Raw genomic sequence first — 57,671 nt, 5'->3', positions numbered from 1 at the left:
CAGTAATCACACCATCAACAGGCAGTGCTCTGGCGATCATGTCAGACCAGCCAGCGCAACCACCTGTTACTGGAATCACCTTGATACCATCGCTTTCAAGTTGTGCTAAAGCGTGCAATGTTTCAACAGGTAACTGACCTTCCCATGTTAACGTGTCATCAAAGTCCGTTAAGATAAAACGTAAACTTTGACAGATGCTTTTGTCTATTGAGGAAAGAGCTAAAGCGGATTGCTCCAGACCAGAAGAGCCTAACGAAGAAGAATCAGGTATAGACATATTCGTCCTAAGAACAGAATTTAATTTGAACACCATGAGAGGTAAGCAATTGGGTTTGCGATTCGGTAAGCGCATCAGTAAAAAGCCAATCAATCGCAGAGAAAGGCTGCACCCGTGCCATGGCTTTGCGGCCCCATTTATGTTGATCTGCCACCAATAAACAATGACGACTTTGTTCCACTAAAACGCGACTCACGGCCGCTTCCTCTGGATCAAAATCCAATACACCTTGCGCTTCGTCCATGCCTCCACAACCCAATACACCGTAATCGAAATAGTATTGTCGTAATCCAGACAAGGTTTCCTCACCCACTAAGTCATGGTGCTGATGGCGCAATTTCCCAGCCAACACGCGCACGCGCACCTCAGGGTAATTACCCAAAATGCTCGCCACTGTTAAATTGTTAGTGAAGACTTGCAGGTCATGATGAGACACTAACGCTTTCGCCACATACTCCACTGTGGTGCCAATCCCTAGAAACACAGAAGCGCCGTCGGGGATCACCTTAGCAACGTCAGCGGCAATCGCTTCTTTCGCATCACTGTTCAAAAACTGGCGATGGTCGAACGGCAAATTTTCGGTACTAGAAACCGGAGCGATACCACCATGAGTACGACGAACAAGATGACGCTCAGCCAACTGATTAATGTCTTTTCGAATGGTCTGTGGTGACACATTAAAACGCGCCACCATCTCTTCCACCAGCAACGCGTCTTCTTGTTGCACCCAGTTTAAAATCTGGTTTTGTCGCTCGTTCAAACCCACAAAATGACCCTAGTAAAATAGTTAAAAAATGGCTAAGCCAATAAAAAAGCAAATTTCGTCGGGTCATCGGTAATCACCGCATCCATCCCCCACTCCCAATGCTGTTCCACTTTCTTTGGGTCATTGGCGGTATAACACAGCAACTTATAGCCAGCGGCTTTTACCGCTCGCGCTTGAGCCTCGGTCAATCGTGAGTAATCACAATTCAGGCTGTAGGCTTTGATGGCCTTCAGCTGCTCTAGCCAATCTTCTGGGATATTCTCATACAAGGGCGCAAGATGACGCTGGGCATCAATCTCATAACAAAGCTCTAACGCCGCTAAGTTGAAACTGGAAATCATCAGTTTGTCATTGTCTTGCCAATGATCACGCAGCATAGCCATGACCGCTGGCACAATATTTTCCACATCAGAACCATCGTGTTTAATCTCAAGGTTCAGACCAAGATTCAACGACTGAATGCATTCCAACGCGTCCAACAAGGTTGGCACTTTCTCACCAGCAAACTTGTCCGAGAACCAAGCACCGGCGTCTAAGTTAGCCACATCCACCGGCCTTGCTTCACGAGTTAAGCCAGAACCATTGGTACAACGATCCAATGTGTCATCGTGGAAAATAACCAAACCACCTTCAGCGATCAGGTATACATCAATCTCAACCCAAGTCGCGCCTACTTCGGCAGCCGCTCGGATAGACGCCAAGGTGTTTTCGGGAGCCAATAACGCGGCACCACGGTGCCCCATTACTTTGGTATCTAATACCTTATCTTTCACAATATAACCGGTAGAAACAGTGTCATTTGTCATATCGATCTCACAGTCGTTGTTGAGTTTTTGCATCAAATAAATGCCAATGCGACATCGGTGCTGTTAGCCACATAAGGCTATTTACGTCTGGCAAATGCGGCCCAGACAAACGCACCACCATCGACTCGCCGTTAGCAGATTCAGTCTCTATTTTGCCATGAATGAGCGTCTCTGCTCCCAAGGATTCTACCGCTTGGATACGCAAAGCGAAATCGCCATTTTGCTCATCACTTACTTCCAAATGCTCAGGACGAATCCCCCACACAATGTCGCCTCGGTGTTGATGAGACAAAGGTAAAGTTAGCGCCTCAGAAATTTTAACGCCTTGCTCTGTAAGGGTCGCATCAATCAAGTTCATCGAAGGTGAACCAATAAAGGCCGCCACAAAAGGCGTTGCCGGTTTATTGTATAAATCCATCGGCGTACCAATCTGTTCCGCCTTCCCCTTGTTCAACACCACCAAACGATCCGCCAAAGTCATGGCTTCCACCTGATCATGGGTCACATACAAGGTTGTCGTGCCTAATTTGCGTTGCAACTGACGAATCTCGACACGCATTTGCACGCGCAACTTAGCATCCAGGTTAGACAAAGGCTCATCAAACAAAAACACCTTCGGATCTCGAACCATAGCGCGTCCCATGGCAACACGCTGACGCTGACCACCGGATAATTGACGCGGTTTACGCTGTAACAATTCGGTTAATCCCAGCATTTTTGCCACATCACTGACTTTTTCTTCGATCAGATTCTTCGCTATTCCGCGGTTTTTCAAGCCATAAGCCATGTTGTCGTATACCGACATATGCGGGTACAAGGCGTAATTTTGGAACACCATAGCGATATCACGCTCAGCAGGCTCTTTTTCATTCATGCGCTCACCACGAATGCGTAGCTCGCCCGTGGAGATACTTTCCAGCCCCGCTACCATGCGTAACAAGGTGGATTTGCCACAGCCAGAAGGCCCAACCAAAACAATAAACTCGCCTTCTTCAATCGATAAATCAACACTGGGAATGGCTTGGTAGCCATTCGGGTACGTCTTACCCACTTTCTCTAAAATTACGTCCGTCATTACTACTTCTCCGAATCCACTAAGCCTTTAACAAACAGTTTCTGCATGCCTATCACTACCGCAACGGGTGGCAACATCGCTAATAAGGTGGTTGCCATAATTTGGTTCCATGCGATATCGCCATCGGTCACCGACAGCATGCGTTTAATACTCATCACCAAGGTGTAATAAGCATCGTCTGTCGTAATCAACAAAGGCCATAGATATTGATTCCAGCCATAAATAAACAAGATCACAAACAAGGCCGCGATATTGGTTCTCGACAAAGGCAGCAAGATGTCAAAGAAAAAACGCCATGGCCCAGCTCCATCGATTCGCGCCGCTTCCACCAGCTCGCCAGGAATACTCAAAAAGCATTGACGGAACAAAAACGTCGCGGTTGCACTGGCAATCAAAGGCAGCGTTAACCCTGTATAGCTATTGAGAAGGTCCAAATTCGCCACCACCTCGTAGGTTGGCACAATCCGCACTTCAACTGGCAACATCAAGGTCATGAAGATGATCCAAAAACACAGGTTACGACACGGAAAGCGAAAGAACACAATGGCGTACGCTGATAACAATGAAATGACGATTTTACCGAAGGTAATACCAAGCGCCATGATCAGAGAGTTCAGCATCATAAACCAGACTGGCGTATCGACACCGTTACCGGCCTCTTCAAACAACACCGTTCCCCATGTTTCTGCACCAGCATCGCCAAACCACAAGGGAATGTGCCCAACTCCAAATGCCGAAGCAGGATGCGTCGACGCCACCAGTGCCATCCAAACGGGTAATGCAACCAAGCCAATACCCAGCAATAATGTCGCGTGGCTAGCAAAAGTTAACCAAGGTCGATTTTCGATCATGAGTACTGCACCTTACGCTCAATAAAACGAAATTGAATAACTGTCATCAAACCGACAATCGCCATCAGCACAACAGATTGCGCTGCCGACCCACCAAGATCCAAACCAACAAAACCGTCATCGAACACTTTATAAACTAGGGTTGTGGTGCTTTGCCCTGGACCACCTTTGGTCGTCGCATCAATCACACCGAAGGTTTCAAAGAAGGCATAAACTAGGTTAACAACCAATAAGAAAAAGGTCGTCGGAGACAACAGCGGAAATACAATCGTCCAAAACCGCTTAAAAGGGCTGGCACCGTCAATCGCAGCCGCTTCAATAAGCGAACGCGGCACCGCTTGCAAACCCGCTAGGAAGAATAAAAAGTTATAGCTAATTTGCTTCCAGGTCGAGGCAATCACCACTAAGATCATCGCTTGGTTGCCATCAAGATAATGATTCCAGTCGACACCCGCCGACTTCAACCACAGGGCAATCGGCCCCATGCTCGGATCAAATAAAATCCACCACAACACACCCGCCAATACTGGCGCGACAGCGTATGGCCAAATCAATAATGTTTGATACGCTAACTTGCCACGAATCACACGGTCCGCCATCACCGCTAAAAACAGCGCCAGCGACATGCCCACAATGGCAACGGAAAAACTGAATACCAAGGTCGTTAACATAGACTGGTAATACAAAGGGTCGGTAAACAAATCGATAAAGTTTTCCAAACCGATAAATTCACGACTCAAGCCAAAGGCGTCTTCTTGATAAAACGCTTGTTCTAAGGCTTGTTCAGCAGGCCAAAGAAAGAAAATCGCTGTGACCAACAATTGTGGTAACAACAACAGCCAAGGTAGGCCTTTTTGAGGAAAGGTAACTGTCATCGGACAATCCAAACAAAAGAGAACAACAAATAAAAAAACGAGCCAACTCAGAAAGAAAAAACGCCCCTATGCAAAAAACATAAGGGCGCGATTTTTATTTACTTGTTCGCTTTTTCAAATCGACGCAGTTGCGCATTACCACGTTCAACAGCCGTATTAAGAGCTGTTTGTGCGTCTACTTTACCGCTCCAGACAGATTCTAAAGCCTCATCGATAATGCCACGAACCTGTACAAAGTTGCCAAAACGCAAACCTTTCGTATTGGCCGTAGGAGTGCCTGTCGTCATTTGCTTAACGCCGGTTTCTGTTCCTGGGTTCGCCTTGTAGAAGCCTTGCTCTTTGGTCAAATCATAGGCCGCTTTAGTAATTGGCAAATAACCAGAAAACTGATGCCAGTCCGCCTGCACAGACGCTTTAGACAAATAGCTTAGGAAAGAAGCCACGCCTTTATATTCTTCTTTAGAATGACCTTGCAGCACCCACAAAGATGCGCCGCCGATAATGGTATTGGAAGGCTGCTTAACCTTTCCTTCCCAATATGGAAGTTCACTCACACCAAAGTCGAATGTCGCGTTACGTTTAATGCCCGCGTAACCAGCTGAAGACTCAGTAAACATTGCGCATTCTTGGCTGTAGAATTTTGCAGCGCCATCGTTGGTGCGGCCAGAGTAACTAAAAATGCCACTCTTTTGCCATTCGCCCATTTTTTCTATATGAGCAACTTGCAAAGGACCATTGAATTTAAATTCTGTACCCAGACCTGCAAAGCCGTTTTCCAACGTTGCAAAAGGGACATTATGACGAGCACTTAGGTTTTCCAATTGCACCCAAGACTGCCAAGCAGTTGTAAAGCCACAGCTAACGCCAGACGCCAGCAATTTCTTCGACACGCTTTCTACTTCTTGCCATGTTTTAGGCGCTTGGCTAATGCCTGCTTTTTTGAACAGATCTTTGTTGTAATACAAAACAGGTGTGGAACTGTTGAAAGGCATAGAAAGCATTTCGCCGTCAGTGTTCGAGTAATAACCCGTCACGGCACTCAAGTAAGCACTTTCATCAAATGCCTGACCAGAATCTTTCATCAATTTGTAGACAGGATAAATCGCGCCTTCGGCCGCCATCATGCTCGCCGTACCCACTTCGAATACTTGCACAATGGCAGGCTGCTGTTTCGCACGAAACGCAGCAATCGCCGACGTCATCGTTTCGGTATAGTTGCCTTTATAGACAGGTTTTACTTCATAATCGCTTTGTGAATCATTAAAGGCTTTGGCAATCTCATTGACCTTTTCACCATTTGCACCACCCATTGCATGCCACCATTCCACCTGCGTGGCAGCAAAGGCTGAACTTGCCATAGATAAACCAACAACAACTGACGCTAACTTCAAATTATGCATTTCCGTGTTCCTCACAATGAGTTTTTATTAGAAAAGAAAGAACCACTATAGAAAGAAAATATTTCACTTTGATGATAAATAGGTTTCATTTGAAATACAATAAACATTCAAATGAAACTAAAACCCAAAGAAAGGACAAAATTAAACCAACGAAATCACCCGGTACAGCTGTATAAAAACAGCCATACCTGTGGATATTGAGAAAAATGAAGGGAAGAAATTAATGTAAAACGTGTTGTTTGAGCGCATAGACAAGCGCGTCGAATTCTTCTTTTAGCATGCTATAACGGGATGAAATTGCCTCAACGCTGCCCTGCTTATAGAGCATTTCCATTTCTGCAATCAGCTTACAAAAGCGATTACCAGACACTTCTAATGCCGCGCCTCTTAAACGGTGCGCCACTAATGAAAATTCCCCCCACTCTTGGTTAACAATATGCGCATGCAATATGTCCAATAAGCCTTGTGCTTCCTTAATAAACTCAGCAGCCACCAGCGCCATCAATTCTTCATTGCAGGCTAGGCGGTTACTGTAATCGGTGCTATCAAACACTTGCGGCTCAATCATCACGAAAAATCCCTATATCTATGAGCATATTCAACATATCGCCTTATGAAAGCCACTTTGTAAGAATCGCTGTTAACTTGTCCTGTGAAATCGGTTTTGCAATATGGTCATTCATACCAGCAGCAAAACATTCGTCTTCATCGCCTTTCATCGCATTGGCACTAAGCGCGACAATCGCAACATCAGACGGCGTTGCGCCCCCTGTCGATTGACGAATCACCCGTGTTGCTTCATAACCATCCATTTCTGGCATCTGACAGTCCATAAAGATCATATCAAACTTAGTGGCTTGGGCTTCTTCCACGGCTTTTTGACCATCACTAGCCACCACAACCTCGACGCCATATAAGTTTAATAATCCTTTAGCCACTATCTGATTAGTTAAATTATCTTCTGCTAACAAAACCTTGGCATTAAAGATAGGACGCCCTTCTGGTGTGTTTTCCGTTTCTTTCGCTGTCATTATCTCCTCTCCTTCCAATACAGGTTTTATATTCTCTAATACTTTCAACAAAGACCGGATAAAAACAGGCTTAGTTAACCTATCGATATATTTCCCTTTCTCAGGCTCTGCATCGGAACACCCATGCAATAAAATTCGCGACACCGATTTATCCGCACAAACGGCCTCCCATGCCAACACATCAGACTGGCTTCCAGCCGCTAAAGCATCGGCATCCAAGAACACAAACTGACCCATCACCTCTTTTTCAGACAAGGCTTGTGTAAGATCACGGCATACGTTGTGAGCAATACCAAGCGAGTCAAGTAACCCACTAACATACTCTCGACCAGTGTCATTAATATACACTAACGTCGCCTTAAATTTAGGCATTAGCGGCGCGTCTTTAGCAGGCAAAGCACGTGTTTCAAATGGTATACGGAACCAAAAAGTGGCCCCTTTACCCTCGTCCGATTTGACGCCGATTTCCCCTGCCATGGCCTCGACAATGTCTTTGCTAATCGCCAAACCTAAACCAGTACCGCCAAACTTACGCGTCGTCGAACTGTCCGCTTGATTAAAACGCTGGAACAAGCGACGCTGACTTTCCTCAGACACACCAACGCCTGTGTCCTCAATGCTAACCAGTAAGACCATATCCATATCAGACAGCGGCTCTACCTCGATACGTAAAGATACCTCACCCTGGCTCGTGAATTTAACTGCGTTACCCAACAAATTCACCAACACCTGCTTGAGTCGTAATCGATCTCCAAACAAGGCGACTTCAGGAACCAAAGTCGCAGGTGAATTTAATACTATGCCTTTGTCCTCTGCTCGGAGCACAAAGATATTAGTCACTTCTTCAATTAACTCTGGCAATTCAAATTCGTGCTTATCTAACACCAACCGACCCATTTCGATCTTAGACAAATCTAAAATATCATTAAGAATGTCCAACAAAGACTCGGCGCTTTGCTGAGATAAGCGCACTAATTTAGATTGCTCTGATTGCAACTTGGTATCCATCAACAAAGACAAGCTGCCAATTACGCCATTCAACGGTGTGCGAATTTCATGACTCATGTTCGCCAAAAATTCACTCTTCGCACGATTCGCCTCCTGCGCCTCTTCTTTCGCCTTACTTTGCTCTGATTCCGAAATTTTTAGGCTTTCATTCGCTAACTGCAAGTCACGAGTTCGCAATCTAACGCGATTCTCAATTTCCGACGTATGGCTACTGACGATCAATAAAAACCAACCAAATAAACCCGTGAACAAAAAGCCACATGCCAAAACAAATTTAACAATCCAAGGCGCTTTAAAGAAATAGCTGTCGCTCACCTGATACAGTTGCCAAGACTTGGCGCCTATCTGAATATCAGACCGGACAGCATGTTCAAATTTTCCCGCGTTATAACGCGTGACTAATTCTTTGCCTGATAAAGCGGCTCCCGTACTTTTTGCCACAATGATAGGATCAGGAGTGCCGTTATCAGCGTCCACCAAATACAGACTTGTATTAGGCAGTCCCCCTTGTTTAACCAAGGTCTCAGTTAACGAGCTTAGCTCAATCACCGCCGTTGCCACACCAATCACCGTATCTGTTTGACGATCAAAAAACGGCAAAAATAAAAGTATACCCGTGGCATTTTGCACCAGCTTAAGCGGAGATGTTGGATAAGCCTGACGAAGAAAAATAGCCTTATCTAAGGCAAAGCGCCGATCTGACTGAGAATAGACATCGTAACCCAATGCCGCCTCGTTCTTCTTAAACGGGCTCACAAAGGTCACAACAATATGTTTCGGTCTTGGTGTCGCCGATTTTAAGCTTCCTGTACTGTCTTTCTCTTTTACGCGAAACACATGCTCTGGATAATTTTTTTGGATACTTGCTTCAAAACTCGGAATATCTTCCCCGGCAACCACAAAATTCAGCGACACAGCTAAAATAGAATTGTCCCGCTGCATCACACTTTTCGCAAAAATATCAAACTCATTAGCTTGTATTTTTTCGCTGCCTTTCACCAACCCAACAAAACTGTGCAGCATATCCACACTATTTTTAACGCGGTTTGCCAGTATCGTCTCTAACAGTTCTGCATTGGTACGAAACTCTTTAGACTGCTTATTCCATTCTGAATAACTGGTAACCCATGACAAGACAATAGTAATGAATAAAACAAATATAAAACCGCCTATTAAACGCAACGGACGATGGGAATGGTTATCAAAATACTGAGGGAAACAAACGGCAAGCAAAGGCACCATCACCAGCACGCCCATCATGTCTCCTCCCCACCAAACAAACCAATTGGTTAGAAAAGCTTCTTTGCCAATTACACCAAAAGCAAGTAACGAAGAGGCACCCACACTCGCGCCAATAAGAGAAGAAAGAACACCTGCTAGAAAGATAAAACGCACAACCAAAGCCGTACGATGAAACTGGAAAGGCGCGCCTACAAAGCGACGTACAAGATAACCCGCAACGATAGATTGTAACGTCGACCCAAAAGCGATAAATGCTGGCAGAGCAAAAGCCCAAACATGATGGTTATACCAAGTCGCACCAATATTAAGCGACAAAGACCCGATGAAAATCCCTAGCGGCGCAAATTTAGGGTAAAAAATAGCCGCAGCTACCGCTAACCCAGAAGCAGGCCAAATGATTGTTGAATAGCCAGGGGAAATTGCCACAGCAAGTCCAACCACACCAAGGGCAAAATACCCCAGCGCCGTTACAGCAACGACGAGCATCGCTTTCATCATATTTACTTGCTCCATCAAAACCAACTAATCATAGCGAAATCGAAGCGCCTTGAAGATTTAATATTAGTTACTTTATGTAAGAAAAGGCAATTTAGCTAAAACGATTGTGGTTAATACCTCAAACGAGATCATAAGGGACACAAGGGAACAGATAGGAAGCGTAGTAAAGAGTGTAGAACACTGTTTATTGACAACTCAAAGGAAGGTCACTGCCGCAAAAAACGAAAACAATGAAGAGAACTCTCTGCCAGTGAGTGAGTTAGATGCTTGATTGATATTGTTCGCCGTAAGATTGAAGAATAAGATGCCCTCTATTGCTTCCAACTAACAGAACAAGCAGGTGCTTTAACGATTGTTTTCACCTAAAATGATTCAATAAATTATGCACATGACTCTACTCTCTCGTTTCTCTTTTTTCATTTAAGGTATGTTATGACTCTCGCTATTTTAGCAATATTAGGTGGCTTTGTTCTATTGGTCTGGAGCGCTGACCGTTTTGTTGAGGGCGCAGCTGCGACCGCTAGACATGCAGGAATGCCTTCGCTACTTATCGGTATGATAATTGTTGGTTTTGGAACATCTGCCCCTGAAATGGTCGTTTCTGCAATGGCTGCATTAGATGGTAATCCTAATTTGGCATTGGGAAATGCTATAGGTTCGAACATTGTTAATACTGGATTAATACTTGGTGTAACAGCACTGATTACGCCAATCATAGTTCAATCCAAAATAGTTCGAAAAGAAATACCTTTGTTGCTACTTATTGGATTGCTGTTGGGCTACTTTCTCTGGGATGGAAATCTAACGCGTTTTGAGGCTGTACTTCTACTAATTGGATTTTTTGCTTTGACAGGCTGGAGTATTTTTTCTGCAATCATGGGAGATGGCGACTCACTAGAAGGAGAAATAGAACAGGAGCTAGTCGTTCATGCCATGCCCATCAAGAAAGCTATTTTTTGGTTAATCTTTGGCCTTATATTATTGATTATAAGTTCGCGCGTTCTCGTATGGGGCGCAGTAAATATTGCTCATGCTCTTGGCGTTAGTGACTTGATCATAGGCCTAACTATCGTTGCATTAGGGACATCATTGCCTGAACTTGCGGCTTCGATTATCGCAGTACGCAAAGGAGAACATGATATTGCTATTGGTAATATCGTTGGGTCGAATATGTTTAACATACTGGCGGTAATAGGGATCGCGGGCGTTATAGCACCCACGACCAACATGTCTGCAGATATTTTATCTCGCGACTGGTTAGTCATGATGGCAATGACGGTGGCATTATTAATTATGGCATATGGTTTTCGTAGAACAGGTCGTATTAATCGATTTGAAGGCGCAGGTTTGCTAGTCGCTTTTTGTGCATACAACGTTTGGTTGGTGTCATCAGTCATTGGTTAGCATTAATTTAAAGAGCAGCATATGAAAGAAACACTCATTCAATTCTGGCAAAGCCACTCTGAGACAGTTATTGAACTCAGCTATAACTTAATATTGGCATTCGTTATATTTATTGCGAGTTCACTCATCGCTCGAGCTATTCGTAAAACAATCCAAAATACCAATTCGAAACTACAGAAACTTGACGCAACACTAATCCCCATATTTTCAACTGTAGCCAGCTACGTTGTTTACATCATTGGTGGTGTGTTTATTTTAGATATATTTGGTGTAAACACAGCAAGTTTAATTGCGCTTGTAGGTGCAGCGGGTCTTGCAATTGGATTAGCATTAAAGGATACGCTTAGTAATATTGCAGCAGGTATTATGCTACTAATACTGCGTCCATTTCGTACCGGAGATTTTATAGAATGTGGTCCAACACAGGCTACGGTTCGTGAAATTAACCTATTCACAACGGTTCTTGAAACAGTTGATGGTTTATATATCGCCTCACCCAACAGTGTGCTCTGGGGTGGGAGTATTAAAAACTTTACTAGAAATGGTAAGCGAAGAATGGATATAGTTGTTGGTATTTCTTACTCAGACTCTATTAACGAAGGGTTTGCAGTACTAGAGAAAATTGCAGAGAATGAATCTAGGCTATTGAGAGATCCAGCTCCCCAAATCATGGTCGTATCAATGATGGATAGTGCAGTTAATATCCAACTTAGAGCCTGGGCAAAAAATGAAGACTACTGGCCAACTTACTGGGATTTAAACAAACGAGTAAAAGAGTCTATTGAAGAATCTGGTTTGACAATTCCATTTCCACAAAGAACGTTACATGTCGTTGCCGGACAAAGCTCCCCTATTGCCAATAAAAAACAATGAAATATTGACTCTTACCACCCTGTGAAAAACAGTTTGCTAACAAACGACTCTGAGGCTTGCTATTCAGGAAAGCAGGCCATTGAGAGAACGAGCATGCAGAGGAAAAGCCAGTCTGACAATCGCGGTGAGAAGCTTTATAAGGCATGGGGAAAACACTCTGTCAGTGAACTGGATGACTTGATTGATATTGTTCGTCGTAAGATCGATGATGAAGAAAAGCGGCAGGCATGAATAAAGCTAAAGCAGTATCAAGATTTGAAAGGGAAATAATTTTTCATCTGCCCCTAAATAGTCGTCCCTGAATAATGGCGTTTCAGGCAAGAAGCGCCATTCTATTTTTGGGTCTTTCCAGTAGAAAAGTTATTTTCAGCCATAATCGCCTTAAAAATGCTCCAAAATATGGGGCACAATAAAGCCACTTCAGTAGCTTACGTAAGTTCTGGCCACAGGCACTTAAGATCACGTTGATCGCATCGCCTAGTACACCTTTTAAGAAGCATCGTCTGAGTTTTCCATCCGATTTGAGATGCCCTATGATGGGTTCTACGCTGTTTCGTCTTCCCATCCAACGCTGTTCTTTCTTGGGGACGCCGCGTTTTTGGCCTGCAACTAAGACGTTAATATCTTCCACGCCAGACCCTTTATACCCTCTATCAACAAAACAGGTTTCCGGTTTTTTTCCTGTTAGGGTTTCTACTTGTTGGAGTTGATCTTTCAAGGTATGCCCATCATACGGATTGCCAAGATAGCTTCTTGCACCCACGATGAAGGATTCTTTCGCGGTCACGGCGATGCTGGCTTTCACACCAAATTCGTAGCGTTTATGCGCTTTGCCTTTGGATATGCAGTCCACATTGGGTTCATGCAGGCTGTAGAGTTTGTTTTTGCTCTGGCAAGTTTGTTTTAGTAATCGATAGGCTTGGTTGAGTGTGTCTTCCTGTTTTTGGGTGAGCGTTAATCCTTGTTGCTTTACTTGCCGATCAATATCTCGCAGGACTCGCCCTAAGAAGCCTTTGACTTGCTTAATCGCTTTTCTCATCCGCTTATATTGTTTGGCGTGGCCATAGCGTCCAATTTTTGGCATTAACTCATGACAGGCTTTGTCGTAGGTTTGTCTTAACGTGATGCTTTGTTCTTTGGCTACCTGAGTAAGCTGCTGTCGAGCCTTGTTATAGAGCTTGGCATCTGTTGGGAAGGTGATGTTTTTTCTTGTACCGTGGTGTCTACTACGACTCGTTTTAAGCTCGCTGGTTTGATAACTTTTAGTTTTAGCCCTGCTTGTATCGTCTGAGTAAGCAGCCATTCGTAGCCTTCTTCTCCTAACCGTTTTCGCCATTTCACAAGACTGGTTGGACGGCACGGAAAGTCGTGCTGGAAAAAGGTTTCGCCGCAAAAGTATTGGTAATAAGGAGATTCAAGCCATTGCTCTAGCACCATCTCATCAGACAAATTATGCAAGTGCTGTAAATACAGTAACCCCGTCATAAGGCGCGTTGGCAATGCGGCTGCGCCAACCGTTGAGAAATGTGCCCCCAATTCGTTATCCAATTGCTTCCAATCAATGATCTTAGCCAATCGAACTAAAGGGTGATTGGGGTTAATGATGTCTACGAGCTGAGGTTGGAATAAATCCTTTTGCGGGACGGTCTTTGTCTGACGAGGTTTCATAAAACTCACCCATTCTGCAACTTTTTAGGTCTAAAGGCGTATTTATCGTAAGATTTAGGTATTAACTATCTTATAAAAACACATTAGATTCAATAGGTTGAGAGATTTTCAGGGGCGACTAAATATCAAAATCAAGAACGAAAAGTATTGAAAAGATGATAATTTTCATCTTACGCTTAATATTGTAAATCTTGGCCAAGGGTAAAAATCACCTTTATAAAAGATTGTAACTCTTTAATTTTCTCGGAGTATCAACAAGAACTATACTATGTAGATTGTGGCTTTTTCCTTTGTGCGTAACGTACGCATTGCCTGTGTATTTAGCTTCTAGTTTCGGGTTCTCTAGCAAGGTTTTTACGTATTCATCTAGACGGGATATTTTCGCATCTTTAATTCTTTCAATACTAAAATAGTTCGATAATTTAATTGTGTATTCTTTCTGAACTTCATAAAGATTCTCAACCCGAATAAGAACAAGATTAACCCCATGATTAGATGATAGTTCGCTAAATACTTGCTCTGAAACAGGTAGAGTTATTGCCTCTTTTAGCTTTGTATCCAATTTAAACTTATCTACCTCACAGTTCAAAGACAATGGATTGAATCCAAATGAAATAATTTCAAGAAAATCATCGTCAGACAAACCTAAGTCTTTATAGATTAGATAGGTTACTAACATTCTTAACTTCCAGTATATTTTACTTACTTCGTCCGTACTGAATTGTTCTACTTCACCATGAGCAGCTCTATCTCTGACTTTCTTAATCAAATATAGGTCATCACTGGACAGGAACACCTCTGTAACATGCCTACCTATATAATTTAGATACCTTTTAACTTTTTGATTAAAGGTTGCAACAGAACGATTTGGTAGTATTTCCCGAAGCACTCTAATGTTACTCAAATCGTTCAAAATACCTTTTGAAAAAGTTCTGTGCAGATCTGTTTCACCAGATATCAAAGCTGAAAGTTTACTCGTTAGCTCGTTATACTCATCTTCATCAAGCGTGCTATTAAGATTCAGCTGATCCACTTTGTAGCTGCAATACTTGTCGAGGATGGCAGCATAAAGCATTGTTTCATACTCTAAAATCCCATTGAAATTGTATAAAGGTATTGTTCGTGACCAGATATTCTCAAATTCAAACGTATTCTTTACGAAGTATGATTCACAAATTTCTACGAAATGCTCTCTCAATCGGAATGCTAGCATGAAGCCATTTGGGTGTGATAAGTCATGCTCAGAAGTATCTTTTACTGTTGGGATGTATAACGATCCTCCATTTTCACCATCAGACACCTCGATTTTAGACACTTTAACTGGAAAACCTGTAACCCAAGTAAAAAGGTTTGTCGCCTTATACAAATACTTCTCTATATCACTGAAATTTATAGAATTTTCAAACTCTAACACTAGAGTCATGGAGCTTGTGAACTTAAAACCATCGTTAGTTGATGTGTCAGAGAGTTGATAGTATTGATATAATCCTATCTTCATATATTGAGTATCTTTTAATACTGTGGCTTCCATCGGTTCTATAGTTACATTTCCACTCAAATCACCATTTTGCTCTAAATTTCTTGAGATTTCCGTATTGAAATAAGCTGCAAGTTCAGGAAACGTAAAATAGACTTTTTTTAGCTTAGTCGCATCTGCTTTACCTGAATACACATAACGAAACAACTTATTAGTGTACGTGCCAGAATTAAGAGCTTGGGACAAAAGATACTTTGGAGATAGTGGCTCGGTGAACCCCTCAACCTGAATGACATCTTCATTGTTATCATAAAAATACCAATGTTTGCTAACATGAGATAGCTTAGGAAGACTACCGAACTTAATTTTAAGTTTGCAGTACTCACCCTCGGCAATTCGAACATTTAAATCTAAATTTTCAGCTAATAGTAAATCCAAAATCCCACCAATACCCAACCAACAAATTTTATAAAAATATTCATCTGATCTTTAAATATCTTTTACCCGAATTTTATTTTTAACCATTTATTACTGATTCGCTCAATTTATCTATAAGCTTTCTATATGAGCCATTGAATTTCTTAATATTTTTATAAAAGTCATCAATACTATGTTTTTGCGGGGATGACTCAAGCATAAAATCGGAAAGTTCTGTTCTGACTGCCATTAGACCATCATAGTGGATTTTAAGGTCTGGATAGTAGAGATTAATTATCATCTCCATATGTTTTAAATCATCTTTCGTCCTTTCGTCTCCATAACCTTTTTTGATAACTTGATCAAAGCTAACTTTTCCTTTAAAAAACTCAAAATGATTCATATAAGAAAAAATTGCCATTTCATGCCATCTAGAAACACTTAAATATAACAACTCCGCTTTATTCGTTCTAACTTCAACCCGACTCTTTTGAAGAGAAAGTTTGTGCAATGATATTTGACTCTTGTTATTGAGATAGTTGGCAATCAAAATCCCAGATACAGTAAAAAAACCAGCTATTATCGCCCCTATTAATGGTGCATAATCAACCAAACTCTTCGCAATATCGCCTGCTGTTTGACTCACGATTTCTCCTTAAAAACACACTTAGATATTCTCTAACAACCCAATCAAAGCAGAAGCAGATCCCCCAACCAACCCACTAATCGTCGGATTCTCCAGTAGTTTCATTAGCATTCCTTTGGCTTCTTTGTCACCGGATTCAGCTACTTGTTCGACAAGCTCTTGGATGTTGATGGTGACGGTCTGGGTATTATTACCAAATTGAGCATGTTGATTCGTTACTGGCCCATTAAAGGTAAAAGTATTATTTGAGGATGGTTCCTCCTTTACCGCCTTCATGATTGTTTTATCTCCTTGATAAACCAACTCAGCATAAGAGGAAGCTGATAGATAACCTAGCGAGTCTAAATCACACTTCCCATCTAAGCTCGATATAAGCTTTCTTGCGCTCATATATCTAAAATGAAAATCAAATTTATCATCAACCTTACAATTTGGTTCCTGCAGCTTCACACCCATACCTTTAAGAATTACAAGATATTCTTGTAAAGTAAGAATGTTTTCATTTTCTAGTGGCTCTAGAAGGGTCGATAGGTACTTTGGATCTACGTTCACTGAAAAATCCTTTTTTAATTACTAAAAGCTAAACGGTCTCTTGATTGAGCCTCTGCAGTGCCAAAATTATTTTTGCAGGTAGCGCAATTCCACCAACCTTCTCTATAGTTTTGCAACCGAATATTTTTTTTCTCGCTATCACGGCATTGCTGACAAAACGGCCCATCTTTACTTTCACCATCTATCATCCAATAAAACGGGGCCTCATATGTTAATTGGCTTTTATCTTCTAAAGACTTCTCAAGCGCTTGAAGCCTTTCCTTTAAAGCCAAGTTATCGTCGCGTATATCTGCCATCATTTCTCTGAGGTCTAAAAGTTTTTCTATTGCTTCAACTTTCATACCTTTTTTGATTAAGTCTGTTATGTCATTAAACTCTGACGCCATTCCATTATCTCCCACTAGCTAATCTGACAATTACTTTACTATGTTTTATTTACCTTGAGTTGTCATTACTTGAAAAAATTTTTATTAGCTTCTTTTTTGTGCCATCCGATCGTTTAAGGGTGTCGGTAAAATCCAACATGAGGTTTTAGCAGACCTGAACTTTACTAAGGCGCACATCACCGCCGCGTCGCTTTTTGTGTCAAAACGCTTGCGTGATGGTGGTTGTACTTGGGAAGTTAAGAGGATGCGGCAGGTTAAAAAGTACGTGTATTTTGAAGCCAAAAATCGCACAGTTTAGAGGGTGCTTTTTTAATACAATTTCGAGAGGCATGACATCTACGCTCTAATTGCTTGGTGTAAGAGACTTCTATTCATTGGATAGTTTTTCATCTACCCCTAAATTTCTAATGATATAGCCACTAACTAGCGAACACACCACGCAGCTAAGCCTACTTTATCTTTAATCAGCAGGATTTTATTTAATTTTTTCTTTTTTAAAGTGGATTATGTTCAAGCTTTTTAGCTAGCCATTCAAACTCTTGATACATCGTGGGATGTTTATTGATTTTACGTAGTTCATAGATAAAAGGCTGAAACTCAGCCCAGTCTCGCAAGACTGTACCACATCGCATTCTTTTAAAGAGCTTAAAATCAAACGCTTCTTCTCGTATGCCTGTCGCTACGAATTCATAGTTATTAAGAACAAAAAGAATTGCTGTCCGTTCTTCTGAGCCAACATGGGTTTTATCCGAATACTTGGTAATGCTAATACTTTCATCACGCAGCAGTGGATTAACAACCAGGTTTGCAGCTTTCAAATCAGAGTCATTTTTTTGATGTAACACTAGATCAACCGTAGCGCGTCTACGGTTGATTACTGTATTTCTACGAATTGAATATAGTGCCGCAATGGCGGCTGCCAATATGACAATATCAAAATGGCTTAGGTAGGTTTGTAGTAACGTAAGTTCCATTTAACGTTCCATTTAGAGAAGAGTTATCTGTCTTCCCATTCATCTCGAATATACATAATTATCTCCTTTTTTGGCTCACGTTGTTCGCTTCGATGTTTATGCTTTTGCTGTTAACAGCGAAGCGATTCTTGATCAACCGTTCGAGATTTTTTTCAATCTCATACCTAAATGTTATTGCATAAAACGTGAACTATCAATTGTTATTAGATGAAAGAATGCACAGATGACTACTTTTCAGCCACTTTTACACAGTTTTACCATACATCACAAAAATGCACTAAATAGCTAACTTATCGCGCCAAAAAGCTGGTCTTTCTTCGATAATCAGGCTTTTTATTAGGGTTTGAGAAACACTAGGAAGTGGTGCCCAGAGACGGAATCGAACCGCCGACACGAGGATTTTCAATCCTCTGCTCTACCGACTGAGCTATCTGGGCAAACAGAAAAAATGACTGTGAAGATGTGCAAGCCATTTCGACCAAAAAAAAGCCTGCTAAATTAGCAGGCTTTCTTTTTAATCATGGTGCCCAGAGACGGAATCGAACCGCCGACACGAGGATTTTCAATCCTCTGCTCTACCGACTGAGCTATCTGGGCAAGTGGGGCGTATTATAGAGAAACCTTTTTTGGGGTCAATAGTTTTTTTGAAAAAAAATTAAAATCTTAGTTTCTTCTATTGCTCTGGTATTATCTCTCTATATCAAGGAGATAAAACCATGCTGCATATTGTACTTTACCAACCAGAAATACCGCCTAACACAGGCAATGTCATTCGATTGTGTGCGAACACGGGCTATCACCTTCACCTTATCGAACCGTTAGGCTTTGAGTTAGAAGATAAAAAGCTACGTCGAGCCGGGCTGGATTACCATGAGTTCACTCGACTAAAACGCTACCCCGATTTTCAGGCGTTTGTTGATCAAAATGAGATTGGCACTATCTACGCATTGACGACCAAAGGCAACCGAACACACAGTGAAGCAAACTTTGCTGAAAATGATGTATTGGTGTTTGGCCCAGAAACTCGTGGACTGCCTGCCGAGTTTATTGATGCATTGCCACCAGCTCAGCGTTTGCGTTTGCCTATGCAGCCGAACTCTCGTAGTCTGAATCTATCCAATACTGTTGCCGTGATGGTATACGAATCTTGGCGCCAGCTGGGTTATACCATGCCAGCAGACAACGACTAACCAACAGAGGTACGATGAATTCTCTTTCACTGCTTTTAAAGAAAAAAAACAGTCGTCGCCAATTTCGTAAAAAAGTACACCTTCACGATACCAGCGATTTAAAAAAACGCCTCATCTTCTTGGCGGGTGTTATTGGCTTCCACAGTTTGGCGATGGTGTTCTTTGAGGACCTAAACTGGTGGCAAGCTTTTTGGTTAACCATGACGTCAGCCAGTACCACAGGTTATGGTGATATTTCTGCCGCCACTTTTTGGGGGCAGTTTTCGACCGTTGTTTTAATTTATGGCATGGGAATAACGCTGCTTGCTCAAATTGCTAGTGACTATGTTGAAATCAGGCTATCGCGCAAAGAGATGCGTATTAAAGGCCGTATGAGATGGGATGATATGCAAAACCATATTCTTATTATCAATACTCCGCAATATGACCCGGAGCGCTATTTAGAGCTCTTAGTAGACCAGATCTGCCAAACCCCCGAGTTAGTCGATGTACCAATCCAAATCCTAACAGAGGCCTTCCCAGACGGCTTACCGTTGACATTAAGATCTCAGGGTGTCGTTCATCACACTGGTGATGCTTTGGTAGATGGTATGTTGGAATCCGCTGGAGCAAACACAGCAAAATACATTATCGTGCTCTGCCGAGATAACCAAGAAATCCACTCTGACAGCTTAACCTTTGACATTTTACACCGTATCAAAGCGCTTAATTCATCCGCGTTCATTATGGCAGAAGCGGTAAATGATTCGAACCGTCCTAGATTCAAGGACGCTGGCGCACAAGCCGTTATTAGGCCCGTTCGCGCTTACCCAGAAATGCTCGTGCGTTCCTTGATTGCGCCGGGGACAGAGCAAGTCTTAGAGGATCTATTTCGCCATCAGGGCGATCACACGATTCGACTAAATGTGACCTTAAAGAATGTGGAATGGGCAGAAGTTGTCACCAAACTGATCCAGCAGGACATAGGAACAGCACTAGGCTATGTTCATAAGAATGGCAGTATTGTGACTCACCCACAGGCGAAATCGGTCATCGATGCCGAGGGGCTTATTGTGCTGATCAATTATGATCAAACCGTGCCATCCAGCGAAACAATAAGACGATTATTTACCGCGTAATTAGAATTGGGCTTAAGCTTAGTTATTCTGCAATTTAAGCCCAATGACTTCGATTTCCCCACCGTTCATTTGCCTTATCGTTAATCGAATATTACCAAAACGCACTCGGTCACCTACCACCAAATGCTTGCCTAATTGACGCTGCAACAATTCTGCTGCAGTGTCTGATTCGTCAATACCATCAAGCGGCACACCATACACTTTTGCCAAATCAATCAAAGACGCATCACCACGGATGGCAAATTCACCAAAGAAGTTTTGCAATAAGAAAGATGAGGAGGCTTTCTGCGAAAATATTTGCGCTACATCATTCACATCACCAGGGTGAAGTAGCATCCAAATACGGTCACCGGACTTTAGCTCTGTTTGTGCGTCAACGACCATAGGTTGCTGATTACGTATCAGCGATACTAGCTGAGGCGTAGAAACGGTTTCACTCGGCACATTGTGGAGAATAGTACTTGGAATACGTACACCGTCGGCTTGCACTAAGAACTCATACAATTCTAACGAGCGGTTCGCATCCGCATCATTGATCAAAGAAAAGCTTGTGATGGGTGCAGGCGCTGGTGGCACTTCGATTTTCAACCAACGCGCTACTTGTGGCACGGTTGAGCCTTGCAACAATAAAGAGATCAGCACGACCGTGAAGGTAATCTCGAATAGCAATTCCGAATTAGACAACCCTGCAATGACAGGATATAGCGCCAAGACAATCGGCACCGCGCCACGCAATCCGACCCAGCTGATATAAACACGTTCAGGCCATCGAAAATCAAATGGCAACAAACATAAAATTACCGCAATAGGACGAGCAACAAAAATCAAGAAAGCCGCTATCGCAACAGCCTGCCAACCATGGGTCAACAGACTAGATGGCGTTACTAACAAACCAAGCAATAAGAACATGCCAGCTTGGGCTAGCCATGCCAAGCCATCCATAACTTGTGAAATGGCTTCTTGCTGTTTGATGCGGCCATTACCAACAGTAAGCCCAACAAGATAAACCGCCAGAAAACCACTACCGCCTATCATATTTATGCCAGAAAACATCGCCAGGCCAAATGCAATAATAAGCAACGCGTGCAAGCCTTCAACTAAAGGGATTCGACGCAATACCATTAATAGCAGCTTGCCGCCCAGTACACCTAACGCGCCACCTATCGCAAACTGTTGCCCCATTTGCCCTAGGAACGCCAACACACTTAGCGGCTCAGAACTTTGCAACAAACCCGTCAGCATTACCACCAGCAAGATGGCCATCGGATCATTGGCACCCGACTCAATTTCTAACGTGCCGCCCACGCGCTCGTTAAGTTTAACGCCGCTATTGCGCAGTAAGCTGAATACCGCAGCCGCATCAGTGGAACCAACAATGGCGCCCAGTAATAAACCATAAATGAGTTTAACGTCTAAAAGCCAAGCTGCGAATGTACCAACTGAGGCGGTGGTTAATACAACGCCAAGGGTAGCAAGTGATAAAGATGGCCATAAAGCCACTCGGAAGGTGCTAGTTTTGGTTTGCATGCCACCATCAAGAAGAATGATAGCCAATGCAAGATTACCTACGAAGAAGGCAAGATTTGGATTGTCGAAATCCAACCGGCCTACCCCGTCTTCTCCTGCCAACATCCCGATACCGAGAAAGACAAGTAATAAAGGTAAGCCGACACGAACAGTAAATGAGCTAGCGAGAATACTAACTAATAACAATATCCCCGCTAAAAAGATAAAACTATTAGCGTCGATAGCCACATCCTATAAGCTAAAGCTGACCTGTAAGCGTTAAATATTTTTCCATTAACTGCTCTTCTGTTTCCTTATGATTTGGATCCAGAGGAATACAATCGACAGGACAAACTTGCTGACATTGAGGTTCATCAAAATGACCAACACATTCGGTGCATTTTGAAGGCTCAATTACATATATTTCTTCACCTTGAGAAATGGCCTCGTTCGGACATTCAGGTTCGCACACATCACAATTGATGCATTCATCTGTAATAATAAGAGACATACTTCTCTCCTAAAACCGCCACACTCTTCGGCGGTATCAATAACGACAATGAACAAAACCAAGATTAAATGGTTTTATAGTGTTCCTGTAAAACACGTTTGACTTCTGGGTTAACGAATTGCCCAAAGTCACCATTCAACGACGCAATTTCTCGAACTAATGTTGAAGAAATATAAGAGTGTTTCTCTGAAGGCGTCAGAAAAATACTTTCTACATCAGGTGCAATCGCACGATTCATATTGGCTAATTGGAATTCGTATTCGAAATCAGATACTGCTCGAAGACCACGAACAACCACCTGACCATTCACCGAACGAGTAAACTCGGTTAATAAGTTATCAAAACCCACAACTTCAACATTGGGCAAATGACCCAATACCTTTTTTGCCAATGAAATACGCAGTTCATGAGACAGGGCTGGACGTTTTTTCGGGCTCGCGGCCACCGCTACAATAACTTTGTTAAATAGCTTTGACGCGCGTTCAACCAAATCCGTATGGCCGTTTGTAATAGGGTCAAATGTCCCAGGATAAACCGCAATCGTACTCATAGCTTTCATCCAAAAAAATTAATAAAGGAGAACATGTCGGGCTGCTGGCGCTATAAATGCGCTCTAATTCCCGTTTAGGGGTCGCATCATATAGGAATACGACCTTGTTCTCAATTCGTCGAAACACAGTCCCCTATGTATCGACGTCATTGCGACTCATTTTATAGAATTAAATGCTGTAAGGTGCCAGCATTTGCTTCAAGAATGAAATCGCCAAGAAAATAAAGATCGGTGACAGATCAAGGCCACCTAAGGTTGGAATGAAACGCTGGCAAGTGCGATACAAAGGCGCGGTAATTTGCCCTACCAACATAGCGCCAGGATGATTTGCGCCCGGCGCCACCCAGCTCAGGATGACAGAAATAAGCATGGCCCAAAAATACAGATCCAGCAGATGATAAATGGTTCCTGCAACCGTATAAATAGCATAGCTGGTTGAAGAAATAACAGCACCACTAATCACGACAACTAATGCCACCGTAATAAACTGCACGAGAAACGCCAACACAAGAGTCGCTGTATCTAAGCGACCGATCGATGGAATCACTTTGCGCAAAGGCAACACGATAGGGCTGGTTGCTTTCACAATGCCTTGGCTAATTGGGTTATAAAAGTCGGCTCTTGTCAGTTGCAAAACCAAACGCAACAGCACAATAAACAAGTAAAGGTTACAAATAACCTTTACGAGCATTACAAATGGATCTGAGTACATGTTATTAATGTCCTTAAATTAATCTTTCGTGGCAGAAAAAGTTTTTGCCATTTCTTTCGAGCGCTCAACACACGCATGCATAGCATTCGCAACGATTTTATCAATATCAGCCGCCTCAAAAGACAACAAAGCCTGCTCTGTCGTTCCCTTTGGCGAAGTAATATTTTTTCGCAACTGATCAATAGGGTCTTCTAATTCAACAATCATTCGAGCCGCACCTAACATGGCATGGCTGGCTAGCTGACGACTTGTTTCTTCATCTAAACCTTGTTCTTTCGCATTTTTCACCATGGCTTCCACAAAACGGAAGAAATACGCTGGCGCACTTCCTGATAATGCCGTTACTGTGTGCATGTGCGCTTCGTCTTCTATCCACACGGAGCTACCAATGCTAGCAAAAAGTTCGCTTACCCACTCTTTCTGAGAGTCGTCTGTATATTGGTTAGCAATCAAGCCTGTCACACCCGCACCGAGCTGAGAAGGCGTATTTGGCATACTGCGAACCACCGCCACCGATTTCCCCAACCAAGTCGCCAGTGAATCAAGCTCTACACCTGCTGCCACGGAAATAAATAGCTGATCTTCACGGACAAAAGAAGCAAATTCCTTTACCACTGCTTGCATTTGCGCTGGTTTCACACACAACACAACCACATCCGCTTCGCTCACGGCTTGCTCATTCTCCGAATACATTGAAATGCCGTATTGCTGCTGGTAATACTCGCGTTTCTCTGGTGTTCTAGACGTTCCCATAATTCTATCAGCTGGGTAACCGCTCGCCAGCAAACCACTAAAAATGGCTCTGGCCATATTTCCAACACCGATAAAAGCAATACTTGGTTTCATTTCAAATCCTATTATTTCATTCTTTAAGCAGAGGCTTTATCGCCGTCTATTTTAAAACTCTATTTTTCATGCCTTAGCAGAATAATCACGCGCACCGAAAATCGCTGTTCCCACCCGAACCATTGTACTACTAGAGGCAACCGCTGCAGGTAAATCACCAGACATACCGATTGATAAGGTATCTATCATGCTATCGGATTTAGATAATTCAATGAACGCCTGCTGTAAAGGTTTATACACAAGACATTGCGCGGCAAAGTTTTCTTGTGGCGCCGGAATCGCCATTAGGCCTCTGAGCTGTAAATTTGGCAAACTGGAAACGAGAGCGACCATGTCGTTTAACTGTGACAATGACACGCCTGCTTTGCTTTCTTCACCGCTGATATTAATTTGGATGCAGACATTTAATGGCGGCATGCTCTCTGGACGTTGCTCACTTAGACGACGAGCGATTTTTTCACGATCAATAGAATGAACCCAGTCCATAGATTCAGCAATTAATCGTGATTTGTTAGATTGGATAGGGCCGATAAAATGCCATTCAATGTCGTCTAAATGCGCCAAAGCACTGCGTTTTTCTACGGCTTCTTGCACGTAGTTCTCACCAAATGCTCGCTGCCCTACATCGTAAGCAGCTTGAATTGCTTCAATGGGTTTGGTTTTACTTACCGCCAATAAACGAACGCTGCCCGCCAGCCGATCAAATTGCTGTTCAAGCTCTTCGATCTGTTGAGTCACGACCGCTAAATTCGCTCTAATCTCTTCAGTGTCGATGCGCTCTGCTTCAGTTGTCATATCGCCACGCCTCTTTGTTATCGATGTTAAAACCTAACGATCATTCCAATACATCAATCGATGATAAAGGAAGCGCCTCAAAAGGCGAAGCATAGCATTATTTTAAAAGACTGAAAAAAACTTAGAGGGTATAAAAATCCGTACTGGATTGAAAATATTTGCCATGGAATTCCATTCGGTAGCCGGGAGTATTTTTTAAAGAATCCGCAGCTGACGTTGCCGCGCTATAAAGCGCATCAAGAGATGAGTGCTCAGGATAAAAAGCAATACCAATAGACAAGCCGCCTTGTAACAGACTTTTGCCCGAGAACTGTTTGGCATTCAGAGACTGCAGTAATTTTTGCGCCACGATTTCAGCATCGGCTAAATTCTGAATACGAATCCCCATCACCAGTTGACGTCCACCAAAATAGGCAATTAAGTCATTATCACGCACCGTTTCCTGCATCACCTCAGCCAAGATTTTTAACTCGGCGTCTTTGATTGCTGATGAAGAAAGAATTTTTATCGAAAATACTGCAGCGCGCAAAAAATGACGACGCGCGTCTTTCAAAATAATGTTAAAACTGTTCTCGAAACTGTGTCGTCGTAGCAAACCAGTTGTGGGATCTCTATGACTATCTTCTAGTAATGATAGATCAGCTTGCTCCCTTTCAAATACGGCACTGAGCCAAGACGCATAACTGTCTAAAGCCAATGTCACCAGGTCATCTGCTAATCGATGGCGGTCTTGCTGAAATACCGCCAATAAATAAATCGTCCCCTTGCCATCCGACACACTAACCATAGAGACATCAGAAAAATCTTGTTTATCAATAAACGAATGCCAAACTTTCCAACCAGCGGCAGTTTGAATATTTTCCTCATGGCGTATTGGACAAGAAGGGCTTGCCGCAAAAGTCACTAACGCTTGGGGAATCTTACTAAGAAGGCTATTGGGAGTGAGCAAAGCGGCATTAACAGCGTCTGTATATTGCAGGCGCCATTGTAGGCAATCTTTGTCACTGGTAAGAAACAAACAATACGCGTTCGGCAGCTGCGCTTGCATCTTCACCCTGAAGCTATCCAGTAAACTACTGAGAACAGCGCCTTTGGCAATTGTTTGCAGCATGTGAGGCATGTCGCTGTACAATTTCTTTATGAAGTCTCGTTCTTTTTCAAGGCATGCAATACGAGACAGCATGGTCTGCTGCTGTTCTGACTGTATATTTAAGGTGTCGATAGACATAAAAACCACATCCGTTTGTAATTCAAACTAGATTAACGGGCGAATATCAAAAGTAAAGAAATAGTAAGGCCCGACCAAGGAAAAACTTGGCCAAACCATACTAAAAAGAACGTTTATGCAACTTGATAAACGCGTTGGCCAGAAATATATGTGGTCAACACTCTTCCCACAAATTCTTCACCAAAGTAAGGGGAGTTATGACCTTTTGTTCTACGCCCTTCATAATCCCAAGTCCAGCGCACAGTGCTATCAAACAAAACAAAGTCAGCAAAGCTACCCACAGACAAAGACCCTGCCTCTAAACCAAAGCAGGCAGCTGGGCCCGAGGTTAAGCATTTCAGAACGGTGGTGAAATCCAAATCCCCTTCGTCCATCAGTAACATGGCCAATGGTAACAAGACCTCGACGTTTGCCATGCCCGGTTCTGTTGCCGCGAAAGGAGCAGTTTTCGCCATCTTTTCATGGGGCTGATGATCAGAGCAAATCGCCGTAATCACACCAGCTTTGATCCCCTCAATAAGCGTCAAGCGATCTTCATCACTGCGCAAAGGTGGCAACACATGATAATGCCCATCAAAGCCACTTAACACTTGATCATTTAGCAGCAAGTTATGTACCGCAACATCGGCCGTCACATCCAAACCTGATGCTTTTGCATCGGCAATCATTTCAACAGACTTGGCGCAAGACAGTCGAGCAAAATGCGCGCGTACGCCCGTTTTCTCAACCAACAATAAATCTCGCATTAGAGCGATGGTTTCCGCTTCTTCAGGAATCCCTGCCAAACCGTGCATTGTCGACATCAAGCCTTCATGGGCACAGCCCCCTTCTGAAAGGCTGGACTCATCAGGATGGAAGACGACCAACAAATCATGCGTCGCTGCGTATTCAAGCGCTCTGGACAATACTTTCGTACTGGCCATAGGGTGACGATGATTCGACAGCGCAATACACCCCGCTTCCGTTAAGGCAACCATGTTGCTAAGTTGTGCGCCTTCTAACCCTTGGGTCAATGCCCCAAGAGGAAACACATTCGCCATTCCGGCTTCATCGGCTTTATCTTGAATCAATGCCGCCACTGCAGGCGTATCGACAATCGGTCGCGTGTCTGGTGGGCAGACCAAGGTAGTAATACCGCCGGCGACAGCTGCACGACCTTCTGTCGCAATGCTGCCTTTTTGCGTTTGACCAGGCTCACGCAATGACACGGCAAGATCCACCAGGCCAGGTAAAATCCACTGACCAGAGGCATCGACCACTTCGGCATTCTCGAAGCCTTCTGGCGCCTCACCGATCGCAACGATTTTTTGATTATCGATGAACAATTCCGTTACTGCGTCGATGTCTTGACTTGGGTCGATCAAACGACCGTTTTGAATACGTAATTTCATACTATTCTTCATCCTTCACAGCTGGCGATTCGTCTCTTTGCAATTGCCCACTCATGGCCATAGACAATACCGCCATACGCACTGCAATACCGTTTGTCACTTGGTCTAAAATGACCGATTGTTTACCATCAGCAACGTCCGAGGAAATTTCCACGCCACGGTTAATCGGGCCTGGGTGCATCACTATCGCATCCGGTTTTGCCCAAGCGAGACTGTCTTCGGTCAAACCATATAAACGATAAAATTCGCTTTCGCTCGGTAGCAAGGCACCTTTCATGCGTTCTTTTTGAAGGCGCAACATCACCACCACGTCTACACCGTTAAGGCCCGCTTCTAGGTCGTGGCAAATTGTCGCGCCCATCTCAGCAAAGAAACTCGGCACTAAAGTTTTAGGCCCCACTAAACGCACTTCGCTCACGCCCAAGGTTGTTAGTGCTTGAAGCTGAGAACGGGCGACACGTGAATGAAGAATATCACCAACAATCGCGACTTTTAGCCCTTCAAAGCTACCTTTGTGACGACGAATCGTCAGCATATCTAGCATGGCTTGCGTTGGGTGTGCATGACGACCATCGCCAGCATTAATAATCGCGACATTCGGCGTGCAATGCTCAGCAATAAAATGCGCCGCACCGCTGTCGGAATGACGAACAATAAACATGTCGCTTTGCATCGCTTCTAAATTTTTTAGGGTATCTAGTAAAGATTCCCCTTTCGAAGTGGCTGATGTTTCAATATTTAAGTTGATAACATCGGCAGACAAACGCTTGGCGGCGAGTTCAAAAGTAGTACGTGTACGAGTGGAGTTTTCGAAAAATAAATTGACTACGGTTTTGCCACGTAGCAGAGGAACTTTCTTAACGGATTGCTCACCCATAGAAAGAAAGGAGTCGGCTCGATCCAGAATCTCCGTCAAAATGGTTTTATCTAATCCATCCAACGTTAGAAAATGCTTAAGCTGGCCGTGTTCATTTAACTGTAATGCCCGAGGCTCGGATCGCATCATGGTTTGCTTTCCTCAAACTGCAAAGACGACATGGTCGTCATTCTCTATTTTAAATAGGAAGTCTAGATAGGAAAATGCCCGGTACAGACAATCTGCAGCCGGGCATTAGTAGCACGAAACGGTTATTCCATCTTGTGTTTTGATGAAATGTCATTCTTGCAACCGCCGCACCGTTAATCTTATCCATACGTTAATTGTCGTACGTGTTCGACAAAAAATAAAGCTTTGTCGCGCATATTAATTAGCATCAATGATTGAGACACTCAAGTTTTCGGGGCCCACCAACTTGACCCTTTGTTCAGGATTAAGAGTCAATCGCTCACCGACAATATCCGCCACAATCGGCAGCTCATGCTGACCAAGGTCATACAGAATGGCTAGAGTCACACTGGCTGGTCGGCCAAAGTCGAATATCTCATTCATCGCTGCACGAATAGTACGGCCTGACATAAGCACGTCATCCACTAAAATAACATGACGGTCTTCTGTTGCAGGCAACAAGGTTTGATTCACTTTAGGGTTCAAACCTGCTTTGGTAAAATCATCGCGGTAAAAGGTGATATCCAGTGTCGCCAAAGGCTCACTGGTTGGCACGGCTGACATTAAACGCTCTGCCACCCACACGCCGCCAGAATGAATACCAACGACAATCGCGTCTTCAATGTTTTTCTGCTCACAATAGGCTGCTAATTGCGTTTGCATTGACGCTAGAGATTGCTCTAAATCTAACTTCATTATTTCTCAAACCTTGCTAATAAATTCTTTAAAAACCGCTACTCAAACTCGTTTGCTTAATGAGATTCTGCAAACCATGTTTCGACAATCATTTGTGCGGCCAACCCATCTACCGAGTTTTCTTTAAAATTACGGTTCCCCCCACGAGCGATAACCTGCCCTTTGGCTTCATAAGAAGACAAGCGTTCGTCCATCATATGGTATGGAAGATTAAAACGTCCATGCAAGCGTTTAGCAAACTTGCGCGCACGTTGACACATCTCATTTTCTGTACCGTCCATATCTAGAGGTAAGCCCACAACAAACGCATCCGGCTTCCACTCTTCAACGATACGAGTAATCTCTTCCCAATTAGGGATACCATCTTTTGCTTTTAATGGATCCAGCGGCTGGGCGGTGCCGGTGATACTTTGACCAATTGCCACCCCCATTCGCGTCGTGCCAAAATCAAAGCCCAACACTGAACGAGCAGTATTGGGCTTATGGTTATCGTCTAAAGACGTACCTGTCGAGATTGACGCTGTCATTAACCATGTCCTATATCCGGTGAAAGTCTTGTCATATCAATTCCCAACACGCGCGTCGCGGCGGTAAATTGCATATCACTTGGTGTGTGGAATAATACGTCTAAATCCGCCTCACATACCAGCCAATCATTATTGGCAATTTCACCTTCAAGCTGACCTGCGTCCCAACCAGCGCAACCTAACGTAATACGAAAGGCTTCAGGCCCTGTGCCTTGCGCAATTTCTTCCAACGCTTCTAACGACGCAGACAAAGAAACCTCATCGGTAACAGGCAAAGTATTACTCCAAACTTTATCTGCTGTGTGCAGAATAAAACCACGCTCTGCTTCTACTGGACCACCAGTGTATATTGGCTCAGAGGTTAAGCGTGGGTTTTGAATTTGAATGCCGAGATGGTCTGCCAATTCGGTAAAATCAACATTTGAGGGACGATTGATGATAATCCCCATGGCACCGGCTTTGGTATGTTCACACAGATAAATAACAGTGTGTTCAAAATGTGGGTCGTCTAGATGTGGCATTGAAATTAAAAAGTGATTTTTAAACGAATCGAAAAATGTATTCATAGTCATGTGCCCTCTTTAAATTGATGACAGCGCAAGAAACGCGCCTGTTACTAAAACCTAAGAAGTACTTGAACCTGAGACCAAACTTGCCAACAAAAACGAAAATATAGACAGTAGAGAAGTGCGAAAGAAGACGGCAAATGTAAACAGCCGACCCACCCAGTATAGGACAAACTGAGAATTAACCCACCCCTCTTTGACAATTTATTACCGAATCCCTTCAAAACTTGCTTTTCAAGCAGTAAACTAACCTTTCTGATCCTTTAATCAGAATGAAAAAACCATGCGTTTAGGAGGCCTGCAGTGCCCTTAACATCATCACAACACGTACAAATTGAATCGGCTAACGCTGAGATGTTTGATCGTCTGCATTCGATGAGTTTGGCGCAATGGGTTCAGCACTATCAAGCAGAAACCGTGGACTTGCGCTACTTTTTCCACAGCGGCTGGTCGTCTTAGATTCCCTATATTGTTCTCGAAAATTCTCCGTATCCGTCTATGATCAAACGGTACCTATTCAGACAAAAAAGCCAGCATTTGGCCTATAGGAAACACTCATGCAATTACAAGCCATTGATTACACAAGCCCAACCGCCGCAGAAGACTTTGTAAAATCTCTACGTGAAACCGGCTTTGGTGTTCTAAAAAACCACCCAATAAAAAAACAGCTTGTCAGCGACATCTACCAAGATTGGCAAGAGTTCTTTGCGGATGAGAGTAAATACGACTACCGCTACAATGTTGGCCCTCAAGACGGTTACTTCTCGCCAAAAGTTGCTGAAACTGCCAAAGGCCACACCAAGCGAGATATAAAAGAATACTTCCATTACTATCCTTGGGGACAATGCCCAGCCAAGCAGAAGCCATTTTTAGAGCAATATTATGGCGAGGCCACCCGCTTGGCCGAAGAACTCCTCTCTTGGGTAGAACAGCATTCCCCTGCAGACGTAGCGAAGCATTACTCACAGCCGCTTTCCAGCATGGTAGAAGGTAGCCAGCAAACCTTACTGCGTATTTTGCATTACCCACCACTAAAAGGTGATGAAGAGCTCGGTGCGATTCGTGCAGGCGCTCATGAAGACATTAATTTATTAACAATACTTCCCTCTGCCAACGAGCCAGGATTACAAGTGAAAGCCAAAGACGGCACTTGGATGGACGTACCCTGTGACTTTGGTACGCTAATCGTCAATATTGGTGACATGCTACAGGAAGCCTCTGGAGGGTATTTCCCATCCACTTCACACCGAGTCATTAATCCAGAAGGCGCAGACAAAACCAAATCACGTATTTCTCTGCCTCTGTTTTTGCACCCAAAGCCAGAAGTCGTACTTTCTGAACGCCATACAGCAAAAAGCTATTTGCATGAACGCTTAGTCGAATTGGGTGTTTTACCCGCCTAGTATTAATGAAGTAAGAACACAAAAAAGCCACGGCTCATCATTGAAATATGAGCCGTGGCTTTTTTATTAAACGCTAAGGGATATCAACTAACAGCTGAAGACCTCTATTTATTCGCGTCGATTAATGCTTTAAGTCGACGCTCCTGTTCGGCTGTCGGCATAGTTAAAGGCGCTCTCACCGCCCCAGCAGATCGACCAATCTGTGACGCCCCAGATTTAATAAGGCTCACCGCATAACCCTTTTTCTCATCACGTAATCGACAAAATGGAATAAAGAAATCCTGAATAATAGAGGTAACTACCGCCTTATTTCCCTCTCGCAATGCCTTGTAAAAGCGGTTTGCCATTTCTGGCATAAAGTTAAAAACGGCTGAAGAATACGTATTTACACCAATTGAAAGGTAAGCCTCTGCAAAAATTTCTGCTGTTGGTACACCACCGATATACACCAATCTATCGCCAACTGTTTTAATCGTATCATTCAAAGCGGCGATGTTGCCTACACCATCTTTTAATGCAATTAAATTTGGATTATTCGCAGCCAACAATTTGACGTTTTCCGCACTTAAAATACCGTTACCACGGTTATAATAAATGAACTGAATAGGGCTGCTTTGCATAATCTGAGAAGCGTACTCAACAATACCGTCTTCTGGGCACTCTGTTAAAAACGGCGGCATTAATAGAATGCCATCACAGCCTGCTTCTTGTGCAGCCCGAACAAACGCCTTAGCTTCAGCAACACTGCGTCCTGCACTGGCAATAACAGGAACTCGGCCAGCCACAGTCTCAACAGCAATTTTTACAATTTGCTTATATTCCGCTAAATCCAAAGAGAAAAATTCGCCCGTCCCACCGGCAACAAACACAGAAGAGACATCATGCTCAATAAACCATTCAATCCGAGCCTTATAAGTTTCCGGGTTAAATTGCCCTTTTTCATCAAAATCTGTCACGGGAAACGAAAGCAAACCATCACTAAGAGACGCCCGAATACGCTCGACGGAAAGTGTCATAACAACATCCTCTTTATTATTTTTCTAGGGTTAAAACGCATATTTTGGTTACACAAAATCCTACCCAATAAATTGAGTAGTAAAGCTAATCAAGTTATTTTGATTTAATCGAAATCAACTCTGACGTAAGCGCTAATCTTCATAGTGCCCCGCACTGACGAATAGCCCTCCTTGAAAACGTACCGCAGGGTCATTTGGGTCTGTCTGCTCTTCTTGTAAATAGGCTTCATTTTCAAATACCGCAGAAGAATCCTTTGGCGTCCAACCTATAAACTTGGCATAGCGATTATCCCACCATGTACTTGGGTTATCAGATACACCATATATTACCGTGCAGCCTAATCGATCTGCGGCATATACTTTTTTGATCAAATCAGTCAAATCCCCTTCACTTAACCAAGTCGATAACATGCGACGATTGCGCGGCTTAGGGAAGCAAGAACCAATGCGGACTAATGCTGATTCAATACCAAATTTATCGTAATAATACTGTGCTAATAACTCACCAAAGCCTTTTGATAACCCATAAACACTATCTGGTCGCATTGGGCTGTGGGCATCTAACAGAGTTTCTCTCTCGTGAAAGCCAATTACATGATTGGAGCTAGCAAAAAAGATACGCTTTACGCCATTTTTCCTAGCCGCTTCATATAAATTGTAAGAACCTTTGATGTTGCCATGCAGAATACTGTCAAAGGTGTTTTCAGTTGAAACGCCTCCGAAGTGCACAATAGCATCACACCCTTCAACTAAGGACATAACCGCATCGGCATCACCTAGATCACAATGCACATACTGTTCGTTCGCCTTTAAATCATCGACCTTAGCAATATCTGAAAGACGAATCTCAGTCGCCCAATCATTTAATCGGGAACGCATTACGTTACCTAAATGACCTGCAGCCCCTGTGATTAAAACACGTTTCATTTTTACTTCTCTGGTCATAAAAATGCCTCTATTGTTATGAGTTTATCCAGCTAGGCAAAGTCATAGACACCGCCGGAATATATGTCACCAGCATCAGTGCTGCCAGAATGGCCAAGTAAAATGGCCAAATGCTTTTTACTGCTCTTTGAATGGGCACTTCACCAATGGCACAACCCACAAACAAACAACCACCAACAGGCGGCGTACAAAGCCCCAACCCCAAGTTCATCATCAGCATCACACCAAATTGGATTGGGTCCATTCCCAGACCAACAGCAACAGGTAAGAAAATAGGAGTACAAATTAAAATCAGTGCCGCCATGTCCATAATCATGCCTAACAAAAGCAAAATCAGATTCATTAGCAAAAAGATAATTATCGGATTATCCGAAACCGACGTAAGCGCACTGGCTAGCACTTTAGGAACTTCATAGAGGGCCAGCATGTAACCAAATGCGCCTGCACAACCAACCAGAATCATCACCATTCCCGTTGTTTTTACCGAACGGATAACGGCAATCCAAAAGTCTCTTAAGCTTAAAGAGCGGTAAACAAACGCTGTAATGACGATCGCATATAAAGCACCAATAGCCCCAGACTCAGTCACAGTGAAGATGCCTGATAAGGCGCCACCGACGACAATAATCGCGGTGATTAAGCCAGGAAACGAGGCAATAAACGCCACAAAGATAAAACGCCATCCCGCAAATTGTTCTGTCGGAAAATTCCTGCGAATCGCGATCCAACGAGCAACAAAACCCAACAACAAACACATTAAAATTCCGGGGACAATGCCAGCAATAAACAAGCTGGCAACTGAAATGCCACCACCTGCGGCAACCACATACAAAATCATATTATGACTGGGTGGAATCATGATGCCTGCGATAGAAGAACTTACCGTTACGTTCACGGCATAGTCGTCGTCGTAGCCTTTTTCCTTCATCACAGGAATAAGCAAAGACCCTAGAGCAGATACATCCGCTACCGCTGACCCAGAAATACCACCGAACAACATACTCGAAAAGACGTTAACCTGCCCTAAACCACCACGCATCCAGCCTACACTGGCAGACGCCAAGCGAATCAAACGTGCTGCAATACCACCATGCAACATCAACTCACCGGCAAAAATAAAGAATGGAATAGCCAATAAAGAGAAGGTAGACATACCAGCTACAATACGCTGGAAGCCAATCATAATTGGCAGACCTTCGTACCAAAATGCACTGATCGCAGCCATACCTAGTGCAAACGCCACCGGCACACCAACCACAGTTAATAAGGCAAAAATGCCTAATAGAATTGCTAAGCCCATGCTATCGATCCCCTTCTGAAGCGGATTTATTCACTGCTTCCTGAGGCGAAAACAACGCAACTACGCCATTGAACACACGGAAGGAAGAGAAAAGAAAAATTAGAATGCCCGCAGTCACTACCGGAATGTAACGAATGCCATCGGGAATCCCTAATAAAGGAATGTTGCGACTCCAAGCAAAAGAAGCCAGTTCATGACTGAAATAAGCCATAGCAACACCAAATACCAAGAGCGTTAGATCAATAAAAATATCGACGCACCTCATGCTCTTCTCTGGTAGCACCAAAGACAGCATTTCAACGCTTAAATGCGTACGTTGATGAATACCGACTGAAGCACCTAAAAAAGTGATCGCAGTAACCAACAACATAGCCATTTGCTCGACCCAAGTTGGGGTATCATTTAAGACATAACGACCAAATACTAACCAACCGAACGACAAAACAAGAATGACCATACACACACCAGAAATGCTCATAGCAATGACTGACAACAGGTCAAGAAAACGCTTCACTATTGGTTCTTTTATAGGAGAAGAATTCATCACATTACTCGCGATAAAAATCATCGAATTGCCGCCACCCAACACCAAAGCGTTCGATGGCAGCGCTTAATTCACTCTACGATTTATTTCGTGTTGCGAATTTTTTCGATTAATGGAGCCAAGGTAGGATTATCTTTGACCGCTTTAGCATAAACAGGCGCCATCGCATCTTGGAAAGCCGATTTGTCTTCGATTTCTGTGATTTGAATACCTGCTTTGATTAGCTTTTCACGGCTCTCGGTGACTTTTTCAGCCCACAGCTTGCGTTGAAACTCTGCACTGTCTTGTGCGGCTTTGCGAACGGCTTTTTGGTCTTCCGGAGACAACTTAGCCCATGCTTTTGCACTGACACTCAAGGTTTCAGGCAAAATAAGGTGCTGAGTCAAAGAATAATATTTTGCGACTTCGAAATGATTACTAGAGTCATAAGATGGCCAGTTGTTTTCAGCGCCATCTACTACACCAGTTTTAAGAGATTGGTACACTTCAGAGTAAGCCATTGGTGTTGCGTTACCACCAAGCGCTTCTACCATGCCAACATAGAGCTCGTTATTCATTACACGAAACTTCATGCCCTTCATGTCTTCAGGTGTTTTTATCGGTTTACGTGAATCGTAAAAGGAGCGAGATCCAGAATCATACCAAGCCAAAGAGATGATCCCTTTTTTCTCCATTGCTTTACTTAACTCGTCACCCACAGGGCCATCCATAACACGATGCATGTGTTCAACATCTTTGAAAATGAAAGGTAAAGAAACGACATTGACTTCTGGCACAGAGGCGCCGATCGGGCCTAAGTTAAATTCCGCAAAATCGATACCGCCAACTTGCATCATTTGGATCGCATCTTCTTGGCTACCAAGAATAGCGCCATTATAAACTCGACCACTGACACGACCATCAGTCGCTTTCTCAGCTTCTTTTATAAAAGACTCCATCGCTACTGTCACTGGATAGCCAGCAGGATGGACATTCCATCCCTTCCAATCCGCTTGCGCTAAGGGTGCAAAACATGAAGCGGCTAAGGCACCACTAACCAGTAAAGCAGACCCGATTTTTTTAGTGGAAAATTTTTTTATCATTGTTATTTCTCCTTTTTCGTCACCAGTATCATTATAGGTGGCGGTTTATGTTGTCGAGATGATCGTTTAGGCAAAACACATATAACCAACCATTAATTTGTATCATAAGATCTATTTGTAATACAACAGACATCATATGACTAACTCTAAAAATACTATGAGCTACTTATAAAGTAGCCAGAATTTAAAGAAAAACCAGAGTCATCATATGTGATACACTACCTACCACTTATACACGTAATGTAAATCGAGAAATAATAGGCCATTATAAAAATGCCAGAAAAAGACAACACCAAATTACGCCTTCCACAACGAATCGCGATACGACTGCGGGATAAAATTACGCAAGAAAAACTCGTACCGGGAGATAAGCTACCAACAGAGCCAAGTTTGATAGCGGAGATGGGCGTCAGCAGAACCGTCCTTCGCGAAGCAATTGCTACCCTTAAAGCAGAAGGTTTAGTTGAAGCAAAACAAGGTGTTGGCGTCTTTGTATCCAGTCCTAAAACGGAAACCATGGCAAGCTTAGCGCAAAGTGAGATGACCTTAACGGCGATCATAGAAACGATCGAAATACGCATTGCACTTGAGGTTGAAAGCATTGCATTAGCGATATCACGCAGTTCACTAGCACAAGAAGCAGAAATTTATCGATGCTTTGATCTTCTGGAGCGTCAACTCAAAACCCAAAAAAATGCTGAAAAAGAAGACTATGATTTCCATCTTGCGATTGCTAACGCCAGTAACAACCAGCACTTTGTAGATCTACTGTCTATATTAGCTAAGCGTTCTATCCCGCGCACTCGCTTACATGATGAAGCGAACATCACTCAGCAACCAGGGCTTGAAGAGATATTAATACAAGAACATAAAGCCATCATTGATGCTTATGCAGAAAAAGATGTCGAAGCTGCAAAAAAAGCCATGAGAGCTCACTTAACAAGCGGGCTTGGGAGATATAGAGAGTTGATTAGAGAAATAGACAGAGGTCATTCATAGTATGACTAAACAACCTCTTATCCAGTCTCTAGTTTTTTAAACGATTAAGCCCATTAAGCGCTCGTTAGCTTAACGATAATAGGCACACAAATTACAATGATCACCGACGAGATTAACGTCGAGCTCGCTATAGCATTTGCAGTCGACCTACCGTCATCTCCTTTCGACACAGCCGAAACATAAGCCGATGCGGCAGTGGGCGCACTTAAGAATAAAAAGAGATAGAGTATTTCTTTTTGAGTAAAGCCAAGCCAAAAAGCAATAAAGGTAAACAAAAACGGGCTGATCAGCACCTTACTCAGAATGGCAAAAGAAAAAAACCTAGGTAATTGAAGACCACTTGTTGCCAGAGCACCACCAATGCACACTAACGCCAAAGGCAATGTAACGCCACCAATCAAGGAGCCAGTTTTTACAACAAAGCTTGGCAACTGCAAGGCACACACATTCGCCAACACCCCAAGAATAATAGCCAGTATAAGCGGATTCTTCGCCATGTTTTTCAACATTGAACGAATGTGCAAAGCGCCATCGCTGTATCGGGTCAAAATCACTTCTGCCAAAACATTAAAAAGCAGCACACTTAAGCCTGACATAACCCCACCAATAGCAACCCCTTCTTCACCAAACATATTGACGGCCAGAGCCAAGCTAAACACACCACAATTGCCACGAAAGGCTATTTGTACAAAAACACCACGCTGGGCGGAAGGCAACGAAATGCGAATGGCGAGAAACCAAGCAAGCAAAAAAGTTAGAAAAATAGAAAGGACAAAATATAGCGCAAAATTCAAGCGGATAAGACCGCTGAGATTATTAGAGTACAAGCCTAAAAATAATAATGTGGGCATGCACACTTTAAAAACAAATCGAGAGCTAACAAAAATAAAATCGTCGTTAATCAGCTTAATTCGTCTTAAAAAAACACCCATCGCGACCATAAGCAAAACGGGGGCCGCCACATCCAATATAACGCTTTTTGCATCTAACAACATAAACTCCCTAAAAAGGACTCTAGTAACCTCATAGGTTAATAGAGTTCTCTATAAACATATAAAAATGTCTATTTTATACCAACTTCTTATTTATCAAATGAGGAATATTCAAGGGATTTTATCTAAAGCCAAAACGTCTATAACGGTTAGCAGAAATACTCTGGAAACTCCTCCTGCAAAATACGTACTCGCGAAATAGTGCCCGCCAAATGATCACGCATCGCCTCAAAGGCCTTCTCTTGTGAACCACTCTCTATCGCATCAACAATTGCCGTATGTCCAGCCAGAACACTGCGAATCTTGCCTTCAGAAGGCAAATGTAAACGTCGCACACGATCCATATGCCCAGATCTTGAACGCACCAATTTATACAAAGACTCATGCCCTATTGCACTAAACATTGAGCGATGAAACAGCTCATCCAGTTTAGCAAACATGATAATGTCCTCGCTGTCTGCGGTAGAAACCTGTTCCTGCATTGCAACAATTTCTCGCAGTTGAGAAACAACCCCCTCATTTGGCATCTGCGTTAACTGTCGCACCACTTCAAACTCCAGCGCCTCTCGGAGAAAGTGACTCTGCTCTAACTGTTTTATATCTATATAAGATACTTCCGTACCAGACTGAGGCTTAACATTCACCAAGCCAACTTGTTCAAACCTCAATAAGGCTTCTCTGACCGGTGTTTGACTGACTTTATACTCACTACAGAGCTCACCTCGAACAAGCTGGGATCCTGGCGGAAGCTCTAAACTTACAATACGACGCAATAGATCATCATACACACGATCAACAGCAGTACGAGGCAAGTCGTTACTCTGCTCTAAATAATTTTTAATCAAATAATTATTCTTATGATTCATAAGATTGAAGCCATATTTTGCCTTAAATAGTGAAGTCATTATCTCAGAGGCGTTTACAGCACGGAAGAAAAAAGACTTGCGCATCACAATTAATATATTAGTATATGAATAACAAAACAAACTAATATATTAGTATATAAGAAACCATGAAGAGTAATTCCTAACAATAAATCTAAAAATCAGGAGAAGAACAATGCCTCTCAAGTCCATACCTAAAACGCTTGCTGCAACTCTACTTACAACAGGGTTAGCATTCTCAGTAGCCCCAACTTACGCTGAAACACTGAAGGTCCAAACCAGCTTTAATGCGTCACACATCAGTTTGACTCGCTTAAATCAAGTATGGATTCCTAAACTAAAAGAAATGACCGGCGGCGATCTAGAAATAGAATTATTGCCAATAGGCTCTGTGGTCTCCCATAAAGAAACACCTGTTGCGGTTTCCATGGGGATTTTGGATGGCGATTTAACCGCAACCAGTTATTTTGCAGGTAAGGACCCCGCGTATGCCTTGATGGGTGACTTGATTGCAGGCTATGACACCCCAGCGCAAATTGAAGAATTTTGCATGCAAGGTGGCGGTAAAGAGCTACTACAAAAGATGTACAACAAATACGATCCAGGCGTTCATGTCATTGGCTGCAGTTCTGAAAAACGCGAAGCCTTCGTATCGAAAGTACCTGTTCGTGGTGTCGCTGATATGAAGGGGCTGAAAGTTCGCTCTCCCGAAGGCCTCGCTGCAGATGTGTTTCGTCGTGCGGGTGCAGCGCCCGTATCTCTACCTGGCTCAGAGGTATACACCGCTCTAGAGAAAAATGTGATTGATGCCGCCGATTCCTCGGCTTACGCAAACAATGATGCCAGCGGCATGCACAAAGTCGCTAAATACCCAATTTATCCAGGCATTCACTCAATGCCTTTTATGCAATTCACCATCAATGAAGCAACCTGGAACAAAATCGATAAAGAAGACCAAGCGGCTCTAACAGAGTGGTTCTTGAGCGCATACGCAGACCTACGCACCTATCTGGATGCTAAAGATAAAGAACTGGTCGCACGCGACAAAGCCAAAGGCGACATTACCGTCATCGACTGGCCTCAATCCGAGCGAGACGATTTCCGTAAGATCGCGAAACAAGCATGGGAAGCATTCGGTAGTGCCTCACCTCTGGCAACAGAAGTGTACAAAGCACACGTTAAATTCATGACCGAAAAAGGCCTACTCTAGCCCAAGAGTGATTTACCACTAGCGGCGGCTGGGCATTGTCCCGCCGTCGCATCTTCCACATAAAAATAAGCCTCCCCATGCAGTAGGCTGATAGATCAGGTGAACACTATGTCCAAAACTCAAAGCCTCAACGCTGATGACATTGTCGAAATTGCCGACGACAACCCGATTGAGCATGCGCAGCAGCATGAAGAATTCGAATACACACCCATAGATCACTTTAGCCACTTTTCTGGCATTGGGGTTTCGCTGCTTTACCTTGTTGCAGCCGGTGCCACCTTATGGGAAGTAGTTGCCCGCTATGTGTTTAACTCGCCAACACAATGGGCATTTGAAGTGGTGATGGTGCTATGCGCCGCAAGTTGGATGCTGTCAGCAGGCTACATCACACTAAAGAAACGCCATATTGGTATTACGGTGATTCATAATATCGTCTCCCCTAAAGCTCAATGGCGTCTTGACTTATTTGCATCCAGTATTGGTATTGTTGCGCTATTCCTGTTGCTATCCGATGCTTCCATGCGCGCCTACATGGCGATAGATCATATTGAACGTACCGGTAGTGCGTTTAACTCCCCCATGCCGATGCTATTAAAAACCTTACTGATGCTGGGTGGGTTTATGTATCTCGCTCAGCTAACCGTTAACCTATGGCGTCACGTGAACAGCCGATGGGCCAAAGCAGCGGTGAAGTTAATCGGTCTATTTATGGTGTTGTACTTTATTAATGGTGTACTGGCCTATATTTCTGGACCTGGATCGATTTTCGACGGCGTGAGCGGTTACTTCTCAGCGGTAGGCCAAAGCCTAGACCCAAGCGCAGCACTGGACATGCGCTCTTATAGCTTAGGGGCCATATCCTTAATTATGGTCGCGATGCTGGTGTCTTTGATGATGACAGGTATGCCGCTGGGCATCGTAACCTTGATCGTCTCAGTCGTTATGGCTGTTGCGTTTTTTGGACCGCGTGGGTTGTACCTAGTATCTGCAAACACAGCAGCATTGCTTGACCATTACACCTTGATAGCTATTCCCTTTTTCGTATTAATGGCGACGATCCTAGAAAAGTCAGGCATCGCAGAAGATTTGTTCGATGCCATGTCGATATTCGCAGGCAATCTACGCGGCGGCGTGGCAGTACAAACCGTAGTTGTGGCGGTTATTCTCGCGGCCATGTCCGGTGTGATGGGCGGTGAAATTGTAATGCTTGGCCTTGTGGCTTTGCCTCAAATGCTGCGCTTAGGCTATGACCGAAAAATGAGCATTGGCCTAATTTGTGCTGCAGGCGCCCTGGCTACCCTGATTCCACCTTCGATCATCATGATCGTTTACGGTCTATCTGCTGAAGTCGCCATTGGTGATCTATTTATGGCTGGGGCCGTACCTGGGCTAATGCTGGCTGTCTTCTATGCACTGTATGTTCTGATTCGTGTGCACATTAACCCTAAATTAGCGCCAACGGCGAAAGAAGTAGCAGAACTAACAGGTGAAGAGCGTAAGCTGTCTAAAGCTCGCCTGAGCGCAGTATTCTTGAGCATTATGCTAATCGGCTGTGTAATGGGATCCATCTATGGCGGTATTGCTTCAGTCACCGAAGCGGCGGCAGTGGGTGCCTTGGGAGCCATGATTGTTTCAGCGGTGCGCCACGAGTTCAAATGGTCCATGCTTAAAGCTTCATTAGTCGGCTCTATGGCGACAGTGGGCACCATCATTTGGTTAGTCCTTGGCTCAGTATCGTTTGTTGGTATTTTTAACTTAATTGGTGGCGCGGACTTTATGCGCTCACTCTTTATGAACCTTGGCATTCCAGCTATTGGCGTGATCTTGGTAATGATGCTGATTTTGGTGATCTTAGGTACTTTTATGGAATGGATCGCCATCGTTCTAATTACGGTTCCTGTTTTTGCTCCTGTTGTTATGACTCTAGCACCTGAACTTGGACTGACAGCAGATCAAGCGAAAGTCTGGTTTGGTATTCTGTTTGTTCTCAACATTCAGATCTACTTCTTATCACCACCGTTTGGTCCGGCCTGTTTTTGGCTCAAATCAGTCGCACCAAAAGACATTTCCCTACAAGAAATTTTTATCTCTGTATTGCCATTTATCGGCTTACAAATTGTCGGGTTGATTCTCGTTATGAGCTTCCCTCAAATCGCCCTTTGGCTTCCCGAAATACTCGGAAATTAACCTAGGAGAATCTTTATGATTGGTCACGATAATCAGTCTGAAATTGACCGTTATGGCGTTGCACCTTGGATTGCGGGGGGCATTGTTGCCACCATTCTAATCGTCTGTATGTTTGCTCTCGCTGCAGGTTTTGCCTAGCGCTTTAGGATATTAACCATTTACATTTTTTAACCTTCTTATTGATGGCAAAAGCCATCGATAAGACTCCCTTTTATCAGGAGATAACCGTATGTCATGTATAAAACAAATTGAAATTACGCCTATTGCGTTCCGCGATCCTCCACTACTCAATGTTTATGGCGTTCATGAAGCATGGGCCTTGCGCACCATTATTGAAATAAAAACCGAAGACGGTAATTACGGTTTAGGCGAAAGTTATGGTGACGAACAGACGATCAGTCAATTGCGCCAAGTCGCGCCACATCTAGTGGGCATGGATGTTTTCAATGTCAATGCGATCCGTAACAAAATTGAATCCGTTGTCACTCTACCTGATCCAAATTCAGGGCTAGACATCGCCCCAGGTACATTGGGTGCAACCACGGTACCACGTATTTTCTCAGTCTTCGAAGTCGCTTGCTTAGACCTGATGGGCAAGATTACAGGCCGTCCTGTGTGTGATTTATTAGGCGGTAAAGTACGCAATGAAGTCGCCTACAGCGCTTATCTATTCTACAAATTTGAACGTCATGGCTTTACCGAAGATCCATGGGTAGATACGTGGGGCGAGGCAGTAACGCCAGAACAAATCGTTGCGCAAGCGAAGAAAATGATTGATCAATACGGCTTCCAATCGATCAAACTAAAAGCAGGGGTATTTGAGCCTGAACAAGAGATCGAAGCTCTTGAAGCACTGCGTGAGGCTTTCCCTAATCTGCCGCTGCGTATTGATCCTAATGGCGGTTGGACGGTGGAAACCACCAAACGTTTATTAGACAAATTTGGCAATGGTCTACTGCAGTATTTAGAAGACCCTGTCCACGGCCAAGAAGCCATGGGTCAAGTCAGCGCTATGACCGACATTCCATTAGCAACCAACATGTATGTGATTGGATTCTTTGACATCCCAAAAGCCATCAAACTGGACTCAGTGCAAGTCATTTTGTCTGATCACCATTACTGGGGTGGCCTAAAAGCCACACAAGAACTGGCACAGTTATGTAAAACATGGGATATCGGTTTATCAATGCACTCGAACTCTCACTTAGGCATCAGCTTAATGGCCATGACTCATGCCGCCGCAGCTATTGATAACCTAACGTACGCTTGTGACACACATTACCCTTGGCAAGAAGAGGAAGTCATTGTCGGCGGTAAGATCCCATTCAAAAATGGTGCTGTCGTGGTCCCTGATAAGCCGGGCTTAGGTGTGGAATTGGACCGAGATGCCTTGGCAGTTCTAGCTAAAAACTACGAAAACTGTGGCATTCGCGCCCGTAATGACGTTGCGGAAATGCGCAAGTACCAACCAGACTGGAAAGGGACCGTACCACGCTTCTAAGAAATTGGCTCCTTTATGCCTTGCCGACTTAAAGGAGCAGTGTTCAGGCAAAAGTTGCGCTCTAGTTTGCTCGAATTTCCCAATGGAAATTCGAGCTTTTTTTATCTAGAAAATCAAAGAACAACAGGCGTAAGCAGAGGCTTATCCGCAAAATGCGCGGCTAAGTTATCCACGACTAATTGCGCCATGGCAGCACGGGTTTCAAAAGTGCCACTGGCACAGTGGGGTTGTAAGACCACGTGATCCATAGACAATAGTGCTTTAGGTACATTCGGTTCGTCCACAAATACGTCCAAACCTGCACCTTTGATCGCGCGCTTTTCGAGCAATTCTACTAACGCTTTTTCATCCACAACAGAACCACGTGAAACGTTGATAAAGTAGCTGTTTTCACCCAACGCGCTTAAAACCTCACGGCTAATTAGGCCTTCTGTCGCTGGACCACCGGGAATGACTGGCGCCAAAACATCCACGTCTTTTGCCAAGGCAATCAGGTCATCGTAATGACGATAATCGACATCCGCTTTAGCTTGACGGCTAAAGTAGCTGACGTTCATACCAAATGCCTCGGCACGGGCTGCGATCGCTTTACCAATTCGACCCAAGCCGACAATGCCAAGTGTTTTGCCTTTCAGGGAAGTATTCAATGGCATCATGCCTTTCTCGACCCAGTTACCACTCTGAATCCACTCGACAGCGGGCAACATGCGACGTAGTGTGGTCAAGGTGAGCATTATCGCCATATCGGCCACATCATCGGTTAACACATCTGGCGTGTTCGTAACTGGAATGCCGCGCTTGTGGCACGCTTCCACACAAATCGTATCCAAACCTACACTGGAAGAGCAAACGATTTCAAGATTCGGCAATTGCGCTAATAAGGTTTCATCAAAGCCGCCACCATGAGTTGTTACGACTGCACGAATCTTGTCTCCAACAGCGTCAATCATAGCGATTTTCTCTTCCGAGGAGGCCTGATCATAACGATGCAATTCATAAGTATCTGCCAGCATTTGCATTTGCTCTGGCCTGTTTGGCCAAACGACTAATACATCGATTTTACTCATGTAATAATTTCCTTCTATCCGTTTAAAGTATCGCAAGCAGCACTGGCGTGATAAATACGATCACCAGCGAGCCAACTAAGGTAGATGTTGCGATGGCATTAGCCGTTACTTTGCCGTCACTGCCATGCGCCACAGAAACGACGTAGGCTGACGCCGCAACGGGTGCTCCAAAGAACAAGAAAAGATACAGCTGCTCGTGTTCTGAAAAGCCTAGCAACGCAGCTAAGCAGGTTAAAATCACGGGGCTAAGAAAAACTTTCACAGCAATCGCTAACGAAATACGGCGCGGCAAAATAAAGCGACTGGTAGCCAACGAGCCGCCAATACATAACAACGCCAAGGGCAGTGTCACACTACCTAGATATTTACCTGTGGTAACCACTTGGCTCGGAATCGGTAAGCCGATGAAATTCACAATAATGCCAGCCACCACACCAATAATCATTGGGTTGCGCACAATAGTGCCAAGCAGTGCTTTATGGCTAATAGTATGGTCTTTTTGAAATCGAGATAACGCAATTTCTGCCAACACGTTAAACATCACAGAGGTGATACTGGCCAAAACACCGCCTATTACGACGCCTTCGTCACCAAACATGTTGACCACAAGAGCAAAACTAAAAACACCAGTATTACCTCGAAAGGCTATTTGGATAAAGATGCCACGCTCGTGTTCTGGCACCTTCACACAGCCTGACAACCACCATGCGAAACCAAAGGTAAGCAATATACCTACCGCAAAAAACAGCGGCATTTGCCATGACATTAAATTACTCGGACTCGCCCCAAGCATGCTAAAAAAGAGTAACGTAGGCATGCCGACTGCAAAGACAAAACGCGAGCCTGAAGCAATAAAGCTGTCGTCTATGACGCGGCGGTTACGTAAAAACGCCCCGACTAAAATCAGTAGTAATACCGGTATAGACACGTCCAAAATTGCCGAAAATGCAGTCGGTTCCATCGATCTCTCCCAAATATCACGGCAAGAAATAAAAAAAAGGGCACCGTAGTGCCCCTAAAATAGCGAGTATTGGAGCGTTATAAGCGACTTATTGAAGCTTTCCATCCACCAATTGCGGCACATTCAAAGGGTTTTGATCTTGAATGGCTTCTGGAATCAATGAGCTTGGGAAGTCTTGGTAGCATACAGGGCGCAAGAAACGATCAATCGCTGCGCTACCAACAGACGTAGAACGACTATCAGATGTAGCAGGGAAAGGACCGCCATGAACCATGGAATGACACACTTCCACACCAGTTGGGTAGCCGTTACATAGGATTCGGCCGACTTTACGCTCTAGCGTTGGCAACAAAGCTCGAACGGCTTCAACGTCCGCATCTGACATTTGAACCGTCGCAGTCAATTGACCTTCTAGGTGCTCAGCTACAACCTTATACTCATCCAATGTGTCGCACTCAATGATCAAAGAAGTTGAGCCAAATACTTCATCTTCCATGGACGCATCAGCCAAGAAAGCTTTCGCACTGGTCGCAAAGACATGCGGACAACACTGGTTAGGCTGTTCACTGTCATTACCTTTCGCCAAAAGTTGTGCGGCTGAGTTGCTATTTAGCTTCTCAACACCTTCACAATACGCTTTGTAAATACCTGGTGTTAGCATGGTTTGTGTACCCAATGCTTGTACTTCACTGATAACTGTCGCTTTAAAGCTATCTGCCGCTTCACCTTTCAACAGCACCACCATACCTGGGTTTGTACAGAATTGACCTGCCCCCATAGTTAACGAACCAACAAAACCTTTTGCCACTGCTTGTGCTTCAGCGGAGAGTTTTTCAGGCATCACGAAAACAGGGTTGATGCTGCTCATTTCTGCGTAAACAGGAATTGGCTCAGGACGATTCGCAGCGATATTCATTAGCGCCACACCACCACTACGAGACCCAGTAAAGCCAACCGCTTTGATAGAAGGATGCTCAACCAAGGCACTGCCGATTTCACGACCAGAGCCATAAAGTAAGGAAAACACACCCGCAGGCAAACCACACTTTTTAACAGCCGCCGTAATCGCGCGACCGACAAGTTCAGACGTACCAGGATGAGCAGAATGCGCTTTCACAACAACAGGGCAACCTGCCGCTAATGCAGACGCGGTATCACCACCTGCAACAGAGAACGCCAATGGAAAATTACTTGCACCAAATACCGCAACTGGGCCTAGGGCAATTTTTTGGAAGCGTAAATCTGCACGAGGTAATGGCGCACGATCTGGCATAGCAGGATCAATGCGAGCATCGGTTGCTTTACCCAAACGAACAACACCGGCGAATAAACGTAATTGGCCCATAGTACGGCCACGCTCACCTTCTATTCGCGCTTTTGGCAAACCAGATTCCGCCATAGCTCGTTCCACCAAGACATCACCTAGCGCCAGAATTTCATCGGCAATACATTCTAGGAAAGCGGCACGTTTTTCTGTACTTACAGCACGGTATTGATCAAATGCTTGCCAAGCAGCGCTCACAGCTTGCTCAACTTCAGCTTTTGTTGCGCCGTTATAAGCAGGCTCAAGTGTTTCATTTGTCGCAGGATTGATTGCATAAATGGCTTTTTGCGTGCCAGTAATATCGTTACCTGCCACCAATGAAGTACCTTTAAGAAGCCCTTTCGTATCCATGTTTCCCCCTAATTACTTATGAAAATAAGCTATGAAATATAAGCTATGAACAGCAAAAAATGCTGTAAAGAGACAGAAGTGAACAAGATTCACTTCTAGCAACCTCTTTTCTCAGGGCTTTGCAGGATGTTGCTATGAACGAAGTCGCTACAAAGCTCTCATTCTAAATCAAACTTGTTATCGCTCTGATAACGTTCGTACAAGTGGTAAGCACGGTATAAATGATTGTGCATAGCCTGTCTCGCACCTTCTCCATCTTTATTCTTAATACAATTCAGTATTTCAAGATGTTCGGTGCGAATACGATGCAAATATTCATCGGTTGCCACCTGTTTCAAGTTTGAATTAATCAATTTTGCTCTGGGGATAACGTTTTTATTAAACTGCTCATAGAACTGTTTAAGGAAGGGATTACGAGTCGCTGTACAAATAGCCAAGTGAAAAGCGTAGTCTTCTTTTCTAGCCAATTCGCCTCGGCTTAACGCCTCGTCAAAATCATTAAAATGCTTCTCAAGTATTGCTACATCTTCTTCTGAGCGACGCAAAGCGGCCAACTCACAAGCGGTTGTTTCAACACTCAAACGCATTTCTAAGATATGTAGAATATCGGTAATCGCAGTGGGATCAATCTGATAAGCAAACAACGTCTCACTGGACTGAGCACGAATAACGCTGGTACCAACCCCACGTTTCGTTTCAACCAGTCCAAGTGATTTAAGCTGTGTGATTGCTTCTCGGATAACGGTACGGCTCACACCAAATAGATCGCATAATGCATTTTCGGTTGGTAATTTATCTCCAACAGAAATATGGCCAGCCGATATTTGCTTCTCAAGTTGCTTTGCAACATTGCTTGCCAAGCTATCGCCTTTACCTACTCGCTCTATTTGTAGTGATTTAGCCACCGTTTCAACCCCATTCATTCTAAATACGCCGCATATTCTAAAACCCAGAACATTACCCCAGTGCTAACTATCTAACAAGCGCTGGTTTCTTAGAATCAAATGTCCAACCCGGAATAAGGAACTGCATTGCCTGACTATCGTCACGCTGTCCTAGGGTTAACGTTTTATATAATTCGTGCGCTTCCATCAATTTTTCGCGGTCTAATTCAATTCCTAAACCTGGTTTAGTTGGTACGGTAATTTTGCCACCACGGATTTTTAATGGATCTTTCGTAACACGTTGCCCATCTTGCCAAATCCAATGGGTATCAATCGCGGTTACTTCACCAGGACAAGCGGCTGCAACGTGCGTCATCATCGCCAAAGAGATATCGAAGTGGTTGTTACTGTGAGAACCCCACGTCATGCCCCACTCGTTACATAACTCACCGACGGCAACGGCACCTTGCATGGTCCAAAAATGACAATCGGCTAGCGGAATATCAACAGAATCTAGGCGTACTGCGTTTTTCAACTGTTTCCAGTCCGTCGCAATCATGTTCGTTGCGGTTTTCAAACCCGTTCTGCGTTTGAACTCAGACATAGTTTCACGACCAGACCAAGCACCTTCTTGACCACAAGGGTCTTCTGCGTAGCTCAACATGTGTTTGATTGGATCTAGATATTCAACAGCCTGATCAAGCGTCCAAGCGCCATTTGGATCTAATGTTAAGCGTGCTTCTGGGAAGGCTTCGTATAATGCACGAATACAATCAGCCTCTTGATGGCCATCAAGTACACCACCTTTTAGCTTAAAGTCTTTAAAGCCATAACGTTCGTAAGCCGCTTTTGCGAGTGTTGCAATAGCGTCTGGTGTTACCGCTTCTAAACCACGAACACGGTCCCATTCGTCCATTGGGTTGTCGTAGGTTGGGTATGGCAAGTTGGTTTTGGTGCGGTCACCTAGGAAAAATAAATAGCCTAGCGCTTCAACTTCGTCGCGCTGTTTGCCATATTGCCCGAGCAAATCCACAACAGGTAAGCCCATATTCTGACCCGCTAAATCCAACAATGCGGACTCAATCGCAGTAATAACGTGAACTGCCGTTCTTAGGTCAAATGTTTGGTTACCGCGCACATCGTCCGCTTTACCTGATGTCGCATTGCGAACATCGCTGATAATGCTTTTCCACTTTCCGACATTCTGTCCCTCAACTAGGGCACGACATTCTTCTAGTGTAGAAATAATTTTATCGGTTGCAGGTACTTCGCCCAGACCAATATTGCCATCATTATCTTCAAGTACTACCACTGTACGAATAAACCATGGCGCGTGACCACCACTAAGGTTCAGCAGAAAACTATCATAACCAGCAACTGGCACTACCTGCATTTTTTTAATTGTTGTAAACATATGATGGGCTCTCCCCGATTTATTAGATCGAATGGGAGAGTAAACTCTCCCACATTAATCTTTAGCTCTTAATACTTAATTTTGTTCGATAATCGCTTTTAACGCAGCAAGGTCTGCAGCGTTTGGCATAGTAAGAGGTGGACGCACATCACCAGCTGAGATGCCTTTCAGCGCCGCGCCCGCTTTAATTAGACTTACAGCATAACCTTTCTTAGTGTCACGTAGGCGACAGAAAGGAATGAAGAAGTTTTGAATAATACGCGTTACTGTTGCTTGATCACCAGCACGCAATGCTTTGTAGAAGTCCATCGCCATTTCAGGCATGAAGTTATACGCTGCAGATGAGTAAGTGTTAACACCAATTGAAAGGTAAGCTTCAGCAAAGATCTCAGCCGTTGGTACACCACCGATATAAACCAAGCGATCGCCAACCGTTTTGATCGTATCATTTAATGCCGCAATGTTGCCTACGCCATCTTTCAGTGCCACCATGTTAGGATTACGAGCAGCCAACTCTTTAACCGATTCCGCAGAAAGGATGCCATTGCCACGGTTGTAATAGATGAACTGAATATCCGCGCTTGCCATTACTTGAGATGCGTACTCAATCACGCCATCTTCTGGGCATTCTGTTAGGAAAGGAGGCATCAACAAGATACCATCACAACCAGCATCAGCGGCAATTTTAGAGAAATTAGACGCGTCTTTTACGCTGCGGCCTGCAGCAGCAATTACTGGCACACGACCTTTTACTGTCGCTACAGCGACTTCAACGATTTCACGAAAGTCTTCTTCATCAAGAGAGAAAAACTCGCCAGTACCACCAGCAATGAAAATTGAAGAAACGCCGTGCTTAATGAACGACTCTAGGCGCTCTTTGTATGTCTCAGCGTTAAATTTACCGTTCGCATCGAAGTCTGTTACCGGGAAAGATAAAAGACCATCACTTAGAGCGCCGCGCATTTGTTCAACAGAAAAAGCCATGTTGTTTTCCTCTCTTTTTGTTATTAACTTTAGCCTTAAGGCTGGTTATAAATAATTACGTTGTAATACATCATACAACTATACATTCAAATAGCAATGAAATTTCGTCTAATAATTAGGTCACTGGTGCTGGATTAAACAAGACCAAATCATTATGTAAGCCCAACTTATCAGCTGCGACTTGCTTACGCCCTGACGCGACGTCAAGAATTAGATGGAACAACTCCCAACCCGCCTCTTCTAACGTAATCTCTTTACTGGCAATGCGTCCTGCGTCCATATCGATCAAATCGTGCCAACGCTTACCCAAAGTAGAGTTTGTTGATACCTTGATAACAGGTGCGACTTCCAAGCCATACGGCGTACCACGCCCTGTGGTAAATACTTGAATATTCATACCGGAAGCGAATTGCAAAGTACCGCAAATGAAGTCACTGGCTGGCGTAGCAGCAAAATTCAGTCCTCGCTTGCGAATACGTTCACCTGGACTTAGAACATCGACAATGGGGCTATTACCTGACTTAGTAATGGAGCCTAGAGATTTTTCCACGATGTTATTAAGGCCGCCCTTTTTATTACCTGGCGTGGTGTTAGCGCTGCGATCAGCTTGCCCTTGATTCAGGTAATCGTCATACCACTGCATTTCACGCAGTAAGGCTTTCCCCACTTCCACTGTTTCCGCTCGCGGCGTTAAAAGGTGAATAGCATCACGCACTTCAGTCACTTCAGAAAACATGACAGAACCACCGGCACGAACAATCAAATCCGACGCATAACCCACAGCAGGGTTCGCTGTAATACCAGAAAAAGCATCACTACCACCGCACTGCATACCAACGACCAATTCTGAAATCGGACATGGCTCTCGACGACGCTTATTTAAACGTTCAAGATGCGCTTCGGCCATCTCCATAATATGATCAACCATATCTTGGAAACCGTGATGATTTTCGTCTTGTAGACTAACCACATGATCTTCTAACGCCTTGGCCGCTTCAGAGTTAGGCAAAATGTTAATGGCCTGCTCATCGTCTATCTCAAGCAAACGCGATGGCGAGAGTTTTTCACACCCTAAACCAACCACCATTATTTCACCGCCAAAGTTCGGATTTTTAGCAATATTTTGCAAAGTACGAATTGGCACAATCGCCGCAGGCGCAGTAATTGCCACACCACAACCGTAGCTATGATTAAGCGCAACAACACCATCGACATTTGGATACTTTGGCAAAAGCGTTTTCTTGATCAGCTTAACAACATAGTCAGTGATACCTGCAACACACTGCACACTGGTACTAATACCTAAGAGGTTCTTGGTACCTGCAGAACCATCCGGATTTTTATAACCGTCAAAGGTGTAACCTTCCAAAGGCTCAAAAGCAGGCTTCTCGCGCGTCGCTAAAGGTAGCTCATCTAATGCAGGAGGCGTCGGCATATCGACAACCCTCTCGGACACCCATGAGCCTTGTTTAATCTCGTGTTTTGCGTAACCCACCACTTCATTGTAACGACGTACTTCACCGCCATTAGCGATATCAGCCAAAGCAACCTTATGACCCTGTGGCACGTCTTCTAACAAGACAACGCCACCTGGAAGCTCAGCCCCCTTTGGTGCACCACCTTGATTTAAGATGATGGCAACATTGTCACTTTCATGTATTTGAATCAGTACATAAGAATCGCTCATTACTTCGCCTCTTTATTCGCATGTTGCTTACTTTTTCTGTGAATCATCACAGACACGACGATAGATAAAACAATCAATCCCCATAACACCATCGCAATCGGACTCTTAGTGAACAAAATAGAGTACTCACCGTATGACTCTAAACTCTTCACAAAATACACTTCGGCACTGCTGCCCAAAATAAAGCCGATAACCAAAGGCGCAATCTCAATACCGATCTTAGTAAAGATCCAACCTGCTACACCGAATAAGAAAAGTGTCCACACATCAAACATAATGCCGTAGTTAATCGCATACGCACCTACTGCACACATCATCACTATAATTGGGTATAAGATAAATTTCGGAATTAATACCACTTTGGCGATATGACGAATGGCATAAAACATCACGATAAACATCACAATATTGGCAAACATAAGCGCCGTTATCATTGAGAACCATGTATCTATATTTTCGCCGATAAACAAAGGACCGACTTGCAAACCTTGCAATGTAAAGGCACCAATCAATACAGCCGTTGTACTATCGCCAGGAATACCCAACGACAACAAAGGAATCAAAGCACCACCTGTTAAGCCGTTATTTGCGGACTCAGACGCCACCAAACCTTCAGGCTCACCTTTACCCAACTTCTCAGGATGTTTAGAAAAATTCTTTTGCTGTGTATAAGCTAAAATTGACGCCGCGCTTCCACCAATACCAGGCAACATGCCGATGAATGTACCGATTGATGAAGAACGCATTAAGTTACTGAATTGGCCTTTAAAAATATTAAAGCGGAACGGCTTACCTTTATTGAGATTAACTTTATTTTCCAAAGAAGGCTCTCTGGCACCTTTTTCAGCCTCTTCAATGATGGTTGAAATACCAAAAAGACCAATTAACACAGGCAATAACGAGAAACCATAAGCTAAGTAAGGCTCCATAAACGGTGCCATAAGACGATATTCGCCATTACCACCGTTCGATACATCGTAAGTTCCTATCAAGCTAAGCAATACACCAAGTAACCCACTAAAAACACCCATTAGAATATTTTTAGACAATGACGCAATAACCGACATCGCAAAAAAGATCATGAGGAACTTTTCAACGTATGAGAATTTGATAGCGAAATCGGCCAAGACAGGCGCAAAGAAGAACAACACAATGGCACTGAACGTACCGCCAAACAAAGAGGCAACAATACAGGTTTTCAAGGCGCGCTCGGCTTCACCACGCTGCGCCATCGGGTAACCATCAAAAGTGGTCGTAATCGACGACGGCGTACCTGGAATATTCAGCAATACAGCCGGTACTAATCCACCAGAAATACCGCCAACATATAAGCCTAACAAAAGCGCTAAGCCTTCTTGCAAACCTAAGGTGTAAGTTAATGGTAGACACACTGCAACAGCCATTGTCGCGGTCATACCAGGGATAGCACCAAAAATGATGCCGATGATGGATCCTGCCGCCGCTAACAAAAAGAAGGACGGTGAAAGTAATTCTAGAAATTCCATAAAGTCACTCCGCCTCTAAGGCATCGACACAGCGAATAGGTGGTAAAGCACACCCCAAACAAAGGTCGGTGTTATTACTGCGTTGGAAACAATGATTATCAGATTGCGACGTGTCATATCGTGGCAGTACAACATCGACATCAGAAACACAAAAGGAATCGACGCCAGTAAGAAACCTAGCCCCATATTAGGAAGCACTGCGCCTATCGCATCCATCCCCCAGAAATAGGCAGGAATCAAAGCGAATGTCATTAAGAGACGAAAGAAGTCTGCATTTTTAACAAAGAACTGATAACGACCGGTACGAATAGCCTGCATGACAGGACGAAAATAAGAAACGACGATCACCAAGCCCAAAATCAGCAACAAGGAAATAACGATCCTTGGAAAGAAGAGATGGGACGTGTCGAAGTCGATCACAACAGCATTGAGGGATGAAAACCAGTCAAACATAATAACTCTCTATAACCTTCTCTAAGCGAAAGATTAAGGCACCGTGGCCAAACTGCATTCCACGGTGCCGACTTACTTTAATTATTTGTGCAGGTTATTAATGATTTTGGCATAACTATCACGCTTTTCTTTGAAGTGCTTTTGCGCTTCTGCAGAAGTACGGAAGTTAGGGATAAAGAAGGATTTCTTAAATGTTTCTTGAACCTTGCCATCGGCAAATACTTCTGCCAACGCCTTGTCCAAGAACTCAATCACTTCTGGAGACATACGCTTGTTGTATAAAAAGTAGAACTCTTTATCGAAGGTAAAGTTATTCTCTGCATCCATTGGAATATTCACCCCTAGACCAGATGCATACTGCATCAACTGATCACGAGACGTTTCTCCCATACCATTAGGATTTGCTTTAGCAATTGTTGATGCTTTAGCAGTTAACCATACAAAATTCATGGCTTTTTGGTCATCAGCAGGAAGGCGAGTATATTGCTCGTTGGCCTGTACACTGCCATTGATAACATCCGCGAGGCCATCGAACAAAGCTTGGTTCTTATCAGATTGAGAACCCGTATTCAAAGCAACGAGATTATCCTCTTGACCTGGGTACGCCAAACGTACTGCGTTCTTCATAGCCGTGTAGCCGATCTCAGATACGCCGCCTGGCTGAATCGCAACACGAATTGTTTTACCGTTTCCGGCCGCATTTAGGATCTCATCCATATTTTTATAAGGAGAGTTTTTAGGAACCAGGTAGCCATTACCTGGGTTAGTAGCGAAAGATGGTCCTATCGTCCACTCTTTGAAAGGGTCTTCGTAGCCTTTTTGGCCATATAGATTCCCAAGATACGCTTGGTCGTGGAAAATCATTAGAGTGTTGCCTGTCGGCACTCTACCTAACGCCTGATATGCCGCAGAGAAGCCAACAGCATCAACTTTAATGTTCGCATCAATCTTTTGTGCAAGCGCTTCTGCGATAATGGAAGAAGCCTGATACGTATCACCACCAGTTGATTTTGAGCCAATTACAACGCGGATATTTCCTCGAATTGGATTGTCTAAAGCATAGGCTGCAGCAGGCGCTAATGCACAAGCCGCCGCCATCAAAATTGTTGTGCTCTGAAGTATTTTTTTCATAACCACTTTTCCTATAATTGTTTTTTTATTTAGGACGTTGTCATTAGTTCCATTTATCGAACGCAATAACATCATACATCATACAACCTGTATTTCAATATCAGATTATCTTTTTTATTACAGATTAAAAATAGCACTTCTTTCCCGTGGAAACCCCAAAAAAAGGGACGAAATAGAACGGCAAAACAAAAAAGCCCAGACCTTGAAAGTAAGGCCTAGGCTGTGATGTGATGTGATGTGACTTAATTTAAAAAAAATAATTAAAGATCAATACCTTTCGATTTAAGCAGTTCAGACACTTCAATGATTTTGCCCGTTTTTACGGATTCTTCCGCTGCGCAACCCACCACAACAGACCAGAAGCCTTCTTCTACTGTCGCACTGCTGGTTTGCTTGCCAGCCATTTGATCGGCAAAAGCGATGTGTTCGAACCAAGTAGCGCCATTATGGCCAGACGCTTCGATCAATTTAGGATAACTTGGCTGTGAGGTTTTAGAAGGACGGTTCTGACCACAGAAAACCTCCATTTCAGTACGCAAACGCGCGTTTTCACTGAAGTCTTCAATCTCTGCCGCTTTGACACGACCTTCGTCACCGCAGACCAACAACTCTTCATGGAACATAGGCGCAAACATGCAAAGGTTAAAGCCAGCACGAACACCATTTTCATATTCTACGGTAACAAACGCGCTATCAAGAATGTCGGATTTTTCACCTTTGAATTCGAAATCACGGAAGTTAGTAGATTGTGAGCCGTTAGCATAAACTCGTACTGGACGAGATTGAGCAAACAGGTTCATCAAATCAAAGTAATGGCAGCATTTCTCTACTAAGGTACCACCAGAGAATTTAGAAAACTTATTCCACTGATTCACTTTATCAAGAAACGGAATGCGGTGTTCCATGATGTTAATCATCTTCACCTCACCAACCGCTTTGC

Annotated in this window: 56 protein-coding genes, 2 tRNA genes and 1 pseudogene (2 of these 59 only partly in view); 12 read left to right on the top strand and 47 right to left on the bottom strand. The window is 43.8% G+C overall.

The window, feature by feature from the left end:
• From DFP75_RS09400 to DFP75_RS09360, 9 genes are all read right to left on the bottom strand, one after another.
• Nucleotides 1-277 carry the beginning of an HAD family hydrolase gene (locus DFP75_RS09400; protein WP_110574931.1) on the bottom strand. 572 nt of this gene lie to the left of the window's left edge, so only the first 277 of its 849 coding nucleotides appear in the window; its start codon is at nt 275-277; its stop codon lies beyond the left edge, outside the window.
• A gap of 7 nt (nt 278-284) precedes the next feature.
• Nucleotides 285-1,043 (bottom strand): DeoR/GlpR family DNA-binding transcription regulator, encoded by a 759-nt coding sequence (locus tag DFP75_RS09395; protein ID WP_110574929.1) that lies wholly within the window; start codon nt 1,041-1,043, stop codon nt 285-287.
• 32 nt (nt 1,044-1,075) lie between these two features.
• On the bottom strand, nt 1,076-1,849 hold the full coding sequence (locus tag DFP75_RS09390; RefSeq protein ID WP_110575119.1) for a glycerophosphoryl diester phosphodiesterase: 774 nt from the start codon (nt 1,847-1,849) through the stop codon (nt 1,076-1,078).
• Between the two features lie 7 nt (nt 1,850-1,856).
• Nucleotides 1,857-2,924, bottom strand: coding sequence for a sn-glycerol-3-phosphate import ATP-binding protein UgpC (locus DFP75_RS09385; RefSeq protein WP_110574926.1), 1,068 nt, complete (start codon nt 2,922-2,924; stop codon nt 1,857-1,859).
• A gap of 2 nt (nt 2,925-2,926) precedes the next feature.
• Nucleotides 2,927-3,775: a sn-glycerol-3-phosphate ABC transporter permease UgpE gene (ugpE, locus tag DFP75_RS09380; protein ID WP_110574924.1), complete on the bottom strand. Its 849-nt coding sequence runs from the start codon at nt 3,773-3,775 to the stop codon at nt 2,927-2,929.
• Complete coding sequence (ugpA, locus tag DFP75_RS09375; protein WP_110574922.1) at nt 3,772-4,650, bottom strand: sn-glycerol-3-phosphate ABC transporter permease UgpA; 879 nt, start codon at nt 4,648-4,650, stop codon at nt 3,772-3,774. Before ugpA ends, ugpE begins: the two co-directional genes overlap by 4 nt.
• Nucleotides 4,651-4,748: 98 nt before the next feature.
• Nucleotides 4,749-6,050, bottom strand: a complete 1,302-nt coding sequence (gene ugpB / locus DFP75_RS09370) for a sn-glycerol-3-phosphate ABC transporter substrate-binding protein UgpB (protein ID WP_110574919.1) — start codon at nt 6,048-6,050, stop codon at nt 4,749-4,751.
• A gap of 220 nt (nt 6,051-6,270) precedes the next feature.
• Nucleotides 6,271-6,618 carry an Hpt domain-containing protein gene (locus tag DFP75_RS09365; protein WP_110574917.1) on the bottom strand — a complete coding sequence of 116 codons (348 nt, stop codon included), beginning with the start codon at nt 6,616-6,618 and terminating at the stop codon, nt 6,271-6,273.
• A gap of 43 nt (nt 6,619-6,661) precedes the next feature.
• Nucleotides 6,662-9,829 carry an ATP-binding protein gene (locus tag DFP75_RS09360; protein WP_110574914.1) on the bottom strand — a complete coding sequence of 1,056 codons (3,168 nt, stop codon included), beginning with the start codon at nt 9,827-9,829 and terminating at the stop codon, nt 6,662-6,664.
• Between the two features lie 432 nt (nt 9,830-10,261).
• On the opposite strand from DFP75_RS09360, the gene DFP75_RS09355 reads away from it, so the two are divergent.
• The 3 genes from DFP75_RS09355 to DFP75_RS18415 all read left to right on the top strand — a co-directional run bounded on the left by DFP75_RS09355 (nt 10,262) and on the right by DFP75_RS18415 (nt 12,337).
• Nucleotides 10,262-11,233 carry a calcium/sodium antiporter gene (locus DFP75_RS09355; protein WP_110574912.1) on the top strand — a complete coding sequence of 324 codons (972 nt, stop codon included), beginning with the start codon at nt 10,262-10,264 and terminating at the stop codon, nt 11,231-11,233.
• A gap of 21 nt (nt 11,234-11,254) precedes the next feature.
• Complete coding sequence (locus tag DFP75_RS09350) at nt 11,255-12,106, top strand: mechanosensitive ion channel family protein (RefSeq protein WP_110574910.1); 852 nt, start codon at nt 11,255-11,257, stop codon at nt 12,104-12,106.
• Nucleotides 12,107-12,199: 93 nt separating this feature from the next.
• A complete protein-coding gene (locus DFP75_RS18415) occupies nt 12,200-12,337 on the top strand; it encodes a hypothetical protein (protein WP_181417017.1) in 138 nt (45 codons plus the stop codon).
• An 82-nt stretch (nt 12,338-12,419) separates the two neighbouring features.
• Here DFP75_RS18415 and DFP75_RS09345 read toward each other — a convergent pair.
• The 8 genes and pseudogenes from DFP75_RS09345 to DFP75_RS09310 form a co-directional block, all read right to left on the bottom strand.
• Nucleotides 12,420-13,774, bottom strand: a pseudogene (locus DFP75_RS09345) (IS5 family transposase).
• Nucleotides 13,775-13,988: 214 nt separating this feature from the next.
• Nucleotides 13,989-15,689: an ApeA N-terminal domain 1-containing protein gene (locus DFP75_RS09340; protein WP_110574908.1), complete on the bottom strand. Its 1,701-nt coding sequence runs from the start codon at nt 15,687-15,689 to the stop codon at nt 13,989-13,991.
• Between the two features lie 79 nt (nt 15,690-15,768).
• Nucleotides 15,769-16,314, bottom strand: a complete 546-nt coding sequence (locus DFP75_RS09335; RefSeq protein ID WP_110574905.1) for a hypothetical protein — start codon at nt 16,312-16,314, stop codon at nt 15,769-15,771.
• A gap of 21 nt (nt 16,315-16,335) precedes the next feature.
• A complete protein-coding gene (locus tag DFP75_RS09330) occupies nt 16,336-16,866 on the bottom strand; it encodes a hypothetical protein (protein WP_110574903.1) in 531 nt (176 codons plus the stop codon).
• 14 nt (nt 16,867-16,880) lie between these two features.
• The gene (locus tag DFP75_RS09325) at nt 16,881-17,252 is read right to left on the bottom strand and encodes a hypothetical protein (RefSeq protein ID WP_110574900.1); all 372 of its coding nucleotides are present in this window, start codon (nt 17,250-17,252) and stop codon (nt 16,881-16,883) included.
• Nucleotides 17,253-17,746: 494 nt separating this feature from the next.
• Complete coding sequence (locus DFP75_RS09320) at nt 17,747-18,226, bottom strand: DUF4760 domain-containing protein (RefSeq protein WP_110574898.1); 480 nt, start codon at nt 18,224-18,226, stop codon at nt 17,747-17,749.
• Nucleotides 18,227-18,587: 361 nt separating this feature from the next.
• Nucleotides 18,588-18,663, bottom strand: a tRNA-Phe gene (locus tag DFP75_RS09315).
• 84 nt (nt 18,664-18,747) lie between these two features.
• A tRNA-Phe gene (locus DFP75_RS09310) sits at nt 18,748-18,823 on the bottom strand.
• A 119-nt stretch (nt 18,824-18,942) separates the two neighbouring features.
• On the opposite strand from DFP75_RS09310, the gene trmL reads away from it, so the two are divergent.
• Both trmL and DFP75_RS09300 read left to right on the top strand, forming a co-directional pair.
• Nucleotides 18,943-19,416, top strand: coding sequence for a tRNA (uridine(34)/cytosine(34)/5-carboxymethylaminomethyluridine(34)-2'-O)-methyltransferase TrmL (gene trmL / locus DFP75_RS09305; RefSeq protein ID WP_110574896.1), 474 nt, complete (start codon nt 18,943-18,945; stop codon nt 19,414-19,416).
• Between the two features lie 14 nt (nt 19,417-19,430).
• On the top strand, nt 19,431-20,534 hold the full coding sequence (locus tag DFP75_RS09300; RefSeq protein ID WP_110574894.1) for a potassium channel family protein: 1,104 nt from the start codon (nt 19,431-19,433) through the stop codon (nt 20,532-20,534).
• Between the two features lie 18 nt (nt 20,535-20,552).
• On the opposite strand, the gene DFP75_RS09295 is transcribed toward DFP75_RS09300, so the two are convergent.
• The 12 genes from DFP75_RS09295 to DFP75_RS09240 all read right to left on the bottom strand — a co-directional run bounded on the left by DFP75_RS09295 (nt 20,553) and on the right by DFP75_RS09240 (nt 30,913).
• Nucleotides 20,553-22,289, bottom strand: a complete 1,737-nt coding sequence (locus DFP75_RS09295) for a potassium/proton antiporter (protein ID WP_220032630.1) — start codon at nt 22,287-22,289, stop codon at nt 20,553-20,555.
• Nucleotides 22,290-22,299: 10 nt separating this feature from the next.
• Nucleotides 22,300-22,551, bottom strand: coding sequence for a YfhL family 4Fe-4S dicluster ferredoxin (locus DFP75_RS09290; protein WP_110574892.1), 252 nt, complete (start codon nt 22,549-22,551; stop codon nt 22,300-22,302).
• 64 nt (nt 22,552-22,615) lie between these two features.
• The gene (gene coaD / locus DFP75_RS09285; RefSeq protein WP_110574890.1) at nt 22,616-23,101 is read right to left on the bottom strand and encodes a pantetheine-phosphate adenylyltransferase; all 486 of its coding nucleotides are present in this window, start codon (nt 23,099-23,101) and stop codon (nt 22,616-22,618) included.
• A gap of 169 nt (nt 23,102-23,270) precedes the next feature.
• Nucleotides 23,271-23,813, bottom strand: coding sequence for a YggT family protein (locus DFP75_RS09280; protein WP_110574886.1), 543 nt, complete (start codon nt 23,811-23,813; stop codon nt 23,271-23,273).
• A gap of 18 nt (nt 23,814-23,831) precedes the next feature.
• Nucleotides 23,832-24,659 (bottom strand): pyrroline-5-carboxylate reductase, encoded by an 828-nt coding sequence (gene proC / locus DFP75_RS09275; protein ID WP_110574884.1) that lies wholly within the window; start codon nt 24,657-24,659, stop codon nt 23,832-23,834.
• A gap of 66 nt (nt 24,660-24,725) precedes the next feature.
• A complete protein-coding gene (locus DFP75_RS09270; protein ID WP_110574882.1) occupies nt 24,726-25,454 on the bottom strand; it encodes a YggS family pyridoxal phosphate-dependent enzyme in 729 nt (242 codons plus the stop codon).
• A 121-nt stretch (nt 25,455-25,575) separates the two neighbouring features.
• Nucleotides 25,576-26,682, bottom strand: coding sequence for a GGDEF domain-containing protein (locus DFP75_RS09265; RefSeq protein ID WP_181417016.1), 1,107 nt, complete (start codon nt 26,680-26,682; stop codon nt 25,576-25,578).
• A 113-nt stretch (nt 26,683-26,795) separates the two neighbouring features.
• Nucleotides 26,796-28,073, bottom strand: coding sequence for a dihydroorotase (locus tag DFP75_RS09260; protein ID WP_110574880.1), 1,278 nt, complete (start codon nt 28,071-28,073; stop codon nt 26,796-26,798).
• A 1-nt stretch (nt 28,074) separates the two neighbouring features.
• Nucleotides 28,075-29,079, bottom strand: coding sequence for an aspartate carbamoyltransferase catalytic subunit (locus DFP75_RS09255; protein ID WP_110574878.1), 1,005 nt, complete (start codon nt 29,077-29,079; stop codon nt 28,075-28,077).
• Between the two features lie 237 nt (nt 29,080-29,316).
• Nucleotides 29,317-29,814, bottom strand: coding sequence for a bifunctional pyr operon transcriptional regulator/uracil phosphoribosyltransferase PyrR (pyrR, locus tag DFP75_RS09250; RefSeq protein ID WP_110574876.1), 498 nt, complete (start codon nt 29,812-29,814; stop codon nt 29,317-29,319).
• 56 nt (nt 29,815-29,870) lie between these two features.
• Nucleotides 29,871-30,341 (bottom strand): Holliday junction resolvase RuvX, encoded by a 471-nt coding sequence (ruvX, locus tag DFP75_RS09245; RefSeq protein ID WP_110574874.1) that lies wholly within the window; start codon nt 30,339-30,341, stop codon nt 29,871-29,873.
• A complete protein-coding gene (locus tag DFP75_RS09240; RefSeq protein WP_245927022.1) occupies nt 30,341-30,913 on the bottom strand; it encodes a YqgE/AlgH family protein in 573 nt (190 codons plus the stop codon). Before DFP75_RS09240 ends, ruvX begins: the two co-directional genes overlap by 1 nt.
• Nucleotides 30,914-31,210: 297 nt before the next feature.
• On the opposite strand from DFP75_RS09240, the gene DFP75_RS18410 reads away from it, so the two are divergent.
• Together DFP75_RS18410 and DFP75_RS09235 are read left to right on the top strand one after the other, a co-directional pair.
• Entirely contained in the window at nt 31,211-31,366 is a 156-nt protein-coding gene (locus tag DFP75_RS18410; protein WP_175404877.1) for a hypothetical protein, read from the top strand.
• A gap of 98 nt (nt 31,367-31,464) precedes the next feature.
• Entirely contained in the window at nt 31,465-32,310 is an 846-nt protein-coding gene (locus tag DFP75_RS09235; RefSeq protein WP_110574871.1) for an isopenicillin N synthase family dioxygenase, read from the top strand.
• A gap of 104 nt (nt 32,311-32,414) precedes the next feature.
• Here the strand turns inward: DFP75_RS09235 and DFP75_RS09230 are convergent, their stop codons facing one another.
• The 5 genes from DFP75_RS09230 to DFP75_RS09210 form a co-directional block, all read right to left on the bottom strand.
• Complete coding sequence (locus DFP75_RS09230; RefSeq protein ID WP_110574869.1) at nt 32,415-33,326, bottom strand: 5-dehydro-4-deoxyglucarate dehydratase; 912 nt, start codon at nt 33,324-33,326, stop codon at nt 32,415-32,417.
• A 132-nt stretch (nt 33,327-33,458) separates the two neighbouring features.
• Nucleotides 33,459-34,271, bottom strand: a complete 813-nt coding sequence (locus DFP75_RS09225; RefSeq protein WP_245927021.1) for an NAD-dependent epimerase/dehydratase family protein — start codon at nt 34,269-34,271, stop codon at nt 33,459-33,461.
• A 16-nt stretch (nt 34,272-34,287) separates the two neighbouring features.
• Nucleotides 34,288-35,571, bottom strand: a complete 1,284-nt coding sequence (locus DFP75_RS09220) for a TRAP transporter large permease (RefSeq protein ID WP_110574867.1) — start codon at nt 35,569-35,571, stop codon at nt 34,288-34,290.
• Nucleotide 35,572: 1 nt separating this feature from the next.
• Nucleotides 35,573-36,085 (bottom strand): TRAP transporter small permease, encoded by a 513-nt coding sequence (locus DFP75_RS09215; RefSeq protein ID WP_245927020.1) that lies wholly within the window; start codon nt 36,083-36,085, stop codon nt 35,573-35,575.
• Nucleotides 36,086-36,198: 113 nt separating this feature from the next.
• Nucleotides 36,199-37,197: a TRAP transporter substrate-binding protein gene (locus DFP75_RS09210; protein WP_110574864.1), complete on the bottom strand. Its 999-nt coding sequence runs from the start codon at nt 37,195-37,197 to the stop codon at nt 36,199-36,201.
• A 273-nt stretch (nt 37,198-37,470) separates the two neighbouring features.
• Here DFP75_RS09210 and DFP75_RS09205 point away from each other — a divergent pair, with 273 nt between their 5' ends.
• Nucleotides 37,471-38,196 (top strand): FadR/GntR family transcriptional regulator, encoded by a 726-nt coding sequence (locus DFP75_RS09205; protein ID WP_110574862.1) that lies wholly within the window; start codon nt 37,471-37,473, stop codon nt 38,194-38,196.
• Between the two features lie 53 nt (nt 38,197-38,249).
• Here the strand turns inward: DFP75_RS09205 and DFP75_RS09200 are convergent, their stop codons facing one another.
• Together DFP75_RS09200 and DFP75_RS09195 are read right to left on the bottom strand one after the other, a co-directional pair.
• Complete coding sequence (locus DFP75_RS09200; RefSeq protein ID WP_110574860.1) at nt 38,250-39,191, bottom strand: AEC family transporter; 942 nt, start codon at nt 39,189-39,191, stop codon at nt 38,250-38,252.
• A 146-nt stretch (nt 39,192-39,337) separates the two neighbouring features.
• Complete coding sequence (locus tag DFP75_RS09195; protein WP_110574857.1) at nt 39,338-40,054, bottom strand: GntR family transcriptional regulator; 717 nt, start codon at nt 40,052-40,054, stop codon at nt 39,338-39,340.
• Nucleotides 40,055-40,247: 193 nt separating this feature from the next.
• Between DFP75_RS09195 and DFP75_RS09190 the strand changes: the two genes are divergently transcribed.
• The 4 genes from DFP75_RS09190 to DFP75_RS09175 all read left to right on the top strand — a co-directional run bounded on the left by DFP75_RS09190 (nt 40,248) and on the right by DFP75_RS09175 (nt 44,970).
• The gene (locus tag DFP75_RS09190) at nt 40,248-41,282 is read left to right on the top strand and encodes a TRAP transporter substrate-binding protein (RefSeq protein ID WP_110574855.1); all 1,035 of its coding nucleotides are present in this window, start codon (nt 40,248-40,250) and stop codon (nt 41,280-41,282) included.
• Between the two features lie 108 nt (nt 41,283-41,390).
• The gene (locus tag DFP75_RS09185) at nt 41,391-43,469 is read left to right on the top strand and encodes a TRAP transporter large permease subunit (protein WP_110574853.1); all 2,079 of its coding nucleotides are present in this window, start codon (nt 41,391-41,393) and stop codon (nt 43,467-43,469) included.
• A 15-nt stretch (nt 43,470-43,484) separates the two neighbouring features.
• Nucleotides 43,485-43,607: a dihydroxy-acid dehydratase gene (locus DFP75_RS09180; protein WP_110574851.1), complete on the top strand. Its 123-nt coding sequence runs from the start codon at nt 43,485-43,487 to the stop codon at nt 43,605-43,607.
• A 91-nt stretch (nt 43,608-43,698) separates the two neighbouring features.
• A complete protein-coding gene (locus tag DFP75_RS09175; protein WP_110574848.1) occupies nt 43,699-44,970 on the top strand; it encodes a glucarate dehydratase family protein in 1,272 nt (423 codons plus the stop codon).
• 113 nt (nt 44,971-45,083) lie between these two features.
• Here DFP75_RS09175 and DFP75_RS09170 read toward each other — a convergent pair whose 3' ends face one another.
• From DFP75_RS09170 to DFP75_RS09120, 11 genes are all read right to left on the bottom strand, one after another.
• Nucleotides 45,084-46,037, bottom strand: a complete 954-nt coding sequence (locus DFP75_RS09170; RefSeq protein ID WP_110574847.1) for a 2-hydroxyacid dehydrogenase — start codon at nt 46,035-46,037, stop codon at nt 45,084-45,086.
• 22 nt (nt 46,038-46,059) lie between these two features.
• Nucleotides 46,060-46,998, bottom strand: a complete 939-nt coding sequence (locus tag DFP75_RS09165) for an AEC family transporter (RefSeq protein WP_110574845.1) — start codon at nt 46,996-46,998, stop codon at nt 46,060-46,062.
• Nucleotides 46,999-47,086: 88 nt separating this feature from the next.
• Complete coding sequence (locus tag DFP75_RS09160; protein ID WP_110574843.1) at nt 47,087-48,673, bottom strand: aldehyde dehydrogenase (NADP(+)); 1,587 nt, start codon at nt 48,671-48,673, stop codon at nt 47,087-47,089.
• Nucleotides 48,674-48,831: 158 nt separating this feature from the next.
• A complete protein-coding gene (locus DFP75_RS09155; protein ID WP_110574841.1) occupies nt 48,832-49,596 on the bottom strand; it encodes a FadR/GntR family transcriptional regulator in 765 nt (254 codons plus the stop codon).
• A 49-nt stretch (nt 49,597-49,645) separates the two neighbouring features.
• Nucleotides 49,646-50,971, bottom strand: a complete 1,326-nt coding sequence (locus DFP75_RS09150) for an enolase C-terminal domain-like protein (protein WP_110574839.1) — start codon at nt 50,969-50,971, stop codon at nt 49,646-49,648.
• Between the two features lie 75 nt (nt 50,972-51,046).
• Nucleotides 51,047-51,955 carry a 5-dehydro-4-deoxyglucarate dehydratase gene (locus tag DFP75_RS09145; protein ID WP_110574837.1) on the bottom strand — a complete coding sequence of 303 codons (909 nt, stop codon included), beginning with the start codon at nt 51,953-51,955 and terminating at the stop codon, nt 51,047-51,049.
• Nucleotides 51,956-52,070: 115 nt separating this feature from the next.
• The gene (gene garD, locus DFP75_RS09140) at nt 52,071-53,642 is read right to left on the bottom strand and encodes a galactarate dehydratase (RefSeq protein ID WP_110574835.1); all 1,572 of its coding nucleotides are present in this window, start codon (nt 53,640-53,642) and stop codon (nt 52,071-52,073) included.
• Entirely contained in the window at nt 53,642-55,147 is a 1,506-nt protein-coding gene (locus DFP75_RS09135; RefSeq protein ID WP_110574833.1) for a tripartite tricarboxylate transporter permease, read from the bottom strand. Before DFP75_RS09135 ends, garD begins: the two co-directional genes overlap by 1 nt.
• 15 nt (nt 55,148-55,162) lie before the next feature.
• A complete protein-coding gene (locus tag DFP75_RS09130; protein WP_110574832.1) occupies nt 55,163-55,600 on the bottom strand; it encodes a tripartite tricarboxylate transporter TctB family protein in 438 nt (145 codons plus the stop codon).
• An 81-nt stretch (nt 55,601-55,681) separates the two neighbouring features.
• The gene (locus tag DFP75_RS09125) at nt 55,682-56,731 is read right to left on the bottom strand and encodes a type 2 periplasmic-binding domain-containing protein (protein WP_110574830.1); all 1,050 of its coding nucleotides are present in this window, start codon (nt 56,729-56,731) and stop codon (nt 55,682-55,684) included.
• Between the two features lie 260 nt (nt 56,732-56,991).
• Nucleotides 56,992-57,671, bottom strand: the 3' portion of a protein-coding gene (locus DFP75_RS09120; protein WP_110574828.1) for a Gfo/Idh/MocA family protein. It continues 532 nt past the right edge of the window; 680 of the gene's 1,212 nt are visible here — the last part of the coding sequence; its start codon lies off the right edge, out of view; the stop codon is at nt 56,992-56,994.

Source organism: Marinomonas alcarazii (assembly GCF_003208215.1).
Lineage (GTDB): Bacteria > Pseudomonadota > Gammaproteobacteria > Pseudomonadales > Marinomonadaceae > Marinomonas > Marinomonas alcarazii.
Note: the sequence above shows the minus strand (reverse complement) of the source record. Positions and strands in the feature narration are given on the sequence as shown.

Excerpts from the sequence above, each read along its gene's own strand:
- DFP75_RS09390 (WP_110575119.1), bottom strand. The coding sequence starts at position 1,849 with ATGACAAATGACACTGTTTCTACCGGTTATATTGTGAAAGATAAGGTA.
- DFP75_RS09385 (WP_110574926.1), bottom strand. The coding sequence starts at position 2,924 with ATGACGGACGTAATTTTAGAGAAAGTGGGTAAGACGTACCCGAATGGC.
- ugpE (WP_110574924.1), bottom strand. The coding sequence starts at position 3,775 with ATGATCGAAAATCGACCTTGGTTAACTTTTGCTAGCCACGCGACATTA.
- ugpA (WP_110574922.1), bottom strand. The coding sequence starts at position 4,650 with ATGACAGTTACCTTTCCTCAAAAAGGCCTACCTTGGCTGTTGTTGTTA.
- ugpB (WP_110574919.1), bottom strand. The coding sequence starts at position 6,050 with ATGCATAATTTGAAGTTAGCGTCAGTTGTTGTTGGTTTATCTATGGCA.
- DFP75_RS09365 (WP_110574917.1), bottom strand. The coding sequence starts at position 6,618 with ATGATTGAGCCGCAAGTGTTTGATAGCACCGATTACAGTAACCGCCTA.
- DFP75_RS09360 (WP_110574914.1), bottom strand. The coding sequence starts at position 9,829 with ATGATGAAAGCGATGCTCGTCGTTGCTGTAACGGCGCTGGGGTATTTT.
- DFP75_RS09355 (WP_110574912.1), top strand. The coding sequence starts at position 10,262 with ATGACTCTCGCTATTTTAGCAATATTAGGTGGCTTTGTTCTATTGGTC.
- DFP75_RS09350 (WP_110574910.1), top strand. The coding sequence starts at position 11,255 with ATGAAAGAAACACTCATTCAATTCTGGCAAAGCCACTCTGAGACAGTT.
- DFP75_RS18415 (WP_181417017.1), top strand. The coding sequence starts at position 12,200 with ATGCAGAGGAAAAGCCAGTCTGACAATCGCGGTGAGAAGCTTTATAAG.
- DFP75_RS09325 (WP_110574900.1), bottom strand. The coding sequence starts at position 17,252 with ATGGCGTCAGAGTTTAATGACATAACAGACTTAATCAAAAAAGGTATG.
- DFP75_RS09320 (WP_110574898.1), bottom strand. The coding sequence starts at position 18,226 with ATGGAACTTACGTTACTACAAACCTACCTAAGCCATTTTGATATTGTC.
- trmL (WP_110574896.1), top strand. The coding sequence starts at position 18,943 with ATGCTGCATATTGTACTTTACCAACCAGAAATACCGCCTAACACAGGC.
- DFP75_RS09300 (WP_110574894.1), top strand. The coding sequence starts at position 19,431 with ATGAATTCTCTTTCACTGCTTTTAAAGAAAAAAAACAGTCGTCGCCAA.
- DFP75_RS09290 (WP_110574892.1), bottom strand. The coding sequence starts at position 22,551 with ATGTCTCTTATTATTACAGATGAATGCATCAATTGTGATGTGTGCGAA.
- coaD (WP_110574890.1), bottom strand. The coding sequence starts at position 23,101 with ATGAGTACGATTGCGGTTTATCCTGGGACATTTGACCCTATTACAAAC.
- DFP75_RS09280 (WP_110574886.1), bottom strand. The coding sequence starts at position 23,813 with ATGTACTCAGATCCATTTGTAATGCTCGTAAAGGTTATTTGTAACCTT.
- proC (WP_110574884.1), bottom strand. The coding sequence starts at position 24,659 with ATGAAACCAAGTATTGCTTTTATCGGTGTTGGAAATATGGCCAGAGCC.
- DFP75_RS09270 (WP_110574882.1), bottom strand. The coding sequence starts at position 25,454 with ATGACAACTGAAGCAGAGCGCATCGACACTGAAGAGATTAGAGCGAAT.
- DFP75_RS09265 (WP_181417016.1), bottom strand. The coding sequence starts at position 26,682 with ATGTCTATCGACACCTTAAATATACAGTCAGAACAGCAGCAGACCATG.
- DFP75_RS09260 (WP_110574880.1), bottom strand. The coding sequence starts at position 28,073 with ATGAAATTACGTATTCAAAACGGTCGTTTGATCGACCCAAGTCAAGAC.
- DFP75_RS09255 (WP_110574878.1), bottom strand. The coding sequence starts at position 29,079 with ATGATGCGATCCGAGCCTCGGGCATTACAGTTAAATGAACACGGCCAG.
- pyrR (WP_110574876.1), bottom strand. The coding sequence starts at position 29,814 with ATGAAGTTAGATTTAGAGCAATCTCTAGCGTCAATGCAAACGCAATTA.
- ruvX (WP_110574874.1), bottom strand. The coding sequence starts at position 30,341 with ATGACAGCGTCAATCTCGACAGGTACGTCTTTAGACGATAACCATAAG.
- DFP75_RS09240 (WP_245927022.1), bottom strand. The coding sequence starts at position 30,913 with ATGACTATGAATACATTTTTCGATTCGTTTAAAAATCACTTTTTAATT.
- DFP75_RS09235 (WP_110574871.1), top strand. The coding sequence starts at position 31,465 with ATGCAATTACAAGCCATTGATTACACAAGCCCAACCGCCGCAGAAGAC.
- DFP75_RS09230 (WP_110574869.1), bottom strand. The coding sequence starts at position 33,326 with ATGACACTTTCCGTCGAGCGTATTCGGGCGTCTCTTAGTGATGGTTTG.
- DFP75_RS09225 (WP_245927021.1), bottom strand. The coding sequence starts at position 34,271 with ATGACCAGAGAAGTAAAAATGAAACGTGTTTTAATCACAGGGGCTGCA.
- DFP75_RS09220 (WP_110574867.1), bottom strand. The coding sequence starts at position 35,571 with ATGGGCTTAGCAATTCTATTAGGCATTTTTGCCTTATTAACTGTGGTT.
- DFP75_RS09210 (WP_110574864.1), bottom strand. The coding sequence starts at position 37,197 with ATGATAAAAAAATTTTCCACTAAAAAAATCGGGTCTGCTTTACTGGTT.
- DFP75_RS09205 (WP_110574862.1), top strand. The coding sequence starts at position 37,471 with ATGCCAGAAAAAGACAACACCAAATTACGCCTTCCACAACGAATCGCG.
- DFP75_RS09200 (WP_110574860.1), bottom strand. The coding sequence starts at position 39,191 with ATGTTGTTAGATGCAAAAAGCGTTATATTGGATGTGGCGGCCCCCGTT.
- DFP75_RS09195 (WP_110574857.1), bottom strand. The coding sequence starts at position 40,054 with ATGAATCATAAGAATAATTATTTGATTAAAAATTATTTAGAGCAGAGT.
- DFP75_RS09190 (WP_110574855.1), top strand. The coding sequence starts at position 40,248 with ATGCCTCTCAAGTCCATACCTAAAACGCTTGCTGCAACTCTACTTACA.
- DFP75_RS09185 (WP_110574853.1), top strand. The coding sequence starts at position 41,391 with ATGTCCAAAACTCAAAGCCTCAACGCTGATGACATTGTCGAAATTGCC.
- DFP75_RS09180 (WP_110574851.1), top strand. The coding sequence starts at position 43,485 with ATGATTGGTCACGATAATCAGTCTGAAATTGACCGTTATGGCGTTGCA.
- DFP75_RS09175 (WP_110574848.1), top strand. The coding sequence starts at position 43,699 with ATGTCATGTATAAAACAAATTGAAATTACGCCTATTGCGTTCCGCGAT.
- DFP75_RS09170 (WP_110574847.1), bottom strand. The coding sequence starts at position 46,037 with ATGAGTAAAATCGATGTATTAGTCGTTTGGCCAAACAGGCCAGAGCAA.
- DFP75_RS09165 (WP_110574845.1), bottom strand. The coding sequence starts at position 46,998 with ATGGAACCGACTGCATTTTCGGCAATTTTGGACGTGTCTATACCGGTA.
- DFP75_RS09160 (WP_110574843.1), bottom strand. The coding sequence starts at position 48,673 with ATGGATACGAAAGGGCTTCTTAAAGGTACTTCATTGGTGGCAGGTAAC.
- DFP75_RS09155 (WP_110574841.1), bottom strand. The coding sequence starts at position 49,596 with ATGAATGGGGTTGAAACGGTGGCTAAATCACTACAAATAGAGCGAGTA.
- DFP75_RS09150 (WP_110574839.1), bottom strand. The coding sequence starts at position 50,971 with ATGTTTACAACAATTAAAAAAATGCAGGTAGTGCCAGTTGCTGGTTAT.
- DFP75_RS09145 (WP_110574837.1), bottom strand. The coding sequence starts at position 51,955 with ATGGCTTTTTCTGTTGAACAAATGCGCGGCGCTCTAAGTGATGGTCTT.
- garD (WP_110574835.1), bottom strand. The coding sequence starts at position 53,642 with ATGAGCGATTCTTATGTACTGATTCAAATACATGAAAGTGACAATGTT.
- DFP75_RS09135 (WP_110574833.1), bottom strand. The coding sequence starts at position 55,147 with ATGGAATTTCTAGAATTACTTTCACCGTCCTTCTTTTTGTTAGCGGCG.
- DFP75_RS09130 (WP_110574832.1), bottom strand. The coding sequence starts at position 55,600 with ATGTTTGACTGGTTTTCATCCCTCAATGCTGTTGTGATCGACTTCGAC.
- DFP75_RS09125 (WP_110574830.1), bottom strand. The coding sequence starts at position 56,731 with ATGAAAAAAATACTTCAGAGCACAACAATTTTGATGGCGGCGGCTTGT.